Consider the following 56,309-nt stretch of genomic DNA (forward strand, 5'->3'; position numbering starts at 1 on the left):
TGGATGCAGCCAGCGTCCGCAGGGGGTGGTGAACCGGTCGGTCTTGGGGTGAAACGTCGTGTCTGCGCCTTGAGGTTCTACCCACACTCTGTGGATAAGTGTGTGGACGACGTGCGGACGTGCCACACTCGTCGTCTGCCCGACCACTGCGCCAAGGGGACCCTCGTTGCCTGAGACACAACCGATCACGGAGAGCTGGACCCAGGCCGTCGAGCTCCTCAGCTCCCGGGGCGAGATCGGGGGCGCCCAGCTGGCGTTCGTCCGGATGACCCGCCCCCTGGGCGTCATCGACGGGACGATCCTGCTCGCGGTCCCCTCCGACTTCGCCAAGGACTTCCTCGAGACGCGCGCCCGGGAGCCGATCACCGACGCCCTCGCCGAGGTCATCGGCGGGACGGTGCGGTTCGCCGTCACCGTCGACCCCACGCTCGAGGAGACCCCGCTGGAGCCGACGGGCCCGGTCCTGCCCACCGCGGAGGCTCCCCGGACGGCGCCCTCGGCACGCACCCCCGCCCGGGTGCCGTTCGACGACCGGCCCCTGCCGCCGCCGGTGCGTTCGGTGGCCGATCGGGGCAGCTCGACGGAGGACCACTCCGTCGACTCCTCCCGGCTCAACCCCAAGTACACCTTCGAGACCTTCGTGACCGGGTCGTCCAACCGTTTCGCGCACGCCGCGGCGACCGCCGTGGCCGAGGCGCCGGCCAAGGCCTACAACCCGCTGTTCATCTACGGCGGGTCGGGCCTGGGCAAGACGCACCTCCTCCACGCGATCGGGCACTACGCCCGCAACCTCTACCCGGGCATCCGGGTGCGGTACGTGAACTCCGAGGAGTTCACCAACGACTTCATCAACTCCATCCGGGACGACAAGGCGGAGAACTTCCAGCGCCGGTACCGCAACGTCGACGTCCTCCTCATCGACGACATCCAGTTCCTCGGCGGCAAGGAGCAGACGGTCGAGGAGTTCTTCCACACGTTCAACACCCTGCACAACGACAACCGCCAGGTGGTCATCACCTCCGACGTGCCGCCCAAGCAGCTCAACGGCTTCGAGGACCGTCTCCGGTCCCGGTTCGAGTGGGGGCTGCTCACCGACGTCCAGCCGCCGGACCTCGAGACCCGCATCGCCATCCTGCGCAAGAAGGCGGTCGCCGAGCACCTCCAGGCGAGCGACGAGGTCCTGGAGTACATCGCCTCACGGATCTCGACCAACATCCGCGAGCTCGAGGGGGCCCTCATCCGGGTCACCGCCTTCGCCAACCTCAACCGCCAGCCGGTCGACCTGTCCCTCGCCGAGATGGTCCTCAAGGACCTCATCACCGACCCCGAGGGCGAGGACATCACGCCGGCCCTCATCATGGGCCAGACGGCGAACTACTTCTCGGTCTCCATCGAGGCGCTGTGCTCGGCCGACCGCTCCCGGGTGCTCGTCAACGCCCGTCAGATCGCCATGTACCTGTGCCGCGAGCTCACCGACCTCTCGCTGCCGAAGATCGGCCAGCTCTTCGGCGGCCGCGACCACACCACGGTGATGCACGCCAACCGCAAGATCCGTGAGCAGATGGCGGAGAAGCGCTCCACCTTCAACCAGGTCACCGAGCTCACGAACCGGATCAAACAGAAGGCCCGCGGGAACTGACCCCCGCCTCTTGGCCCTTGCCCGGACTCCTCGTCACCTGTATAGGAGATTCACAGATGTGTACAACGCTGTGGACAACGGTGGAGAACCCCCCTCCGCGCGGTGGACGACGACACCCCGACCGGTGGACGCGTGCTGGGGACGTTCCGACGATCCACCGCCACCGGCCGTGACGCACAGACCGGCACACCACCCCGCTCACAGCCCGATCCACTCCCTGACCTGCGACAACGCCACCTTTCCACAGTCTCCACAGGTGCTACGACGATGATGACACCTAGATACCGGGATGGCTGTTGACAACCAACGAGGCACGGACGGGGACCCGCCCACCGAGTACTACACGCCGGTTGTTCGCCTCGCGTAGGGTTGCCCTGCGCCGCGTGCACCCTGCGGCTCGGTCATCGAGAGAAGGTCATCCATCGTGAAGTTCCGGGTCGAACGTGACGTCCTGACCGAGGCTGTGACCTGGACGGCGCGCTCACTGCCGACGCGCCCCCCGGTGCCGGTCCTCGCCGGCGTCCGCCTCGAGGCCACCGCCGACGGCACGCTGACCCTGTCGAGCTTCGACTACGAGGTCTCCGCCCGCTCCGAGGTGCCTGCGGAGGTCGACAGCGCGGGCGTGGTCCTCGTCTCCGGTCGGCTCCTCGCGGACATCTGCAAGTCGCTGCCCGCCAAGCCGGTCGACGTCGACCTCGACGGCACGAAGGTGATCCTCACCTGCGGCGCGTCCCGGTTCACGCTCCTGACGATGCCCGTCGACGACTACCCGGCGCTGCCGGCGATGCCCGAGACCACCGGCAGCATCGACGCCGGCGTCCTCACCGAGGCCGTCGCCCAGGTGACCACGGCCGCCAGCCGCGACGAGACCCTGCCGCTGCTCACCGGCGTCCGGGTGGAGATCGAGGGCGAGAAGCTGACGCTGCTCGCCACCGACCGCTACCGGCTCGCGATGCGTGAGCTCTCCTGGCACCCGAAGTCACCCGCGATCTCCTCGGTGGCGCTCGTGCGGGCCCGCACGCTCTCCGACGTCGCGAAGTCCATGACCAGCGCCGGCTCGGTCGACGTGGCGCTCGCCGACGACGGACCGGCCGCCCTCATCGGGTTCGAGGCAGGCGGCCGCCGCACCACGTCCCTGCTGGTGGAGGGTGACTACCCCCCGGTGCGCCGGCTCTTCCCCGACACGACGACGACGCATGCCGTGGTGAGCACCCACGCGCTCATCGAGGCCGCCCGCCGCGTCAGCCTCGTGGCCGAGCGCAACACCCCCATCCGGCTGAGCTTCTCCGAGGGCCAGGTCGTGCTCGAGGCGGGGCAGGGCGACGACGCGCAGGCGTCGGAGGCCCTCGAGGCCGCCCTCACCGGTGAGCCCATCACCACGGCCTTCAACCCCCACTACCTGCTCGACGGGCTCGGGGCGCTCACCACACCGTTCGTGCGGATGTCGTTCACCCACCCGAGCAAGCCGGCCGTGATGACCGGCCAGGGCTCGCTCGAGGGCGACGACGACCCCGCCTTCCGGTACCTGCTCATGCCGATCCGGTTCGCCGGCTGATGGGGGACGCGATGCACATCGGGATGGTGGGCCTGGGCCGGATGGGCGGCAACATGGCCGAGCGGCTGCGTTCGGCCGGCATCGACGTCACCGGCTACGACGTCAACCCGGCGACCTCCGAGGTCGCCTCGCTCGCCGAGCTGGTCGCGGCGCTCCCGGCGCCGCGCCGGGTGGTGTGGGTGATGGTCCCGGCCGGAGCTCCCACCGAGGACGCGCTGCACGAGCTCGCGGGGCTCCTGGACGAGGGCGACGTCGTCGTCGAGGGCGGCAACTCCCACTTCGAGGCCGACCGCACCAACGCTGCCGCCTTCGCCGAGCGCGGCGTCGGGTACGTCGACGTCGGTGTCTCCGGTGGCATCTGGGGCCGCGACAACGGCTACGGCCTCATGGCCGGCGGAGCGGCGGAGGACATCGCGCTGCTCATGCCCGTCTTCGACGCCCTGCGCCCGGACGGTCCCCGTGAGGAGGGCTTCGTCCACGCCGGGCCGGTCGGCGCCGGGCACTACGCCAAGATGGTCCACAACGGCATCGAGTACGGCCTCATGCAGGCCTACGCCGAGGGCTACCAGCTCCTCGAGGCCCGCGACGACCTCATCACCGACGTCGGAGCCGTGTTCGGGGCCTGGCAGCGCGGCACCGTGGTGCGCTCCTGGCTGCTCGACCTCATGGTCAACGCCGTCAAGGACGACCCGGGCCTGGACGACATCTCCGGCTGGGTGGACGACTCCGGTGAGGGCCGGTGGACCATCCTCGAGGCCATCGAGAACGCCGTGCCGGTCCCCGTGATCTCCGCGGCGCTGTTCGCCCGGTTCTCCTCCCGGCAGCCCAACTCGCCCGCGATGCGCGCCGTCGCGGCGCTGCGCCAGCAGTTCGGCGGGCACGCCACCCGTCCCGCCGCCGGGGACTCCGCGGCCGACGAGTAGCACCGGCCCGACCGCGAGGAGCGGGGCCCGGTTCCCGGGCCGGGCCCGGCACGCGTGATACTGGGACGCGCCGGCCGCTGGGGCCGGCGGCGGTGACGCGAGGAGGGCACGGGTGTACGTCTCCGACCTGGCCCTCAACGACTTCCGGTCCTACCGCGAGGTCGTCCTCGCCCTCGAGCCCGGCGTGAGCGCGTTCGTCGGCCGCAACGGCCAGGGCAAGACGAACCTCGTCGAGGCGGTGGCCTACCTCTCGACCTTCTCCAGCCACCGGGTCGCCGCGGACGCCGCCCTCGTGCGCCAGGGCGCCCCGGGGGCGGTCGTGCGGGCCAAGGTGGTCCACGGCGACCGGCCCACCCTCGTCGAGCTCGAGATCGTGGCCGGCAAGGCCAACCGCGCCCGGCTCAACCGCTCGCCCGCACGCACCCGGGACGTCCTGGGGGTGGTGCGCACCGTCCTCTTCGCGCCCGAGGACCTCGAGCTCGTCAAGGGCGACCCGGCCCAGCGCCGCCGGTTCCTCGACGAGCTCATGGTGCTCCTGACCCCCCGCCTGGCCGGGGTCCGCGCGGAGTACGAGAAGGTCCTGCGCCAGCGCGGCGCCCTGCTCAAGTCGGCCGGTGCCGCCCGGCGCCGGGGGGTGCGACCGGACCTGAGCACCCTCGACGTCTGGGACGGCCAGCTCGCCGCCGCCGGGGCCCGGATCGTCGCCGCGCGCGCGGCTCTCGTGGCCACGCTGCGCGGGCCCGTGGCGGCCGCCTACGACGAGGTGAGCGCCGGTCAGGGCACCGCCCGGATCGACTACCGCGCCAGCATCGACGTCGCGGACGACCTGCCCGGGCCGGACGCGTCCGCGCTGGCCGGGGAGACGACCGAGGCAGCGGCCGCGCGCGCCGCCGCGGAGGAGCAGGAGCTGCGGCTCACCGACGTCCCCGCGGTGACCGAACGGCTCCTCGAGGCGATGGGCCGGCTGCGCGAGCGCGAGCTCGAGCGGGGCGTGTGCCTGGTCGGGCCCCACCGCGACGACCTCGTCCTGTCCCTGGGCACCCTGCCGGCCAAGGGTTTCGCCAGCCACGGCGAGTCGTGGTCCTACGCCCTCGCCCTGCGCCTGGCCTCCTACGCGGTGCTGCGCGACGACGACGGCGCGCCCTGGGACGGCGACGGCGAGCCCGTGCTCATCCTCGACGACGTCTTCGCCGAGCTGGACTCGCGCCGTCGTGAGCGCCTGGCCGGGATGGTGGCCGGCGCCCGTCAGGTCCTCATCACCGCCGCCGTGCCCGAGGACGTCCCCGCGGTCCTCGAGGGCGCGCGCTACGAGGTCGCCGAGGGGAGGGTCGAGCGTGGTTGAGCGGCCGGCGGGCACCGCCGCGGACGGTGCCGGGGACGACGCGGGACTCGGCGAGGACCCCGACGCCGCCGCTCGTGTCGCCCTCAACCGGGCCCGCGACGTCGCCCGTGGGAAGGGTCTGTACCGCGCCCCGCGACGCCGGCGCGACGGCCGCGCCGAGGAGCCGGCGCCCGCCGAGGCCGACGGCGGGAGCGCCGGGGCAGGCACCGGGTGGCGCCGGGGGCCGGGGCTCGGCGACGGCATCTCCGGCCCGGGACCGTCCCGGCGCGACCCGCAGCCGCTCGGCGGCCTGACGGAGCTGGTGGTGACCCAGCACGGGTGGCGCCGGTCGATGAGCGTGGGCGGCGTCGTGGGGCGGTGGCGCGAGGTGGTCGGCGACCAGCTCGCCGACCACTGCCAGGTGGAGACCTTCGACGGCGGCGAGCTGGTCGTCCGGGCGAGCTCGACCGCCTGGGCCACCCAGATCCGGCTCCTCCTGCCCCAGCTCGAGCGCCGGCTCGCCGAGGAGGTCGGCGAGGGCACGGTCACCGCGATCGTCGTCCTCGGTCCCGGCGGGCCGAGCTGGAAGCACGGGCGTCGGGCGGTGCGTGGCCGCGGCCCGCGAGACACCTACGGCTGAGCACGCCGAGCCCCTCCCGGGGGACCCGCCGCCCCGCCCCCACCTGTGGACAAAACCTGTGGATATTCGTGGTTTTCGGCTCAGGCACGGTAGAATTCGTTGACCCGTCCGACCGGCGCGCACGCGCGCCCGAGGGGTCGGACCCGGCCCTTCCCACAGGCCGGTGACGGCCGCGGCGGGCCGCCCTGCCCGCTACCCGAGGAGAGCCCGCGACCGTGGCTGACCACAGTGCTGACGCCGAGACGACCACCGACGTGAAGGCGTCAGGCCAGGGCATCGCGAACGCCGGGACCGTCCCGACGAGCCAGGAGTACGGCGCGGGGAACATCACCGTCCTCGAGGGTCTCGAGGCGGTGCGCAAGCGCCCCGGCATGTACATCGGCTCCACCGGTGAGCGGGGTCTGCACCACCTCGTCTACGAGGTCGTCGACAACTCCGTCGACGAGGCCCTCGCCGGCTACTGCGACCACATCCAGGTCACCCTCCTGGCCGACGGGGGTGTGCGCGTCGTCGACAACGGCCGCGGCATCCCGGTCGACATGCACCCCACCGAGGGCCGCCCCGCCGTCGAGGTCGTCCTCACCGTCCTGCACGCCGGCGGCAAGTTCGGCGGCGGCGGGTACGCCGTCTCCGGCGGCCTGCACGGCGTGGGCGTCTCCGTGGTCAACGCCCTCTCCCACCGCCTCCAGGTCGAGGTCCGCCGGCAGGGATTCACGTGGCGGATGGGCTTCGTCGACGGCGTGCCGACCGGCGACCTCGTCAAGGGCGAGCCCACCGACGAGACGGGCACCACGGTCACGTTCTGGGCCAGCGAGGACATCTTCGAGACCACCGACTACAGCTTCGAGACCCTGCGCGCGCGGTTCCAGCAGATGACCTTCCTCAACAAGGGCCTGCGGATCACCCTCACGGACGAGCGCTCCGGCGTCACCGACGCCGGCGACGAGATCACCGGCGACGCCGGCGGCACCGACGACGACGCCCGCACCGGGCACCGGGAGGTCTCCTACCTCTACGAGAACGGGCTGCGCGACTACGTCCACCACCTCAACGCGACCAAGAAGGTCGAGCTCGTCCACCCCGAGATCATCTCCCTCGAGGCCGAGGACACGGTGCGCCGGATCTCGGTGGAGATCGCCATGCAGTGGACCTCGGGCTACTCCGAGGCGGTGCACACCTACGCCAACACGATCAACACCACCGAGGGCGGCACCCACGAGGAGGGCTTCCGGGCGGCCCTGACGACGCTGATGAACAAGTACGCCCGCGACAAGGGCCTGCTCAAGGAGAAGGACGACAACCTCACCGGCGAGGACATCCGCGAGGGCCTGACGGCCGTCATCTCCGTCAAGCTGGGCGAGCCGCAGTTCGAGGGGCAGACCAAGACCAAGCTCGGCAACACCGAGGCCCGCACGTTCGTGCAGAGCCAGATGTACGCCCACCTCGGCGACTGGCTGGACGCCCACCCGGCCGAGGCCAAGGACATCTTCCGCAAGTCCCAGCAGGCCGCCGCCGCCCGCATGGCCGCCCGCAAGGCCCGGGAGGCCACGCGGCGCAAGGGGCTGCTGGAGTCGGCGTCCATGCCGGGCAAGCTCAAGGACTGCTCGAGCCGCGACGCGCGGCTCTCGGAGATCTTCCTCGTCGAGGGCGACTCGGCCGGCGGGTCGGCGGTCCAGGGCCGCGACCCCGAGCACCAGGCGATCCTGCCGCTGCGCGGGAAGATCCTCAACGTCGAGAAGGCGCGGCTGGAGCGGGCCCTGGGCAACCAGGAGATCCAGGCGCTCATCACCGCCTTCGGCACCGGCATCGGCGAGGAGTTCGACGTCACCAAGCTGCGGTACTACAAGATCGTGCTCATGGCCGACGCCGACGTCGACGGCCAGCACATCTCCACGCTGCTGCTCACCTTGCTGTTCCGCTACATGCGGCCCCTCGTCGAGGGCGGGCACGTCTACCTCGCCCAGCCGCCGCTGTACCGGCTGAAGTGGACCAACGCCGCCCACCAGTACGTCTACACCGACCGGGAGAAGGACGCCCTCCTCGCCGAGGGAGCCCGCGCCGGGCGCCGGCTGCCCAAGGACGGCGGCATCCAGCGGTACAAGGGTCTGGGCGAGATGAACGACCAGGAGCTGTGGGACACCACGATGAACCCGGACACGCGCACGCTGCGCCAGGTGACCATCGAGGACGCCGCGGCTGCGGACGAGATGTTCTCGATCCTCATGGGCGAGGACGTCGAGTCCCGCCGCAGCTTCATCCAGCGCAACGCGCACGACGTGCGCTTCCTGGACATCTGAGCCAGCACGCCCGTCCGGGACGGCCGGCCCGTGCCGTCGCCCCGGTGAACCACCGACGAGAAGGACAGACGTGACCCAGCCTCCCGAGGACACCACCCCGGCCGACGACGGCGTCGTCATCCGCGACCGGATCGAGCAGGTCGACCTCCAGCTGGAGATGCAGCGCTCCTACCTCGACTACGCGATGAGCGTCATCGTGGGCCGGGCCCTGCCGGACGTGCGCGACGGCCTCAAGCCCGTGCACCGGCGGGTGCTGTACGCGATGTACGACGGCGGCTACCGGCCGGACTCCTCGTTCTCGAAGTGCTCCCGCGTCGTCGGGGAGGTCATGGGGCAGTACCACCCGCACGGCGACACCTCGATCTACGACGCGCTGGTCCGTCTCGTCCAGCCGTGGTCGATGCGCTACCCGCTGGTGGCGGGCCAGGGCAACTTCGGCTCCGCCGGTGACCTGGGCGCCGCCGCCCCGCGGTACACCGAGTGCAAGATGGCGCCCCTGGCGCTGGAGATGGTCCGGGACATCGACGCCGAGACGGTCGACTTCCAGGACAACTACGACGGCCGGAACCAGGAGCCGGTCGTCCTGCCCGCCCGGTTCCCGAACCTGCTCGTCAACGGGTCCGAGGGCATCGCGGTGGGCATGGCCACCCGGATCCCGCCGCACAACCTGCGCGAGGTGGCCGACGGCGTCCGGTGGTTCCTCGAGCACCCGGAGGCCTCGAAGGAGGAGCTCCTCGGCGAGCTCATGCTGCGCATCAAGGGACCGGACTTCCCCACCGGGGCGCTGGTCCTGGGCCGACGCGGCATCGAGGACATGTACCGCACCGGCCGCGGGTCCATCACCCAGCGGGCCGTCGTGGAGGTCGAGGAGCTCCAGGGCCGGCAGTGCCTCGTCGTGACCGAGCTGCCCTACCAGGTCAACCCCGACCGGCTCTCGCAGAAGATCGTCGACGGCGTCAAGGACGGCCGGATCACCGGCGTCGCGGACATCCGCGACGAGTCCTCGGGCCGCGCCGGCCAGCGTCTGGTCATCGTGCTCAAGCGCGACGCCGTCGCCAAGGTCGTGCTCAACAACCTCTACAAGCACACCCAGCTGCAGGACAACTTCCCGGCCAACATGCTGGCCCTGGTCGACGGCGTCCCGCGCACCCTGAGCCTGGACGGCTTCGTCCGGCACTGGGTCCACCACCAGATCGACGTCATCGTCCGGCGCACCCGGTTCCTGCTGCGCAAGGCCGAGGAGCGTATCCACATCCTGCGCGGCCTGCTCAAGGCCCTTGACGCGCTCGACGAGGTCATCGCCCTCATCCGCCGCTCGCCCACCGTGGACGAGGCCCGGGCCGGGCTCGTCGAGCTGCTCGACATCGACGAGGTCCAGGCCGAGGCCATCCTCACCATGCAGCTGCGCCGCCTCGCGGCCCTCGAGCGGCAGAAGATCCTCGACCAGCACGCCGAGGAGGAGGCCAAGATCATCAGCTTCAAGACGATCCTCGCCTCCCCGGAGCGACAGCGCGAGATCGTCGGCGAGGAGCTGGCCACGGTCGTGGACCGCTACGGCGACGACCGGCGCACCACGATCCTGCCGTTCGACGGCGAGATGAGCATCGAGGACCTCATCCCCGAGGAGGACGTGGTCGTCACCATCACCCGCGGCGGCTACGCCAAGCGCACCCGGGTGGACAACTACCGCTCGCAGCGCCGCGGCGGGAAGGGCGTGCGGGGGGCGCAGCTGCGCGAGGACGACATCGTCGACCACTTCGGCGTCACGACGACGCACCACTGGCTGCTCTTCTTCACCAACCTCGGCCGGGTGTACCGGGCCAAGGGCTACGAGCTGCCCGAGGGCGGCCGCGACGCCAAGGGCCAGCACGTCGCGAACCTCCTGGCGTTCCAGCCGGGTGAGACGATCGCCCAGGTGATCTCGCTGCGCGACTACGACCAGGCGGAGTACCTCGTCCTGGCCACGCAGCGCGGCCTGGTGAAGAAGACCCGCCTGTCGGAGTACAACACCAACCGCACCGGCGGCGTCATCGGCATCAACCTGCGCGAGGACGCCGAGGGCAACCCCGACCGCGTGGTCGCCGCCCGCCTGGTCGACCACGACGACGACCTCGTCCTGGTCTCCCGCAAGGGCCAGTCGATCCGGTTCACCGCCACGGACGAGGCGCTGCGGCCCATGGGCCGGGCCACCTCGGGCGTGACGGGGATGAAGTTCCGCGGCGACGACGAGCTCCTCGCCATGGACGTCGTCCGTGACGACTCCGAGGTCTTCGTCGTCACCGAGGGAGGGTTCGCCAAGCGCACCGCGGTGGGGCAGTACCGCCTCCAGGGTCGCGGCGGGCTGGGCATCAAGGTCGCCAACCTCGTCGAGGAGCGCGGAGACCTCGTCGGGGCGCTCATCACCGACCCCGACGACGAGGTGCTCGTCATCATGGCCAGCGGGAAGGTGGTGCGCTCCGCCGTCGCCGAGGTCAACCTCACCGGCCGCAACACCCAGGGCGTGACGTTCGCCCGGCCCGACAAGGGTGACCGCATCATCGCCGTGGCCCGCAACGTCGAGCAGAAGGTGGCCCAGGACGCCCACCTGCTCTCCGGCGCGACCGCGGAGAGCCCCGCCGAGGTGGGCGAGGGTGACGGGGTAGTCTCTGACGAGCCCACCGCCGGCACAGGAGGAGACGCATGAGCAGCAGCACGTCCGGCCGCGGCCCGGGCACGCCCCCGCCGCCGCCCCCCTCGGACGTGAGGGGCGAGGGTCGCACCTCGACGATGCGGCGCAGCCTGGCCGAACGCCTGGGCGGCAGCTCGGACGGCGACGCCACCGAGCGGGTCACGACGCGATCGGCGCCCTCCGCGCCGTCGGCCGCCGCGCCGTCGGCCGGCCCGACGACGGCGTCCCGGCCGCGACCCGCGCCCTCGGCGGCCTCCCCGGCCGCCGCCCGGGCACCCCGCCCGCCCGCCCCCGGCCCCCGGCGCGTGCGCCTGTCGGTCTCCCGGGTGGACCCGTGGTCGGCGATGAAGCTGTCGTTCCTGCTCTCGGTCGCGCTCGGCGTGATGATCGTCGTCGCCGCCGCCGTGGTCTGGTTCGTGCTGGACTCCATGCAGGTCTTCTCCGACGTCGAGGAGCTGCTGGTCTCCATCGGCTCGGAGAACTTCCTCCAGCTCATGGACTACCTCGAGTTCGACCGGGTGATGTCGTTCGCGACCATCGTCGGTGTCGTCGACATCCTCCTGCTGACGGCGCTGGGCACGATCGGGGCCTTCCTGTACAACATCGTCGCGGCGCTGGTCGGGGGCCTGCACATGACCCTCACCGACGACTGAGTGAGACTGCTCACGAGGACCTTCCCAGGTTTTGGCCGGTCACCGGCTCTGGGATAGAGTTGCCCGGCGCCCACAGCGCAGCTCCCCGCAGGCCCTAGGCTCGATGGGGCGCGGGCCTATAGCTCAGTCGGTTAGAGCGCTTCCCTGATAAGGAAGAGGTCGCTGGTTCGAGTCCAGCTAGGCCCACCACCCCGGTCACGGGGACGCACCGCCCGGAGGTCATCGTGAAGAGGAAGCTCCTGATCGCGCTCGGCGCCGTCGCCGGCTACCTGACCTGGCTGAAGATCCAGCAGGACCGCGAGGAGCGGGACCTGTGGGCCGAGGTCACGGACAGCTTCGGCGAGGAGCCGCCCGCTCGCTAGCACCACCCGCGCCGGTCACGGCGCACCAGGGGCCATGGCGCAATTGGTAGCGCACCTGCTTTGCAAGCAGGGGGTTAGGGGTTCGAGTCCCCTTGGCTCCACTCTGAGTCTCCTTGGCTCCACTCCGAGTCTCCTTGGCTCCACTCCTGCGGCGTAGTGTCGCTGCTCGGTGTGGGAGGGGGTCCGATGAGTGCCGGTCTCCGCCGGATGTCGGGGTGGATGTTCTCCCGCCACGCCCACCCGCTCAGCGCATGGTCGCGCTGGGCCTCGACCCCGCTGATCCTGGTGCCGGTCTGGACCCGCCGCTGGTCGACCCTGGTGCCGATCGGCGCATGGATGGCCCTCAACCCCGTCCTCACCCCGCCGCGGGCCGACGACTCCGCCTGGGCCACCCGCGCGGTGCTCGGTGAGGAACGCTGGGTCACCGACCACCCGCACGACCGCCTCGCGGTGCTCAACGCCGTGAACGCCGCGGTGCTCGTTGCCGCGATGGTCCCTGCCCGGAGGCACGACAGGCTGCTGACGATCCTGGGCGCGGCCACATCGATGGTCCTCACCCTGGTGTCCTGGCACCTCTACGCGGGGTACTACGACCAGCACCGGGAACCGATGGGCCGCGCGGACACTCTCACGGGCTGGTGAACCGCGGTCGGCGTGCGGGCCGGGGTCCGCGCCGGCCGTGCTCATGCGTCCCCGGCCCCGGGTTCAGCGGGTCGGTCGCGTCCCGACGGTGAACAGGTCGCCGGGCTGGCACTGCAGCTCGTCGCAGATCGCCGCGAGCGTGGAGAACCGCACTGCCTTGGCCCGGTCGTTCTTGAGGATCGAGAGGTTGGCGACGGTGATGTCGACCCTTCGAGCGAGCTCGGTCAGCGTCATGCCGCGCGCCTCCAGCAGCGCGTCGAGGTGACAGCGGACGGCGCCGTGCGGGTTGGCGTCGCCGGTCACACGACCCCGTCCAGGTCCTCGGCCATCTTCACCCCGGCTCGCCACACCTCGGCGACGACGCCGATCACGACCCCCGCGAGCAGCGGCACGAACGTGATCTCCCAGTCGCGCTGGACGATGTCCGCCGCGGCAGAGGTGTCCAGCAGGTGCCGCCGTAGCCACTCCCCCGCCACGGACAGTGCTGTACCGCCGACGCCGACAAGCACGGCGAGAGTGCGGAGCCGCCCGGCGTTGACGTCGGTGAAGGGGCTGCCCGTCCGGACGGACCGCACCACCCGGAGCACCAGGAGCAGGGAGCCCGCGGCCAGGAGCGGGCCAGCAGCGCGCCACGCCACCCACGACCAGCGCTGCGCGAGCGTCGGACCGAAGAACCCGACCTGGCCCGTGTACGGCCCGGTCACCTCCACGGGGGGCCCACCGGTGACGGCGTCCCTCGTGCCGTCCGGGGTGTCGGTCCACAGGGGCGCACCCCGGACGACGATCCCGGCATCGGGGCCGAACGTGGTCTCGACGGCCATCACGTACTGGCTCTGGCCGACGACCGGCCAGCGGGGGTCGAGGTCCACCAGGCCCAGGCCGTTGGGTCCGACGAGCACCGACAGGCCCAGGGCCGCGCTCAGGACGACGCCGACGAGAACCACGAGCTCCGCTGAGACCAGGCGGAGACCCCGGCGAGTCGACTGCTGCATATCGGCCATGACGCCCCCATATCGAAGATCGATGTTATCGACAAACGATACGGGTAGCGGGGTGTTCTGGGAAGGGTCTCCCGTCGGGCCGACCGCTCTCCTCAGGTCACCGGTGCGTCGGCCGTGTGGCGCGGGCGAAGACCCCAGCGTCCCAGCTCGAGATCCGCCAGCGCCCCGGTCACCCTGGCGTCACCCTCGCGCCAGGACCGCAACGGGTCCGGTCCCAGGGCACGCAGGCGTTCCGGCCGCTGGTGGGCGAGCGCGCGCAGGGCCAGCAGGTCGGCGCCGCCCGGGGCCTGCGCGAGGAGCCGCAGGCTCCCGGCGCGACGGGCGTAGTGCAGGCGCAGGCCCGCCCACGGCACGACCACGGCGAGGACCGGGACGAGGGCGACGAGGAGGGCGAGCACCACGGCGAGAGTCCCGACGAGGTCCACGACGCCGTCGCCGGCCTGCCGCAGCTGCTCCCCGGTCGCCGCGACCCGGTCGAACGGGTCCTGCAGGCGCGAGCCCACCAGGGGCACCCCGGCCGCGGTGGCGCCGGCCTCGGTCATGCCCGACTCGATCGTCGTCCCGACGTCGGCCAGGTGCCGGCCCGGTGCCGTGGCGGCCATGACGGCGCCGTGCACGACCCGCGCGAGCAGCACCCACACGACCGTCCACGCCACGACGCCGAGGTCGCCGGCCACCTGCAGGGCGCGGCGGACGGGCTGCTCGGCGTAGAACGTCATGACCCGTCGCGCCAGGAGTGCACCGGGTCGTAGCCGAGCACCCGCCTCGCCTTGGCGATGGAGAGCAGGGTGTCGTGCTCGCCGATCTCCCCGCGCACGGGCACGCCGGGGAACTCCGCCGCGAGGAGCTCGGCGTTGGGCCGGGACATCACGGTGTCGGGCGAGGCGATGACGAAGACGTCGTGCCCGACGGCGTCGTGCTCGAGGGCCCGCAGGACCGCCCGGGCGCCGTCGCGGGCGTCGATGTACCCCCACAGGTTCCACCGGCGGGCGGTGGGATCGGCGTCGAAGCCGGGGAAGGCCGCGTAGTCCTCCGGGTCCATGACGTTGGAGAAGCGCAGCGAGACGATCTTCAGGGTCGGGTCCCAGCGCGTCAGCTCGCGCGCCATCGTCTCCTCGAGGTGCTTGACGAGGGAGTAGGTGCTCTCCGGACGGGCCGGGTACTCCTCGTCGACCGGCACGTACGGCGGCGGGACGTCGAACGGCAGCCCGAGGACGGTCTCGGACGAGGCGTGGACGACGTTGGTGATCCCCAGCCGGCGCACCGCCTGGAAGACGTTGTAGGTGGCGAGCATGTTGTTGTGGAAGGTCGCGACGTCGCTGCGCAGACCCGGCGCCGGGATGGCGCCGAGGTGGACGACGGCGTCCACGCCGTCGTGCTGGTCGTCCACGCCCGAGAGCGCGTCGAGCACCTGCCCGTAGTCGGTGAGGTCGACCCGCACGTAGCCCGCACCCCGCTCCCCGGCGACGTCAAGGTTGATGACCGTGTGGCCTGCCTCGGCCAGCGTGGTGACGACGGTCCTGCCCAGCTTCCCGGAACCCCCGGTGACGGCGATACGCATACCGTCATCCTGCCGCGCCGGCCCGGGACGCGCGAGGGCCCCGGCGGCGCGCTGCCGGCCGGGGCCCTCGGGACGTGCGTCAGAGCTCGCCGAGCTTGCGGCCCTCCGTGTCGTCGGTCCCGTCGGTGCTCGTCTCGTCGGCCTTCTTCTCGGCGGCGTCGGCCGCGTCCCGCGCGGCGTCCGAGCCCTTGTCGGCGGCGTTCTTCGCCTTGCCACCGGCGGCCTCGGCAGCCTTCTTGGCGGCGTCGCCCGCCTTCTTGGCCGCAGCGCTCGCCTTCTCGGCCACGCTCGCGGCGGCCGCTGCGGCGCCCGAGGTCGAGGCGGTGCTCGTACCGGCGGTGGCGCTCGTGCCGGCGGTGGCGCTCGTGCCGGGGGTGGCGACCGTGGTGTCGTCCCAGTACTCCTCCGCCCACGGGTCGTCGATGGGCTGGCTGCGACGCCAGAGCAGATAGCCGGTTCCGGCGGCAGCGGTGCCCACGAGCACCCAGCCGAGGGTCTTGACCACGCCGTGGCTCTTCTTCGGCGGCTGCGTCAGCGCCTTGCGGGCGGCCTCGCCGGCGACGGCGGCCTTCGCGCTGAGGCCGTCGGTCTTCCCGGCGGCCTCGGCGGCGTCGTGCATCGCCTTGGAGACCCGGGGCAGGTAGTCGTCGACGATCCGCTCGTAGGCGTTGTCGACGGCGGGGCGCACCTTCTCGGTGGCGGCCTCGACCTTGGGGGCCGCGACCTTGACCGTGTCACGCCACGCCTTCTCGGCCTTGGGCCCGGCCCAGGCGCCGGCGGCCTCGACGCGCGGGCCCGCCCAGTCCTTGCCGTGCTCGGCGAGAAGCTTCGCCTGCTTGCTCGCCAGGTGGGCCTGCTCGCTGACGACGGCAGCGAGCTCGGCCGCCTGCTTGCGGATCCGCTCGGCTTCGATCTCAGCGGTCTTGACCTTGCGCGACATGTGCTCTCCCCTACTTGTCGTCCGTGCGACGGCGCGCGGCGTACGCCCGCGCCTTCTGCAGATCCATCTTGCCCCCAATCGGTCCAACGCGCCCGCGCTTGGCAGGTTCCGGGTCGACCTCGGCCGCCGGAGCACTGCACGCGCGCGACCTGTGGGTGGTGCGTGCGAGGATCGACCCATGGAAGCGACTCTGCACACCACCGCCGGCGACATCGTCGTCGAGCTCTACCCCAACCACGCGCCCAAGACGGTCGCCAACTTCACCGAGCTGGCCACCGGGAAGCGCACGTGGACCGACCCGTCGACCGGTGAGGAGACCGACCGTCCGCTCTACGACGGGGTGGTCTTCCACCGCGTCATCCCCAACTTCATGATCCAGGGCGGCGACCCGCTGGGGAACGGCACGGGCGGTCCCGGCTACACCTTCGACGACGAGATCCACCCCGAGCTGAGCTTCACCGAGCCCTACATCCTGGCGATGGCCAACGCCGGCAAGCGTGGCGGCCGGGGCACCAACGGTTCGCAGTTCTTCATCACCACAGCGGCCACCACCTGGTTGCAGGGCAAGCACACCATCTTCGGCAAGGTCGTCGACCAGGCGTCGCGCGCCGTCGTCGACAAGATCGGCGCCACGCCCACCGGCGCGATGGACCGCCCCGTCGAGGAGATCGTCATCAACTCCGTCACCGTATCCGAGTAAGTCCCTCGACGAGCGTGATGCACGCATGAGCCACGACCCCGGGCAGACCGGCACCGAGGTGCCGGTCTGCCCTCGTCACCCCGACGTCGTCGCCTACGTGCGGTGCCAGCGCTGCGGGCGGCCCACCTGCCCGCAGTGCCAGCGGCCCGCCCCCGTGGGGATCCAGTGCGTCGACTGCGTCGCCGAGGCGCGCCGCAACGCCCCGGTCGTCCGCACGGTCCTCGGCGGCCGTGCGCGCGGCGACAAGCCGGTCATCACCATGACGGTGATCGGTCTGAGCGTGCTGGCGTACCTCCTGCAGATGGTGCTCGGCGGAGCGCTGACCTCCCGGTTGGTGTTCGCGCCGTCGATCGGCTGGGTGGAGCCCCACCGGTTCCTCACCTCGGCCTTCCTCCACGGTGGCGCCCTGCACCTCGCGGTGAACATGTACGCCCTGTGGATCGTCGGGTCCGTGCTCGAACCGGCGCTGGGCCGATGGCGCTACATCGCCCTCTACCTGCTCTCGGCGATCGGCGGCTCGGTCGCCGTGCTCGTCCTGGCCGACCCTGAGGGCATCTCGTGGATCACCCAGGTCGTCGGCGCGTCCGGGGCGGTCTTCGGGCTGTTCTCGGCCATCTTCTTCGTGATGCGGCGGCTGGGGCGCGACGCCACCCAGATCCTCGTCCTCATCGGGGTGAACTTCGCCCTCGGGTTCTTCATCAGCTCGATCTCCTGGCAGGCCCACCTGGGCGGTGCGGTCATCGGAGCCATCCTCGCCGCGGCCTACGTCTACGCACCCAAGGACCGGCGGACCCTCGTGAGTGTGCTCGCCACGGTGGCAGTCGCGGTCGCCCTGCTCGTCGCGGCGTACCTGAAGTACACGGTGGCCTGACAGGCGGGACGCCGGAGACGGCCACGAGTGGGCCGGCACCGTCAGCGTGGCGGTCGTCAATGGTGCCGCGGAGCGTGGTCGCCGGAGCGTGGGCGCCGGCGGACGGGGTGCGCGTCGCCACTGGTCGGGTGCGCAGTCGGCCGTCACGAGGCTGCGCGACACCAGAGAGCGCTCCGACGAGGGCTGAGAGACCGCCCTCGCTGCGTACCGCCGTCCACAGGATCACAGGAATGACAGCGCTGTAGTTCTCCACAGGTGTGCGCACAGATGTGGATGACAGTGGTGTAACTATCCACACCTGAGTGCACATCGGTGGATAGTTACACGCCTGTCAGTTTCCCCCAGGTGGGGACAAGGCTGTGGACAGAGTCGGCACGGGGTTGGGGAACCACCGGGCCGGGCTGGGGATAACTGCACGCCGAATGTGGAGATCCCCGCCCGGAGCACACGAGGGGCACCGCGCGGGCCGTGCCGGCCGGTCCGGCCGCGGGAACGGCGACGGGCCCCGACCGTCGTGGTCGGGGCCCGTTCCGCTGCTCCGTGCGCCAGGTGCCGGCGCAGGCTCGGTGCTGCGACTCAGCGCCAGCGCATCGTCATGAAGAAGCCGGTGATCATCACGCCGAACCCGATGGCCAGGTTCCAGTTCCCCAGGCCCGGGACGGGCAGGTTGCCCTGGGTGAGGTACGTCAGGACGACCGAGACGAGGCCGAGGACCATCAGCGCCACCATCGTCGGGGCCCACCAGTGCGGGCTCGGGCGGGGGCCGGCGGGAGGCGTGGGGGTGCTGCCCACGGTGTGGCCGGACTTCTTGCGCTTTCTCGACTCGGGCACTGCTGGTCTCCTCACGGCCCCGCACGGGGCACCACTGTCATGCCGGGTGCCCCGGCCGCTTCCGACGGACACGTTCCCGCGGGGGCCGGTCCGTCGCCTACCGTAGTCTCGCACGCGTGTCGTCCGGGGCGGCCCCGGCCACGCGGCACCGGGAGGAGGCGCCGTGGAGCACCACAGCGATCCACCCGAGCCCGGCGCCCTCGCGCAGCCGCCGCGCCCGCACACCGCGCGACGGCCCCTCCCCACCGTCGTGCGCGCCGGGTCGGTCGGGACCGCCGCCGTCGCCGCCCTCGCAGGCCTGCTGTTCGCCACGGGCGCCCAGATCTTCGCCGGCGACAGCTCGCGCGACGCCGCGGACATCACCGACCTCGCGCGCGACGAGGCCGAACGCCTCCTGGAGCTCGAGGAGGAGAACGCCGGCCTCCGTGCGGACATCCAGCCCTACCTCGACGCCGAGCCGGCCCCGGCGGGCGAGGGCGCGGGCGCCTTCTTCGCGGCTCTGGCAGCCGGGAGCGAGGCGGCCGAAGGGCCCGGCCTGCGCGTCGAGCTCTGGGACGCCCCCGTCGACGGCCAGGACTCCGACATCCCACCGGACGCGCTCGTGGTCCACCAGCAGGACCTCGAGGCCGTCATGAACGCGCTGTGGGCGGGCGGCGCCGAGGCCATGGCGGTCCAGGGCCACCGGGTCGTCTCCACCACCGGAGTGCGTTGCGTGGGCAACGTCCTGCACATCCAGGGCCGGATCTACTCACCGCCCTTCCGGGTCGAGGCGATCGGCGACCCGGAGCAGCTGCGCACGTCGCTCATCGCGTCCGAGGGCGTGCAGATCTACCTCCAGTACGTCGACGCCGTCGGCCTGGGCTGGTCGGTCGAGGAGACCGGTCTCGAGCTCCCCGCCTACAGCGGGTCCCTGAGCCTGCGCCACGCCGAGGTCATCGAGGAGGGCACCGCATGACCGCAACCCACCGTGCGGCGGTCCCCGCCGCCGCCGACACCCCACCCGAGAGGACGTCGCAGCAGTGAGCAGGATCCTCGTCATCGACAACTACGACAGCTTCGTCTACACGATCGTCGGGTACCTCCAGCAGCTGGGCGCCGCGACTACGGTCGTGCGCAACGACGAGGTGCCCGCCGACCTGGACGGCTTCGACGGGGTGCTGGTCTCGCCCGGACCGGGGGCCCCCAAGGAGGCCGGCGCCTCGATGGAGGTCATCGAGGCGTGCGCCGACCGCGAGCTGCCGATGCTCGGGGTGTGCCTGGGCCACCAGGCGCTCGGCGAGGTCTTCGGTGGCGTCGTCACCCACGCCCCCGAGCTCATGCACGGACGCACCTCCGTCGTGGAGCACACCGGCGAGGGGGTCTTCGACGGACTGCCGAGCCCGTTCACCGCCACGCGGTACCACTCCCTGGCGGTGGTCCGGGAGACCGTCCCCGACGAGCTGGTCATCACGGCCGCGACCGGTTCGGGCATCGTCATGGGCCTGCAGCACCGCACGCTGCCCCTGCACGGGGTCCAGTTCCACCCCGAGTCGGTGCTCACCGAGGGTGGGCACCGGCTGCTCGCGAACTGGCTCACCACGACGGGCGACGACGACGCGGTGGACCGTTCGCAGGGCCTCGCCCCGCTCGTGCGGAGGTAGCCTCAGCCCCCGTCCGCCGGTGCCTCCGTGGGCGGCGCCGTGGTGGGCGGGGCGGTGGTCGGCGGCTCGGTCGTGGGGGGCGCGGTGGTCGGCGGCGCCGTCGTCGGCTCGGGCTCCGGCGGCGCGATCGCCACCGTGAGCGTCACGGTCGTGCCGCGCTCGACGACGCCCTCGGGGTGGGACTGCTCCAGGACGGTCCCGGGCGCGAAGTCGCCGGACTCCTGCTCGACGATCCGGACTCCCAGGTCGAGGTCGGCGAGGATCTGCGACGCCTCGGCCTCGGTCCGTCCGGTGAGGCCGGGCAGGTCGACGTTGGCGCTGGCGATGACCAGGTCCACGGTCGTCCCCGGCGGTACGGCCTCGCCGGCGGCGGGTGAGGAGCTGATGACGTCGCCGACGGAGACGGACGCGTCGGCGTTCTCCTCCGTCACCCGGCCGCGTTCGAGCTCGGCACGCTGGAGCTCGGCGGTCGCCTGGTCCTGGTCGAGACCGCGCACGTCCGGTACCTCGACCGCGCTCGGGCCGGCGGAGAACGAGACGGTGACCGTCTCGCCGGTCTCCACCTCGGTCCCCACCGCCGGGGTGGCCTCGACGAAGAGCCCCTCCTCGACGGAGTCGGACTGGACCGCCTCACCCAGGGCGAAGACGAGGCCGTCGCCCTCGAGCTCCTGGCGGGCCTCGACCTGGTCCATCCCCGTGAGGTCCGGGACCGCGACCACGGTGACCGGCGGCGGCTCCTCCTCGCGGGTCACGATGAGGGCGACGATGCCGGCGGCGGCCGCGACGCCCAGCAGGGCGAGCAGCCAGACCCACCACCGGGACCCGCGGCGCTCCTCGTCCTCCGGCGGCAATCCGTTGCCGGCGGTCGTGGTGGGCGTGGCGGCAGTCATCGTGCGGGTGGCCGCGGCGGCGCCGAGCGGCGCCGTGGCCGCAGCCGCGCCGGCCGCCGCACCGGCTGCCCAGAAGGCGGCGGTCGGGGCCTGCACCTGCCCCCCGCGAACGGCGGCGAGGAGGTCGGTACGCATGTGGGCGGCGTCGGCGTAGCGGTCCTCGCGGTCCTTCGCCAGCGACTTCAGCACCACCCGGTCGAGCACCTCGGGGATGTCGGGGGTGATGGTCGACGGCGCCTTCGGCATCTCCCGGACGTGCTGGTAGGCCACGGCGACGGCGGAGTCCCCGGTGAAGGGCGGCTGGCCGGTGAGGAGCTCGAAGAGGAGGCAGCCGGTGGAGTAGAGGTCCGAGCGCGCGTCGACGACCTCGCCGCGGGCCTGCTCGGGGGAGAGGTACTGGGCGGTGCCCACGACGGCGTGGGTCTGGGTCATCGTCGCGGCCGAGTCCGCGATCGCGCGGGCGATGCCGAAGTCCATCACCTTCACCGCGCCGGTGGGGGTGAGCATGATGTTCCCGGGCTTGATGTCCCGGTGGACGATGCCCTCGCGGTGCGAGTACTCCAGCGCGGACAGCACGCCGGCGACGATCTCCACCGCCTCGTCGATCGGGACGGGGTCCCCACCCGAGAGCAGGCTCCGGACCGTGTGCCCCTCCACATACTCCATGACGATGAACGGCACGGTGGTGGTCCGACCGGAGGACGACGTGACCTGCTCCTCACCCGTGTCGTACACCGCCACGATCGAGGGGTGGTTCAGCGCCGCCGAGGACTGCGCCTCGCGGCGGAACCGCGCCTGGAAGGTGGCGTCCCGGGCGAGGTCGCTGCGGAGCACCTTGATGGCCACGGTGCGCGAGAGCCGGCTGTCGTAGCCGATGTGCACCTCGGCCATGCCGCCGCGCCCGATGAGCTCGCCGACCTCGTAGCGGCCGGCAAGAACGCGCGGGATCTCGTCCACCACTAGTCGTCCTTCTCTGTCGTGCGGATCTGCATCGTGCTCTCGGTCGCCGGCGGGCCGGCGGCGGAGCTCCCGCCCCGGCCCAGCGTACCGAGGGCCAGGAGGGCGAGGGCCACGAGGATCGCCAGGACCACCGCCATGGCGCGCAGCCAGATGCGGTCGGCGGCCACCTCCGTCCAGGTCGGGACGGTCCAGGAGCGCTGCGCCGCCCGGCGCAGCGCCCGCCGGGTGGCCCCGTGGTCGCCGCCCTCCCGGGCGCCGGTGCGCGTGGGGTCGTGCGTCACCGCGTGGGGGGCCGGGGACCCCAGCGTCCCGACCATGACGAGGTCGTCCGGGTGCGGAGCGGGGGCGTCGAGCCACGTCGCGCGTCGGGCCGCCGACGGCGGGGTGAGGGTCGCGGTGCGCGAGGCGCCGGGCGGGGCGACGGTGCGGACCGCCGTCGGGGGCGCGGGCGGGCCGGAAGACGGCGCCGACGGCGCGGGTGGGCCGGAAGACGGCGCCGACGGCGCGGGTGGGCCTGCGAAGGGCGGCGGCGGGGGCGGGGGTGGCAGGGCGCGCCGGGGGTCCCCGCCGCGCAGCGCGTCCGACGGCTCCGGCGGAGCCCCACTGGTGTGGCCGCTCGGGGTGAGCGGCGACCGGTCAGGGGCTCGGTGGAGCTCGCGCCGCCGGGGCAGGGGGTCGCCCGGTGCCCGGGCTCCGGGTTCGGCCAGGGGCATGGCGCCGGTCGGCGGGGCGAGTAGGGACCGCCGGACCCGGTCGACGACCGGCTCGCGCCGGGTGCGCCGGGTGGGTGCGGCGCCCAGGTCGGCGGCCACGGTCTCCAGGGCGCGGGCGCACGCCAGCGCCGACGCGGGTCGGGCGGCGGGGTCCTTGGCGAGCATCTGCTCCACGACCGCCCGCAGCGGGGCGGGCACCGTGCCGGGCAGCGGTGGGAGGGGGGTGTTGACGTGGGCGAAGGCGATGTCGACCTGCGTCTCGCCGGTGAAGGGCCGGTGCCCGGCGAGGCACTCGTAGGCGAGGACGCCGAGCGCGTAGACGTCCCCGGCCGCCGTCGCCGGCTTGCCCATGGCCTGCTCGGGCGGGAGGTACTGGGCGGTGCCCATGACCATGCCGGCGGAGGTCATCGGCGCCTGGTTGGCGGCGAGGGAGATGCCGAAGTCGGTGAGCTTGACCTGTCCGCTGGCCCCGATGAGGACGTTGGCGGGCTTGACGTCGCGGTGGACGACGCCGGCGGTGTGCGCCGCGTGCAGCCCCCGGCAGGCCTGGACGAGGATCGGCACGAGGTCGGCCGGGGCGATCCTCCGCTCGCGCTCGAGCAGGTCGGCGAGGGTCTCGCCCCGGACGAGCTCCATGACGAGGTAGCCCGAGCCCTCCTGCTCGCCGTGGTCGAGCAGCATCGCGAGGTTCTCGTGGCGCAGCCCCGCCGTGTTGCGCGCCTCGGCCCGCAGCCGGGAGAGGAAGAGCTCGTCGCCGGCCAGCTCGGCGCGCATGACCTTGGCCGCGACCGTGCGGCCGAGGCGCCGGTCGGTGGCCTCCCACACCTCGCCCATGCCCCCGACGGCGATCCGGGTTGTCAGCTCGTACCGGGCGCCCAGGACCAGCCCGGCCTCGGGCCTCACCGGAGCACCGCCTGCATGACCTCGCGCGCGATCGGACCGGCGTTCGTGCCGCCGTCGCCGCCGTTCTCCACGACGACGGCGACCGCCACCTGCGGGTCCTGCGCGGGGGCGAAGCCGATGAACCACGCGTGGGGGTCGACGCCCTCGGCGTTCTCGGCGGTGCCGGTCTTGCCGGCCACCTCGACCCCCGGGATCTGTGCGGGTCCGCCGGTGCCGTCGGCGACGACCTCGACCATCATCTGGGTCAGCGCCTCGGCGGTCCCGGCCGAGACCGACTCGCGCAGGTCGGTGGGCTCGGTCGTCGAGGCCACCTCGAGGTCGGCCGTGAGCTCGCGCGCGACGAGGTAGGGCTGCATCTGGATGCCGTCGTTGGCGACGGCCGCCGCGACCATCGCCATCTGCAGCGGGGTCACCCGGACGCTCGCCTCGCCGATACCGGACATCGCGAGCTCGGCCTGGCTCTCCGTCTCGGGGTAGCGCGAGGGCGTCACCTCGAGCGGCACGGCGAGCTCGGCGCCGAAGCCGAAGGCCTCCGCCTGCGCGCGCAGGTCCTCCTCGCCCAGGTCCATCGCGGCGAGGGCGAAGGGGGTGTTGCAGGACTGCCGGAAGGCGGCCACCAGCGTCACCTCGCCCGAGCCGTCGCCGCACGCCCGCTGCCCGGGGTTGCGCAGCACCGCCGTCGACTGGGGCAGCTCGAGCTCGGTGGGTGCCTCGACCATGGTCTCGGGGGTGGCGCCCGCCTCGAGCATCGCCGCGGCGGTGATCACCTTGAAGCTCGACCCGGGGGCGTACTGGTCGCCCGCGATGGCGCGGTTGACGAGCGGCTGGGCGGGGTCGGCGCTGAGCTCGGCGAACGCCGCCTCGGCCTCGGTGCGGGAGCGGGTCGCCAGGGCGTTGGGGTCGAAGCTCGGCGTGGAGACCATCGCCAGGATCGCGCCGGTGGCCGGGTCCAGGGCGACGACCGCGCCCTCCCGGTTGCCGAGGGCGGCGATGGCGGCCTGCTGCGCGGCGGGGTCGAGTGTGAGCTCGACGGCGCCGCCCTGCGGCTGGTCTCCGGTGAAGAGGGACTGGATGCGCTCGAGGAGCAGCGAGCTGGAGGTGCCGTTGAGGACGTCGTTCGCGGCGAGCTCGAGACCGGTGATGGCGTTGAAGACCGTGGAGAAGTACCCGGTGACGTGGGCGTACGGCGCACCCGGGTCGTACGAGCGCTGGAAGCCGTAGACGTCGTCGACCGGCGTCGAGGTGGCCACCGGCGTGCCGGCGACGACGATCGGTCCACGGTCCCGGCCGAACTCGCGGTACACGGTGCGCACGTTGCGCCCGTCGGCGTTGAGGTCGGGCGCCTGGAAGAACTGCACCGAGGTCACCGAGACGAACAGCGCGAGGAACATCACGGCGACGACCCCGGCGAGGCGGCGGATCTGGTCGTTCACCGGCGCACCACCTCGGTCGCCTGACCGTCGTCGGGCGGGGCCTGACGAGCACCGGGTACCTGGCCCGCGCCCGGCGCCCGGGCCGACCCGCCGGTCCTCTTCGGTCCCCCGACGGGGATGACCTCGCCCTCGCCCGCGGGCACGGCCGGCAGGGGCGGGGCGGGGCGGCGGGCGCCGTCGGAGATGCGCAGCAGCAGCGCGAGGATGATCCAGTTCGACACCAGCGAGGAGCCGCCGAGCGCCAGGAAGGGCATCGTGAGGCCGGTGAGGGGGATGAGGCGGGTGATCCCGCCGACGACGACGAACGCCTGGAACGCGAGGACGAAGGCGAGTCCGGAGCCCAGGAGCTTGCCGAAGCCGTCGCGCACCCCGATGGCGGCGCGCATGCCCCGCTGCGCCAGGAGGAGGTACATGAGGAGGATCGCGAGCAGGCCCGTCAGGCCCAGCTCCTCCCCGAGGGAGGCGACGATGAAGTCGGAGTTCGCGAACGGCACGAGCTGCGGCTCGCCCTCGCCCCAGCCCGTGCCCATGAGCCCGCCCGAGGCCATGCCGAACAGGCCCTGGACCAGCTGGCCCGAGCCGCCGGGGTCGCGGTTGTAGAACTCGGGCTCGAGCGCGTGGAGCCAGACGTCGACGCGGGCCCCGACGTGGGGGAACAGGGCCGCGGCCGCCGCGGCGCCGCCGGCGAAGAGGAGCAGGCCGATGAGGACCCAGCTCAGCCGCTCCGTGGCCACGTACAGCATGGCCACGAACAGGCCGAAGAACAGCAGCGAGGTGCCCAGGTCGCGCTCGAGCACGAGCACGACGAGCGAGACGCCCCAGGCCAGGAGGATGGGTCCGAGGTCGCGGGGCCGGGGCAGCTGCAGACCCAGGAGCTTCGGGCCCGCCAGGGCGAGGTTGTCCCGGTTGGAGACGAGGTACCCGGCGAAGAAGACCGCCAGGACGATCTTGGCGAGCTCGGCGGGCTGGAAGGACATGCCGAGGAGCCGGATCCAGATGCGTGCGCCGTTGATGTTGACCCCGAGCCCCGGCAGCATCGGCAGCAGCAGGAGCACCAGACCGACGACCATCGCCGTGTACGTGTAGCGGCGAAGCTGCCGGTGGTCGCGCAGGAACCACAGGACCGCCATCGCGGCGGTGGCCCCCACGAGCGTCCACAGCATCTGCCGGCTCGCGTTGCCGCCGTCGCCGAGGGCCAGGTCGATCCGGTAGATCATCGACAGCCCGATGCCGTTGAGGGCGACGACGATCGGCAGGAGGACCGGGTCGGCGTAGGGGGCGCGCCAGCGCACCACGAGGTGCGCGACGATGGCCAGCCCCGCCAGTCCACCGCCGCGGGTGAGCAGGTCCGGGGGCAGCGTCCCCGTGACGGCGAGGGCGACCTGGGCGTAGGCGCCGAGCCCGACGAGCAGCGCGAGGACGAGCAGCCCGAGCTCCGCACCTCGTCCGGTGCGGGCCCGCTGCTCGGTGACGATCGCCATCAGCCCGCCCCGGTGGTCGCGGACTCGCTCGGGCCCGGTTCCTCGGTCGCGTCAGGCTCCGCCGTCGCGCTGGGTTCCGGTCGTCGGGTCGGTTCCTCGACGACGCTCGAGCGCAGGTTCTCCACGACGGTCTCGGCGCCGGCGAGGGAGTCACGGGTGATGGGGCTGTCGAGGCGGTCCTGCGCCACCTGGGTGAGGTCGTCGACCCGCAGGTCGGTGCGCTCGTGGAGGGTCGCCAGGCGCAGGGACCCCAGCTCCTGCGGGATTCCGCGGTAGATCGCCACGTACTGACCCGACGGGGCGACGAAGTACTGGGTCTGGGTCCAGGACCACGCGGCCCAGAGGCCGCCGGCCACGGCGGCGAGGACGAGCAGGGTCGCCACGAGGACGCCGACCCAGCGCCGGCGGGCCGGCTGGTCGTCGTCGTCAGCCTCGGCGGCGTCGGGCGACGCGGCGCGCACGAGCGCGGCGGCGCGGGCGGCGGGACCGTCCCCGCCCCGCGTGGCGCGGCGCCGGTCGGCCGCGGCGGAGCCGACCACCTGCGGCGTGGTGTCCACGCTCTGGCCGGTGGGCAGCACGTCGGCGATGACGACCGTGACGTTGTCCGGGCCGCCCGCGCGCAGCGCGAGGGCGACGAGCTCGTCGGCGCAGGTGCCCGGGTCCTCGACCGCGGCGAGGGTGTCGGCGATGGTCTCGTTGGAGACGACGCCGAAGAGGCCGTCGGAGGCGAGCAGCCAGCGGTCCCCGGCGCGGGTCTCGCGCAGCGACTCGTCGAGCTCGACCTCGCCGTCGTTGTCCCCGAGCGCCCGCAGGATGACGTTGCGCTGCGGGTGGCGCTCCGCCTGCTCGGGGGTGAGGCGACCGGTCGAGACCAGGTACTGGACGAAGGTGTGGTCGGTGGTGACCTGCGTGAGGGTCCCGTCGCGCAGCAGGTAGGCGCGCGAGTCGCCGATGTGGACCATCGCGAGCTTGTTGCCCGAGCGCAGGATCGCCGTGCAGGTCGTGCCGAGGCCGGCGAGGTCCTCGTCGGCGTCCGAGCGCTCGACGAGCTCGGCATGGGCCGAGGCCACCGCCCCGCGCAGCAGGTCAAGGAGGTCGTCGGCGCCGTGGGCGTCGTCGAGCACGGCGAGGTGCGCCACCGCGACCGAGGAGGCGACGTCCCCGCCGGCCGGTCCGCCCATGCCGTCGGCGAGGACGAGGAGGTGGGGTCCGGCGTAGCCGGAGTCCTGGTTGGACGCGCGGACGAGGCCGACGTCGGACCGGGCGGCGAAGCGCATCTGCAGGCTCATGGCGGGGCTCACCGGCGCAGCTCGACGAGGGTCTGCCCGATGCGGACCGGGGTGCCGACGGGCAACGGGACGGGCTGGTCGAGGCGCTCGCCGTTGACGTACGTCCCGTTGGTCGAGCGCAGGTCCTCCACCCACCAGCCGTCGTCCTTGGGGAAGAAGCGGGCGTGGCGGTTGGAGGAGTAGTCGTCGTCGAGCACGAGCGTGCAGGCCGCGGCCCGGCCGACGAGGATCGACGAGGCGCCCAGCGGGATGGTCGTGCCGGCGAGGGGGCCCTGGGTGACCACGAGCCGGCTCGGGCCGTTGCGGGCCGCGGGTCGGGCGGGCCGGGGCGACTGGCGGCGCGGGCCGCGGCCGGGACCGCGCGGCGTGACCTTGGTGCCGAAGATGTCGTTGCGCAGCACGACCAGGGCCGCCACGACGAAGAGCCACAGGACCAGCAGGTAGCCCACGCGCAGCAGGGTGACGACGAGCTCGCTCATGCGGCGGGGCTCACCGGGCGTCGTCGGCGTCGTCGGCGCCGGTCCAGAACATGATCCGGGTGCGGCCGATCGTGATCGTGTTGCCGTCCACGAGGGTGGCCGCGTCGATGCGGTGGCCCTCGACGAAGGTGCCGTTGGTCGAGCCCAGGTCGGTGGCGATGACGCCACCGGGGGTCACCCGGATCTCGAGGTGGCGCCGGGAGACGCCGGAGTCGTCGACGATGATGTCCGCCTCGCTGCCCCGGCCGACGACCGTGACCGGCCCGGTGAGGAGGTAGCGCTGGCCGTCGATGTCGACGATGGGGTGGCGCGCGCTCGGCGCGGTCGTCGTCGCGGGGGCGACCGCGCCGCGCCGGGTGGCCGACCGCACCGTGAAGCGGCCGGTCGTCAGAGCCTCGTCCTGCTCGAACGCGACCTCCACCGGTCCGACGAAGGAGTACCGCTGGGACTGGGCGTGCTCGGTGGCCGCGCCGGCCATCTCGTCCGCCAGGGCGTCGGCGCCCCACTGGTCGATCTGCTCGAGGTCGGAGGGGGCGAGCTGGACGACGAAGTCGTTGGGCACGACCGTGCGCTCGCGCGAGACCGCGGCCGCGCGCTCGTCCATCTCGCGGCGGATCGCCGAGGCGAGCTCCACAGGCTTGACCTCGCTGCGGAACGCCTTGGCGAAGGCGGTGGAGACGACGTGCTCGACGCCCTTCTCGAAGCGGTCCAGCAGACCCATGGCACCGCTCCTTCCCGCTGTCGGTCGTCCCGCCGGCCGGGCGTCCCGGACGGACGTCTCGGCACCGGCACAGGTCCGGCTCGTCGATCGTAACGAGAAGCCCCCGGATTTCGCGCACCGTGGGGTCCCGGCGCGGCACCGCGGGTGCCCGGTCGCGTCGACGACCGGCCGGCGACGGGCGGCCGCGCCACGCCGGCGGCGCCACGGTCTCGCTGCGGCGGGTCGACGGCGTGTCCGGGATCACGTCACTGCCCGCCGTCCGCGCGTCGGGCGGCAGCGGGCCCCGTGCTAGTGTTTCCACCGCTGTTCACAGCGCGCGCGAGTGGCGGAATAGGCAGACGCGCACGGTTCAGGTCCGTGTGCCCGAAAGGGCGTGGGGGTTCAACTCCCCCCTCGCGCACAGCAGCAGGCGGCGGGATCCCCAGGGAAACCGGGGGCCCGCCGCCTTCTTTGTGCCCGGTTGTGCAATCTGTTGTGCAAACTCTGTACGGGCCATCTCCGACGGCGGGGGCTCGCGAACGGCCAGACCGCACAAAGGCCGTCATGGACAACGCGGTCATGCGGAACGCACGCGCCTTCACCGGAGCATGCCGCGGGCGTCAGGCTCGAGCAGGGGAGCGGGTGCTAGGTAGCCAGCCAGCCCTATCCCTGTAAGAGCAGGCCGAAGGCCGCGGACGTGACGGGCCAGCGCGGGCCTCCCGTGCTGCATGTCGAGAATCGGCAACCCAGAATCGCGCCCCGTGTTCATCGAAGCAGCTGCCCTCCCCCATTTCGGCTATCCCCGTTTCGGCTCGGAAAGCTGCGGAAACTGAAAGAATGCGTTCCAGTAAAGACGCCAGCCGCAAATCGGACATTCCGACGAGGGAGTTCTTCGTGACGCAGTACCCGCAGCAGCCCGGTCAGCCGTGGGGTCAGCACCCCGCCGAACAGCAGCCCTCGGGCCAGTACCCGGCGCAGCCGCAGCCTCCCATGCCGCCCCCCGCAAAGCTGGCTCGGCCGTGGTTCAAGAAGAAGCGGTTCGTCATCCCCGCGGGTGTGACGGCCCTGTTCATCGCCATCGGGATCGGCACCGCCGGCGCTGAGGACGGCCCGGCTACGCCGAGCGCCAGTGAGACGACGGCGGTCGCTGAGGCGACGCTGGACGCCGCTGCCGAAGCGAGCGCTGCTGCTGCCGAGGAGGCCGAGCAGGCTGCCGCGGAAGAGGCAGCGTCGCAGGAGGCCGCTGAGGAAGCTGAGCGTCAGGCCGCCGAGGATGAGGCGGAGCGTGTCGCCGCCGAGGAGGCTGCTGCGGAGGAGGCCGAGCGTCAGGCCGCCGAGGATGAGGCGGCGAAGAAGGCCGAGGAGGAGGCCGCGGCCGCCGCCGGGACCGTCTCGCAGCAGAACGCGCAGCGGTCCGCCGAGAGCTACCTGGAGTACTCCGGCTTCTCCCGCTCCGGCCTGATCGGTCAGCTCGAGTACGAGGGCTTCTCGACTGCGGACGCGACGTGGGCCGTCGACAACATGACGGTCGACTGGCGGGCTGAGGCGGTGGAGTCCGCCGAGGGCTACCTGGAGTACTCCGGCTTCTCGCGCACCGGCCTGATCGGCCAGCTCGAGTACGAGGGCTTCTCGACCGAGGACGCCAGCTGGGCCGTCGACAACATCACCGTCGACTGGAACGCGGAGGCAGCCGAGTCCGCGCAGGGCTACCTGGATTACTCCGCCTTCTCGCGCAGCGGGCTGGTCGAGCAGCTGCTCTACGAGGGCTTCACCCCGGAGCAGGCCGAGTACGGCGTCAGCCAGACCGGCCTGTAGGCGCACCCGGAACGACAACCGGCTTGACCTTGGCCGGCAGGTCGACCGGGAACTCCACGGACGACGGTGCCCTCGGCGGCGAACTGGGACGGTCGATGGCTGACTGCGGCGGAGCGCCGCGCCCTGGTCGACCGTGAGCTCGTCCACGTCGCCGAGGCCGCAGTCACCGCCTGACCGTCCGCGCAGGCCGAGCCGCCAAGTCTGCGTCGCGTGCGTGGACAGGGCCGCGCCGAGCAGACGGAGGTCGGAGTCGTCGAGCACGACCTGCCGATCGTCGGCTGGCACCCGCTCGCCACGGACCCGGCCGAGGACGATCCCCCGCCCCGACGGGCGAATCCCCGGTGCCGCGCGGTGCGCCGGTGCGATCCTGGGCGTGCTCGCACCGCCCCGGCAGCCGACCGCACCACGAGGAGGAAGCCATGAGGGAAGAGTCGCACCTGCGCACGCTCGCCGAGACGCTGCGCGACGCGCCGACGGTCCGGCGGGCGTTCGGCGAGGCGTACGAGTCCGACGGCGCGACGGTCATCCCGGTCGCCACGGTGCTCGGCGCAGGTGGCCTCGGGTACGGCTCCGAGGGTCCTGACTCGGCTCCGGCGGCCGCCGGCGAGGGTGGGGGTGGCGGCCACGCCCTGCGTGTCCGACCGCTCGGGGTCTACGTGATCCGCGGCGGTGAGGTCACGTGGCAGCCCGTCACGGACCCGAGCGTGGTCATCCTCGGCGGCCAGGTCGTCGGTGCGCTGGCGCTCCTGGTGCTGGCCCGCGCGCTCCGCCGTCGCTGACGGCGAGCCCCATCGTTCGACCGCGCAGTTCCGACGGCGCGGCTCCATCGCTCGACGTCGGTGCTGCCGACGAGGACGTACCGGTGCGCTCGCTCGGAACACCTCTCCGTGCTGTGCATCGGTGCAGGTCAGGACCGCTGCCTCCGATAGCGTGAGCGCTACCCGATCCCTGAAACCGAAGGAAGCTTCGTGGACGTCCTCCTCGGCTCCATCCCCCTGCTCGCCGTGCTCGTCCTGGTGGCGATCGTCGTCTTCGTCGTGGTCAGGAAGTCGATCCGCACCGTCGACCTCAACGAGGCCCTCGTCATCGTCGGCCGCAACGCCAAGGAGGGGCCGACCGGCAGCCTCGACGCCGTCCCGCCGGCCGGGACACCCACGGACGGGAAGGGCCCGCGCGTCGTGATCGGCGGCCGCGCGTACGTCAAGCCGTTCGTCGAGTCCGCCACGAAGATCTCGCTCGAGCAGCGCCAGCTCTCCCTCACGGTCGAGGGCGTGGACAAGAACTTCATCGCCGTCTCGGTCAAGGCCTCGGTGCTCTTCAAGGTCCGCGGCGACGTCGACGGCGTCCGACGCGCGGCCCAGCGGTTCACCAGCCAGCAGGCCAAGCTCGAGGGCCCGCTCCAGCAGTCGCTCGAGGGCGCCCTACGGCCGGTCCTCGGCTCGATGACGGTCGAGCAGATCATCTCCGACCGCCAGGCGCTGCAGGACCGGGTGTTCGAGTCGATCAAGCCGGACCTGTACCAGCAGGGCTTCCACATCGACCTGGTGAACCTCTCCGACATCTCCACCCCGGCGTCGGACTACCTCGCCAACCTCGGCCGGGCGCAGGCCGCGACGGCGCGTCAGGAGGCCGAGGTCAAGGAGGCCGAGGCGCGCCTGGTCTCGGAGACGGCCCAGATCGCCGCGCAGGAGCAGATCGCCGAGCGCCAGCGCGACCTCGCCCTCAAGCAGGCCACCATCAAGGCCCAGACCGACCGGGCCGCCGCCGAGGCGGACGCGGCCGGCCAGCTCGCCCGCGCCGAGCAGGAACGGGTCGTGGCGGCGCAGGAGCGTGAGGCCCTGCAGGAGAAGGCCCGGGTGGCCGAGCAGCAGCTCGACATCGACGTGCGTAAGCCCGCCGACGCCGCCGCGTACGCCGCGGCCAAGCAGGCCGAGGGTGAGCGGGATGCCCGAAAGGCCGAGACCGACGCGGCCGCCTACGAGCGCCAGGCGCTCGCCCAGGCCGAGCTCTCCGCCCAGCGGAACGAGGCCGAGGCGATCAAGGCCCGCGGTGAGGCCGACGCCGAGTCGATCAGGGCGCGCGGCCTCGCCGAGGCGGCCGCGACCGAGGCGCAGGCGAAGGCCCTGGCCGAGCAGGGCTCGGCGGTCATCGCGCAGCAGGTCGTCGCGCGGCTGCCCGAGATCATCCGCGCCGCCGCGGAGCCGGTCGGTCAGATCGACAACCTCACCGTCGTCGGGACCGACGGCGCGGGCGCTGTGACGAAGATCGCCGGCCAGGTCCTGGGGGAGGGACAGCAGGTGGTCAAGGCACTCTCCGGCATCGACCTCGCCCAGGTCGTCGCCTCGCTCGGCGCCTCGCCGGCCCCGGCGGTCAACGGTGCCGCCGCGGCGGCGACCAGCTCGGCCTCTTCGGATCACTGACGCCCGCGGGCCGGCACCCATCAGGTGCCGGCCCGCGGTGGTCGCTGAACAGAGGGCGCCTAGGGGCGCTGGACCACCAGTGCCCCGGCGCCGGTGGCGTGCTTGCCGTGCCACTTCACGTCGGCGTAGTCGGTGAGCACGTCGTAGTCGTACTCCTCGGCCGGGTCCCAGCGGACGTCGGTCGAGAACCCTGTCAGCGCCCAGTCCGGCGCCGCGGTGCCCTCCGCCTGCGCCTCGGCGACCGCAGCGAGCCGGTTGGTCTCGTAGTCGGCCGCGGCGAGCGCCTCGACGTCGACGGGCCGGGCGTTGAACCACGAGCCGGAGTCCGCGAACTCGGTGGCGTTCCAGTGCTCGACGACGATGGTCTCGTCGGCACCGGGGCCGGTGTACTCGAAGGCGTTCGCCTCGGAGACCACGCTGGAGTCGTACCCCAGACCCAGGAAGTACCCGTGCCCGCCGTTGGCGCCGGAGAGGACGGGCCAGACCGGGTCCTCGGCGCGCGCGACGTAGTAGTTGTTGAGGACGTGAACATCGCCGAAGCGCACCCGCGGCGAGCGCTGCGAGGTGCCCTCGAAGTAGTTCCCAGCGATGGTGACACGCAGTCGTCCGGCGTCGGTGTCCGCGTTCCCGTCACCGGAGCCGAGCAGCATGGTCTTGTCATGCCCGACGAACCGGCTGTTGGTGATCGTGACGAAGTCGGTGCCGTCCTTCATGTCGAACAGACCGTCGTGGCGGTTGGCGGGCTTGCCGTTGGGACCCAGCGGTGCGGCGCTGTCGGGGTACGCCCCGTCGGTGAAGGTGACGTGGTCGACCCAGATGTTGTTCGCGGTCACCGACGACATCGCGTCGAACCGCGCGTTCCACGATCCGTCCGCGCCGTCCCACGGGTCCCACGAGGAGAACCAGTCCACCGGTGCCTCGACGGTGAGGTTGCGGATCACGATGTCGCTGTCCACGTGCAGCATGATGTTCGTCGCGCGGAACCCGGCGTCGTCACCGAGGCCGAGCAGGGTCGTGTTGCTGGGGATCTTGATCTCCTGCTGCCGCTTGAGGTTGTTGCTGCCCGTCTGGCGCAGTCGGCGCATCTGCCCGCAGTAGTCGTGCGTCTGGTCGCTCCAGCCGTCGGCGGTGAAGCAGGAGAGGTACTTCTCGATGTTGTACCCCGGGGCGTAGTCCTGCTCGCCGAGCAGGCGGCCGTCGGGCGCCTCGTTGCCGTGGATCGTGCCCTGGACATAGATGATCTTGGGCTCGTCCGGAGCGCCGGCGTTGTCGAGGGCGGCCACCAGCTCGGCGCGGTCGGAAACGACGTAGACGTTCTCCGCAGGGGCCCCGGCGCCACCGTCCGTCCCTCCGTTCGCGGTCGCCCACCCCACAGTGGCCCCCTCGTGCGGGTCGGCGGTGGGCGTGTGGCTGCCGACGCCGACCGCGGGCGGGGCGGTCGTCAGCGCCACGGCGGCGGCAAGTGCGCCGGCGGCAAGCCGGCTCTTCGTGTGCTGTCGGTGCATGAGGTGACTCCGTTGTCAGGCGGTTGGGTCGCACGTGGAGAGCCTCGCGGTGTAAGCGCTTTCATGCCCCCATAAGTGGCCATAATTCTGGAGCGGCATCCAGGTGTCAAGGATTCGTCGGAGCAGAACCGGGACCTATGGGTGCGGTACGGGCGGCTGTAGGTCCCGGCACCGCCGGGACCTCGGTCCTGACTCTGCCCGGTTTGTCGCTTCTACGTTTATCCCGACAAGAAGCCCGAGCCCCCCACACCGGCCCGGAGCACATGGAGCGGGACGCCGGATCGGTGGCCCGCACGAAGACGGGAAATCGAATCATGAGCAAGTCCGCTACCAAGATCGCTGGGATCGTCTCGATCATCGCGGGGATCCTGTTCATCGTCGCTGGTGGGGTCACCTGGGGCATTGTGAGCAGCCAGCTCGCCGCGGAGAACATCACCGTGCCGGAGGACTCCTCGATGCTGCCGGGTGACAAGGTCGATGGTCCGTTCTCGGCGTACGCGCAGGCGCAGATCATCAACGAGCACGCGCTGGCCGGGACCGAGGGTCGGACGTACGCGGAGCTGGGTGCGGCGATGCGTGAGGTCGAGGAGGGCTCGGAGGAGCACCAGGCGCTGCAGCAGCAGCGGACCTCGGTGATGAACGCCTCGTTCCTGCGGGCGTCGCTGTTCACCTCGGTGGTCTCCTACGGTGTCGCGGCCCTGGTGATGGGTCTGGGTGTGCTGTGGATCCTGGTCGGGTGGGCGCTGACCACGCTGCGGAGCGTCCCGGCCGCGCCGGTGGTGGCGCAGGACCGCACCCCGGTGACCGTCTGACAACCACCACCCGCTCCACCCGCACGACCGCACGACCGCACGACCGCCGGAGCCCCCGGCCCCCGCCACACGGCGAGGGGTCGGGGGCTCCGCCGCGTGCTGTGGTCCTTCGGTCACGAGGCTTCGCCTGCCGAGGCATCGTCGAGCTGGGCGGGCCGCCGTGCTCGTGGCTCCCGCCGGCCATGTCGGCCCGTGACTCAGTACCGGGCGGGGTGAGCCAGCAGCGCCGAACCTCGACCTCACCCCGGAACCCTCGACCTCGACGCGGAGGTGCTGACCGGACCGGGCGCCCTGGCGTGACAAGCGGTGCCCGGCCGTCAAGCGGCGCCCGGGTCGGCAGCTGCCGGGCCGAGTCGGGCGGAACAACGTCGACGACATCAGCCGAACACCCCGTCCTCGACCCCGGCCGGTCGGAGCGTCCTGTCCCACAGACGTTCCCCGCCGCGGACGTCGGCCGGTGCTCGTCTCGCCATGCGGGCACCTGACGCGCCGCCGCTCACGATGCGGGCGCCGGTCGGGCCCTCCCTCGCCGGTTTCGTACGTTCCCTCCACCCATCCAGAGCGGCCGAGAGACCTGGCTCGACGAAGCCGCAGCAACCTCCCCGCCTCGCGGGGGCGGGTGCTCACGCCGGGACCGATGGAGGAGAAGCACCATGCCCGTGACCACCGACCGGCATCTCGACGAACGCGCCGGGCGCCCGACCGACGACCGGCCCCGCATCAAGCACGTCCGGGCCCGCGGCGAGTGGGCGGGGAGCTACACCACCCGCCTGAGCGTGCGTGGGTTCGACTTCGTGGCCGCCGAGCCGCGCTCCTTCGGAGGCGACGACAGCGGTCCGACCCCGATGGAGTACGTGGCCGCGGCCCTCGCCTCGTGCCTGACCGTCGTCGTCGAGGCGGTGGCCAGGGAGCGTGGCCACACCGTGCACGCCCTCCACGTGGAGGCCGACGCCACCCAGGACGTCCGCGGCTTCGCCGGTACCGCGGACGTGCCGCCGTACTTCTCTCACGTCGCGCTCGCGGTGGCCCTACGCACCGACGCCACCGCGTCCGAGGCCGAGGTCCTGCGCCAGGAGGTGCTTCGGCGGTGCCCGGCGTACGGACTCGTCGCCGCGGCGGGCGTGCCGGTCGACGACAAGTGGGACGTCACCACGGAGGCGGCGCGATGACCACCGTCGGCCTCTGGACGGTCGGGCTCGCCCTGGCCTACACCGCCTTCCTCGTCCTCGCCGGTCGGGCCGTCCGCGCGCGGGCGGGCGGCGCGGCCAACTACTTCGTGGGCGGACGGAACTTCCGGCCGATCACCGTGGCGTTCTGCATCACGGGTCTGTTCTCCGGCTCCTCGTTCATCGCCATCCTCGAGCTGTCGTACCGCACCGGCGTCTCCGCCGTCTGGTACGGCGTGGCCGAGATCGTCCAGATCACGCTCATCGCCGCCCTGCTCGTGGTGCCGCTGCGCAAGCGGCTCGTGGTGACCATCACCGGTCTCATCGGCGACCGGTTCGGCCGCGCGGCCCGCGCCGTCGGCGGGGCGATCACCGCCTTCACCTTCCCGATGTGGTCGGTTGCGACCGCGATCGCCTTCGCCACCGCTCTGCACGCGGTGACGGGTCTGAGCATCCACGGCTCGGTCATCGCCACCGCCCTGCTGCTGCTCGCCTTCCTGTGGGGCGGCGGCATGCGATCCGTCGCACTGACCCAGACGGCCAACGTCGCGGTCTTCGTCGCCATGCTCGCCGTCGGTGCGGCCGCCGTCCTGGCCGGACCCGGTCCGGGCACCCTCGCCGGTCTGCCCACGACCCACCCACAGCTGGTGGATCCCGCGGCGGCGGGCGTCACCCTCATCGTGGCGTGGTTCGGCACTTTCGTGGTCAACGTGCTGCTCGCGCAGGCCGCCTTCCAGATGGCGCTGTCCTGCCGGACGCCGGAGGAGGGCCGCAAGGGCCTGGGCTGGGCGGCCGTGATGGCCTTGCCGTTCATCGTCCTGGGCGTCGCGATCGGGGTGGCGGCCGCCGTCGCGGTCCCCGGCGAGAGTCTCGGTCTGCTCGGCGTCACCCGGTTCGTCACCGAGACCCTGCCTGCGCCGCTCGCGGCCGTGTTCTTCCTCGGCCTCTGGGCCTGCGCCATCGGCTGGGGCGGCCCCTGCCAGTTCTCCGGGGCGACGTCGCTGGGCCGCGACGTCGGCGCCGCGCTCAACCCGCGGGCGAGCGAGGCCGACCTCGTGCGCTACACGCGCTGGTCCCTCGTCCTGCTCACCGCGCTCATGGTGGTCTTCGCACTGCTCCGCACCGAGCAGTCGGCCTGGTGGAACGTGCTGGCCTGGACCCTGCGCAACGGGGCCACCCTCGCGCCGGTCGCCGCGGTGCTCTTCTGGCCGGTCGCCACCCGCCGGGCGGCGCTGGCGGCGCTGGTTGCCGGGTTCACGGCCGGCCTGACCTGGTACCACCTCGGCGGCTGGGACCCGGCCGCCTTCCACCTGGGCATCCACCCGGTGTGGGTCGGGATGGGCCTCAACCTCGTCGTGCTCCTCGCCGTGACCCTCGCCCAGGGTGGCTGGGCGCTCCCGGCCGAGGCCGCGCGCCGACGTCGGGGTGCGGCCACGCTCATTGCCGCAGCCGCCCTCCTCGCGGTCACCACGCTGGCCTGGGTGAGTCTGCACCCGCTCGGCCTGACGGGTCTGGCACTGTTCACCACCGTGGTGCTCCTCGCGGCCGGCGTCTTCCAGCTCACCGTGCCCTCGGTCACGGCCCCCTCGCTGCCCGGCACGGCGCGCTCGCTCGACGCCCGGGAGGCCGCCGACGACGCGCTCGACCACGCGGGGCTCGCGCCCCGATGACCGCACCGGCGGCGGCGCGGACGGGGCGGCGCGTGAGCGCAGGCCGGGCGGTGCCCGGCCTGCTCGCCGCCGTCGGGGCGGTGCTCGTGGCGGTGGCGGTCCACCGGGTGGTGCCGCAGCTCCCGGCGCTGACGGTCGCCGTGGTGCTGGGGATCCTCGCGGCCAACCTCCCGCGGAGCGCCCGTCTCGTGGCCGGTCCGCTCGGCCCCGGCCTGACCTTCGCCGGCAAGCGCCTCATGCGCCTCGGCATCGTGCTGCTGGGCCTGCGCCTGAGCCTGGGAGAGGTGGCCGACCTGGGTTGGCGCACCCTCGTCGTCGTGGTCGGCATCGTCCTGATCACCTTCGCCGGAACCCTCCTGGCCGGGCGGTTGCTCGGCCTGCCGAGGCAGGAGAGCCTGCTCGTCGCCACCGGCTTCTCCATCTGCGGGGCCTCCGCCATCGCCGCGATGGGCGCCGTCACGGGGGCGACCCGACGCGCGATGGTCGTTCCCACCGCTCTCGTCACGCTGTGCGGCACCCTGGCCATCGCCGTGCTGCCGCTGCTCCAGGGTCCGCTCGGCCTCGGCCCGGAGGCGTTCGGCCGGTGGGTGGGCGCCAGCGTCCACGACGTCGGTCAGGTCGTGGCCACCGCGGGGACGGCAGGAACGACGGCGCTCGCGGCGGCGGTGGTCGTCAAGCTCACACGCGTGCTCATGCTCGCGCCCATGGTGGCCGGGGTCGCCCTGACGATCCGGGCGCGCCGCGGCCGCGGCGACCGGTCAGGGCCGCCGGTGGTCCCGCTCTTCGTCGCAGGGTTCCTGGGCATGATCGCCCTGCGCAGCACCGGCGCCGTGCCCACGGGCGTGCTCGAGGCCGCCGGGGTCGCGCAGGACCTGCTGCTCACCGCGGCGCTGTTCGGTCTGGGCTGCGCGGTCCGCCTCGGGGAGCTGCGTCGCACCGGTGGGCGCCCGCTGGTCCTCGCGCTGGTGTCGTGGGCGCTGGTGGCGACCGTGTCGCTGGTCGCGCTCGGCCTCAGCTGAGGGCGCGGACCCCGCCGGTGGTGAGGAGCTCGCCGCGGGCGACCGCGAGCTCCAGGGCCGCCGGCGGCAGGCTCGTGCTGGCCTGGAGCAGTGCCGCCGGAACCCCCGCCTCGCGGGCGTACGTCACGGCGAGGTTGCGCCGGACCATCGCCTCCTCGGCCGCCTGCTGGGCGACGTCGAGCTCGCGCTGCGCCTCACGGACCCGCTCGAGCGCCCGGACGGCGCCGGGGTCGTCCGCGGAGCGGCGGTGTCGGAGGTCCTTGGGGCGGGGAGCTGACGGGGTGGGCAGGCTCAAGCGGCACGTCGATTCGTTCGGGGGGTGCGGACGAGAGCCCGCACCACGACGGTAGCCGTGGGTGTCCTGTCGTGGCGAGCTACGCTTCACCGCCGCCGCACGGGTTGTGCACAGCCGTCGTCTGAAACGAATGGGTTGCCGTCTGGGCCCGCCGCGCCCGACAGGTCCCGGCCGGTGCCCTACTGCGAGACGAGCGTCTCGATCCGGTCGAGCACCGCCTCCAGGGCGGCCTCGAACTCCTCCTCGCCCCGGTCCTCGGAGAGCTTGGACTTGAGTCGGAGGATGTGGGGGTAGCCCGCCAGGGAGGCGTCGCTCGAGCCGACCTCCGTGCCGAGCTCCGCGCCGACGACGGCGAGGGTCTCCTCGGGCACCGTCTCGCCGCCCCGCTGGGAGACGTCGAGGAGGAGCTGGCCGATGAGGAAGCTCGTGAACGTCCGGTACGCCGTGACGGCTCGGTCGTCGCTGAAGCCGTTCCGCTGGAGCACGGCGAGGAAGTCCTCCACCACCTCCAGGCTGCGCAGGGGCGGGCGGAGCCAGGCGGCGGCGGGGTGGCGCGTCGCGATGAGCGGGAAGACGTGGGGGTGCTCCATGGCGATCTCCCGCACCGTGTGGGCGAGCCACTGCAGGTAGGTCTGCCAGCCGCCGTGCGGACCCAGGTCCATGTCCTCGGAGAGCTCCAGCCGAGCAGTGACGTCCTCGATCATCGCCTCGAGAAGGTCCTCACGGCCGTTGACGTGGCGGTACAGCGCCATCGCCTCAACCCCGAGGTCGGCGCCCAGACGGCGCATGCTCAGGGCGGAGAGGCCGTCGGCGTCGACCAGGCGCAGCGCCGCGTCCACGATCTGGTCGCGCGTCAACGGGGTTCGTACGGACTGCTCGGTCGAGTCCACGGCGGCGCTCCTCCCGGTCGGGGTGATGAGCTGCGCCTCCCAGGGTAGTCCCCGGTCCGGGGGAGCACCGCCACGGGACGTGGCGACCGGACCGGTCGCGTGTCAGGATCACCGGCGCGGTTTACGACGTACACTTACGGCGTAAACCGTGCCGGCACGACCTGGCGCGGTCTGCACCGCCGGCCCGGCGGGACGAGAGGGGAACCCCATGGCGAGCACCGCACCGCGCATGTCACCCGAGGGTGAGGGCAGCGCCTCCGTGCTGCTCCTGCCCGGACGCACCCGGCTGGTCCTCGCCGGCGAGGTCGACACCAGTCTCGGCGAGGAGCTCACGCGCGCCGTCGCCGAGGTGGAGGACGCCGGCCTCCCCGTCGAGGTGGACGTGCGGAACGTGACCTTCATGGACTCGTCGGTGGTCTCCGCGCTCGCGAGCCTGGCGTTCCGCTACCGGCACCGGCTGGTGTTCATCAAGCCGCCCGACGTCGTGCGCTTCCTCCTCGAGGTGACCAACCTCGGCGAGATGGTCGACATCGTCGACGACGTCCCGGTGGACGCGGAGCGGGAGACCCTCAGCCCCTGAGTCCTGGCGCGCCGAGCCGCAGGACGGCACCCGACCGGGCGACCGGCAGCGGGTCGCTGACGGCGCCGACGAAGGCGCTGTCCTGGGTCTCCAGGAACCCCAGGAGCGACCAACCGGCCCCGTCGTCACCGACGAGCCCGGTCGTGGCCGGGTGGCTCACAGTCGGTGGAGGGTCACCTCGACGCCACCCGGCTCGACCACCGCGGTCATGTAGGTGCAGGTGGGCTCGCGCCGCCGGTCGGTGGGGGAGCCCGGGTTGAGCAGACGCATGCCGCTCGGGCTGCGGCTGTCCCATGGGATGTGGCTGTGGCCGAACACGAGGACGTCGGTGCCGGGGAAGGTCGCGTCCGCCCGGGTCTCGCGCCCGGTGCGCGGGCCGGTCTCGTGGACGACGGCGAACCGGTGACCCTCGACGGTGGCGCGGGCGACCTCGGGCAGGCGGGCCCGCAGGGTCGGACCGTCGTTGTTCCCCCAGCAGCCCAGCAGCCGGCGGGACCGGGCGAGGAGGTCGTCGAGGAGATCCTCGCCGACCCAGTCGCCGGCGTGGACGACGAGGTCGGCCGCCGCCACGGCGTCCCACACGGGGCCGGGCAGGTCCTTCGCGCGCCGCGGCAGGTGCGTGTCGGCCAGGAGCAGCAGCCGGGTTGTCATCGACCCAGGGTGGCACGGTGCGGCGACCCCGTGTGGGCGCCGGCTCCTAGCGTGCGGGCGTGGCCATCGACCAGATCCCCCTGCGTGACGCTGCCGTCTCGCTCGGCCCCGAGCAGCACGGGTACCCCGTGACGACCCCGGACCGTCCCATCGAGGTCGCCGCCTGGGTGCACACCCGCCTCGGGCACCGGCAGGTCACCGCCGAGGCGGTCGCGTGGACGCCACGGGCCGCACGCATCCGCTACCTCGACGAGCACGGCCGCCAGGGCTTCGCATGGGTGTGGGCGAGCGCGGTGCAACGACGCTGAGACGACCGGCGGCGCCGAACCACCAGGTCCGGCGCCGCCCGTGGTGCTCCCGTGCCCCTACCGGGTCGGGTGGTCGTGCGGGTGGTCCACCGGGCGCCCGTCCGCCCGGTGCTCGCCGTCGGTGCGCTCGTCCGGGGTGCGCGGGTCGCCGTCGGTCCGGTCGTCGAGGCGACGGGTCTCGTCGGTGCCGCCGTCGTCCACGCGCCGGTCGTGGTCCACGTGACGGGCGTCGTCGACGCGGTGGCCCTCGTCGGCCGGGCGGCCGTCGTCCGCGTGCCTCACGTCGCCCTCCCGGCGACGCTCGTCGGCGTGCCGGGCGTCGCGCGCCTCGTCCGCCACCCGGGCGCGGTGGCCGGGATCGAGCTTGTCGGCGCCCTGGAGGTGCTCGTCGGCGCGGTTGCGGACCTCCTGGGCGGCCTCGGCCCGCAGGCGGGCCTCGTGCTCGAGCCGGTCCGCCTCGATGCGGGCCCGCTCGGCCTCCACCTCGGCGGCCTTGGCCTCGGTCGCACGTCGACGCGCCTCGATGTCCTCGGCCTCACCCCTGCGGCGCAGCTCGGCGGCCTCGCGGCGGTGCTCCTCGTCCCGCTGCGCGCGCCGCTTGCGGCCCGCCACGACCGCGATGGCGATGATGATCGCCAGGGCGATGACGCCCAGCGCGATCCAGATCCAGACGTTGTCGTTCATGGGGTTCCCTCCGTAACGGGCAATGGCCCCATGGAACCGCGACCTGGGGGTCTCGGCCACCGGAGAGCCCCGTCACGGCACCGCGGCGCCCGCTCCTCGACGCGCCGATCGTCCTCTTGCCGCGGTTCCGGGGGGTCAGGCCGGTCGGCGGGCCGCGCCGAGGATCGCCGTCACGGTGCGGGCCGAGCGCGCGGCGGCCTCGTCCACCGCCAGGTGGAAGTCCTGGTCGGCGGCCGGTCCGCACAGGTCCGAGATGCCCCGGACCGAGAGGAAGGGGACGGCGTAGGAGTGGGCCACCTGGGCCAGCGCCGTCGTCTCCATGTCGGTGCTCAGGGCACGTGGGAAGTCCGCCCGGACGCTGCCGACGTTGGCGGCGGTGACGAAGGAGTCCCCGGCCACCATCTCGCCCAGCCGCAGCCGGCCCGGTCGTCCCTGGGCGACGGGGGCGACGACGGGCTCGAGCGTGCGTGCCGCGTCGAGCAGGACCGGGTCGGCCGCGTAGTCGACCGGCATGCCCGGCACCTGCCCGCGGTCGTAGCCGAACGCGGTGGCATCCGCCCCGGCGTAGGTGACGCGCTCGCCGACGACGACGTCCCCCACCTCGACGTCGGCGGCCAGGCCGCCCGCGGAGCCGCCCGAGACGAGTGCTGAGGGTGCGACCCGGCCGAGGGCGTCGACGGCGGCGGAGGCCGCGTTGACCAGGCCGATGCCGCTGCGCACGACGAGCACCCGGAGGTCCCCGACGGTGAGGACCCGGCCGGCTGCGCGGCCGGCCTCGTACTCCGGGCCGCTCTCGGTGGCCGCCTCGAGGAAGGGACGCGCCTCCTCCTCCATCGCCACGACGACGACGGCGTCGACCCTCACGCCTCGACCTGGGCCCACTCGTCCCGACGCGCCAGCATCCGGCGGGCCGCCTCCTGCGCCCCCGTGAGGGTGTGGCTGGCGGCCCAGCCGCACTGCGTCTCGTTGGCGGCGGGCACCTCGGTCGCGGCGACGACGTCGCGCAGGGTGGTCTCGACGAGGTCGAGGACCTCCTCGTAGGGGTGGTCGCCGACGAGCAGGAGGTAGAAGCCGGTCTGGCAGCCCATGGGGGAGAAGTCGACGACGTCGCCGGAGTGGTTGCGCACGTGCTCGGCGAAGGTGTGCTCGAGGGAGTGGACGACCGGCATCTCGAGGTGATCGGCGTTCGGCTGGCAGAACCGCACGTCGTACTTGGTCAGGACGTCACCGCCGGGAAGGTGCTTGGTGTCGGCCACCCGGACGTAGGGCGCGGCGACCGTGCGGTGGTCGAGGTTGAAGCTCTCGACGTTCATCGGCATGACAGACTCCTCGGGCTTGCGGCGGCGGTGGACCCCATCATGATCGCGCAGAACGGCCGGTGCGGCGGGCGGCAGAGTCAGGGCATCGGTGCGCCGGGCCCGGTGAGACCACTGCCGCGGGCGTCGTCCCCGCCGGGGTGCGGGTCGACGTCGTGGCCGATCTCGCGCTCGACGTCCTGGTCGACGGCGGCGTCGTCGTCCGCGCGCGTCGCACCGATCTCGTCGGCCGCCTGCTCGGCCAGCTCGCGGGCCTCCTTGGCCAGCCGGCCTGCCTCGGTCGTCGGCTCCTCGTTCACGGGTTCTCCTCTCGACGGCGGCGCCGGGGCGCCGGCACGGCCACGACCGGCAGGTCGGGCCCTCCACGCCACCTTCGCGCCCCCGCCAGGGAGCCGCAACCGGCACCGGCGAGAGCGAGTTTCGTCGTGCGGGGCCCCTGGACCCACACCCTGTGGACGCCGGGGCCGCCTTCTCGTCCACAGGCCTGGCTCGCCGGAGGTCGACGACTCGGATGTCAGTGGTCGGTGGCAGCGTCGGACCTGAGTCGCCACCAGGCGCGACGGGACGAGGACGGGCTGTCCACAGGCCGTCCCCACACCCGTTACCGGAGTCCACAAGAAGGGGGTCAGGCTGTGGAGGACACGCCCACCGCACGACACGCCAACACTGCATCTTGGGGTACTGCCCACGCCCCACCCCTAGGTGTAGTGTCGAGGAACCACGCAGAACCCGGCGCCGTCCCGAAGCACATGATTGTGATTACGGGCCTGTCATCCGGTGCGTGGCCGTGACGATGCACCAGGAGAAGGAGAACGGCTCGATGAGCATCACCGTCTACAGCAAGCCGGCCTGTGTCCAGTGCGACGCCACGTACCGTGCGCTGGACAAGCAGGGTCTGCCGTACGAGGTCGTCGACATCATGACCGACGCCGAGGCGCTGGAGAGCATCAAGGCGCTCGGGTACCAGCAGGCCCCGGTCGTCTTCGCCGGCGGTGACCACTGGTCCGGCTTCCGGCCCGACAAGATCAAGGCGCTCGCGGCCCAGATGGCCGACGCCGTCGTGGCCTGAGCCATCCACGAGCTTCAGCCGGACCACCGCGACCCGGTGGTCCGGCTGAACACCAGGGCGACCGGCTGCCGGCCGGCGCCCGACGAACCGGCGCCCGTGGCGCCGTCCTCAGGGGGCGTGATGGGCATCCTCGTCTACTTCTCCTCAGCGACGAACAACACGCACCGCTTCGTGGAGAAGGTCGGCCTCCCGGCCGCCCGGATCCCCCTGCGGGCCGGGGACCCGCCGCTGCGGGTCGAGCAGGAGTACGTGCTCGTCGTCCCCACCTACGGTGGCGGCAACGGGCGCGGCGCCGTGCCCAAGCAGGTCATCAGGTTTCTCAACGACCCGCGCAACCGCTCGCTCATCCGTGGCGTCATCGCCGCGGGCAACACGAACTTCGGTGAGGCGTACTGCATCGCCGGCGACATCGTCGCCGCGAAGTGCCAGGTGCCCTACCTCTTCCGCTTCGAACTACTGGGAACGACTGAGGACGTCACGCGCGTCCGAGAGGGATTGGGGCAGTTTTGGCAGCAACGCTCACAGGTACCGGCGTAGAGGTCGCCAGCGCGCCCGAGCTCGACTACCACGCGCTCAACGCGATGCTCAACCTCTACGACGCCGACGGGAGGATTCAGCTCGACAAGGACCGCGAGGCCGCTCGCCAGTACTTCCTCCAGCACGTCAACCAGAACACCGTCTTCTTCCACAACCTGCGGGAGAAGCTCGACTACCTGGTCGAGCACGGCTACTACGAGGCCGTCGTCCTCGAGCAGTACTCCTTCGAGTTCCTCACCGCGCTGTGGGACTTCGCTTACGCCAAGAAGTTCCGCTTCGAGACCTTCCTCGGGGCGTTCAAGTACTACACGTCGTACACGCTGAAGACCTTCGACGGGAAGCGCTACCTCGAGCGGTTCGAGGACCGGGTCGTCATGGTGGCCCTCACCCTCGCCGCCGGCGACGAGACGCTCGCGCGCAACCTCGTCGAGGAGATCATCTCCGGCCGCTTCCAGCCGGCCACCCCGACGTTCCTCAACGCCGGGAAGCAGCAGCGCGGCGAGTTCGTCAGCTGCTTCCTCCTGCGCATCGAGGACAACATGGAGTCCATCGCGCGCGGCATCAACTCGGCGCTCCAGCTGTCCAAGCGCGGCGGCGGCGTGGCGCTGTCGCTGACGAACGTGCGCGAGTCCGGGGCGCCGATCAAGAAGATCGAGAACCAGTCCTCCGGCGTCATCCCCGTGATGAAGCTCCTCGAGGACTCCTTCTCCTACGCCAACCAGCTCGGTGCCCGCCAGGGCGCCGGCGCGGTGTACCTGCACGCCCACCACCCCGACATCATGCGGTTCCTCGACACCAAGCGGGAGAACGCGGACGAGAAGATCCGCATCAAGACCCTCTCCCTCGGTGTGGTCATCCCCGACGTCACGTTCGAGCTCGCGAGGAACAACGAGGACATGTACTTGTTCTCGCCCTACGACGTCGAGCGCGTCTACGGGGTGCCGTTCTCCGAGGTGAACGTCTCGGAGAAGTACCGGGAGATGGTCGACGACGGGCGGATCAAGAAGAAGAAGCTCAGCGCCCGGAAGTTCTTCCAGACGATCGCCGAGCTGCAGTTCGAGTCGGGCTACCCGTACATCATGTTCGAGGACACGGTGAACCGGGCGAACCCGGTCGCGGGCAAGGTCACGATGTCCAACCTGTGCTCGGAGATCCTCCAGGTCTCCACGCCCTCGACCTACAACGACGACCTGTCGTACAAGGAGGTCGGGCACGACATCTCCTGCAACCTGGGCTCGCTCAACATCGCCAAGGCGATGGACTCCCCGGACCTCGGCCGGACCGTGGGCACGGCGATCCGCTCCCTGACGGCGGTGTCGGACCAGACCCACATCTGGTCGGTGCCGTCGATCGAGCACGGCAACAACGCCGCGCACGCGATCGGACTGGGTCAGATGAACCTGCACGGCTACCTCGCCCGGGAGCGCATCCACTACGGGTCCGAGGAGGGCCTGGACTTCACGAACATGTACTTCTACGCGGTGACGTTCCACGCCGTGACGGAGTCGAACAAGCTCGCCATCGAGCGTGGCCGGGCCTTCGCCGGCTTCGAGGAGTCGAAGTACGCCACGGGCGAGTACTTCGCGAAGTACATCGACCGGGTGTGGGAGCCGCGCACCGAGCGGGTGCGTCAGCTCTTCGCCGACGCCGGCGTGCACCTCCCCACGCAGGACGACTGGCGCGCGCTGGCCGCCTCCGTCAAGGAGCACGGCATCTACAACCAGTACCTCCAGGCCGTGCCGCCCACCGGGTCGATCTCCTACATCAACAACTCCACCTCCTCGATCCACCCGATCGTCTCCAAGGTCGAGATCCGCAAGGAGGGCAAGATCGGGCGGGTGTACTACCCGGCGCCGTACCTGACGAACGACAACCTCGAGTACTACGAGGACGCGTACGAGATCGGCCCCGAGAAGATCATCGACACCTACGCCGAGGCCACCCAGCACGTCGACCAGGGCCTCTCGCTCACGCTGTTCTTCAAGGACACCGTCACCACCCGCGACGTCAACAAGGCCCAGATCTACGCCTGGCGCAAGGGCATCAAGACGCTGTACTACATCCGGCTGCGCCAGATGGCCCTCGAGGGCACCGAGGTCGAGGGCTGCGTCTCCTGCATGCTCTGACCCACGCCACCCGCGGGACCGACGTCCCGCGGGTGGCCGGCCGCCTACCGGCCACCCTGCGCGGCCGCGCCGCACCGACAAGACGATCTGCGATGGAGTGAATGACGTGTCCGAGAAGCTGAAGCTGGTCAGCCGGGTCCAGGCGATCAACTGGAACCGGGTCCAGGACGAGAAGGACGTCGAGGTCTGGGACCGGCTGACGGGGAACTTCTGGCTGCCGGAGAAGGTGCCGCTGTCCAACGACATCCAGTCCTGGCACACGCTCGCCCCTCACGAGCAGCTGACGACGACGCGCGTGTTCACCGGCCTGACGCTGCTCGACACCGTCCAGGGCACGGTCGGGGCGGTGAGCCTCATCCCGGACGCGGTCACCCCGCACGAGGAGGCCGTCTACACGAACATCGCGTTCATGGAGTCCGTGCACGCCAAGAGCTACTCCTCGATCTTCTCCACCCTCATCTCCACGCAGGAGATCGACGAGGCGTTCCGCTGGTCGGAGGAGAACGAGAACCTTCAGCGCAAGGCCCAGATCGTCATGGACTACTACCGCGGCGACGACCCCGAGAAGCGCAAGGTCGCCTCCACGATGCTGGAGTCGTTCCTCTTCTACTCCGGCTTCTACGCGCCGATGTACTGGTCCAGCCGGGCCAAGCTGACGAACACGGCCGACCTCATCCGGCTCATCATCCGCGACGAGGCCGTGCACGGGTACTACATCGGCTACAAGTACCAGCAGGCCGTGGCCAAGGCTTCCCCCGCGCGGCAGCAGGAGCTCAAGGACTACACGTTCGAGCTCCTCTTCGAGCTCTACGAGAACGAGGAGCAGTACACCGAGGACCTCTACGACCCCCTCGGCCTGACCGAGGACGTCAAGGCGTTCCTGCGCTACAACGCCAACAAGGCGCTCATGAACCTCGGTTACGAGGCGCTGTTCCCCGCCGACGCGACCGCGGTCAACCCCGCGATCCTCTCGGCGCTGAGCCCCAACGCCGACGAGAACCACGACTTCTTCTCGGGCTCGGGCTCGAGCTACGTCATGGGCAAGGCCGTCGACACCCAGGACGAGGACTGGGAGTTCTGACCCGACCCCGCACCGATGCCGCCCTGCCGCCCATGAGGCCGCGGGGCGGCGTCGTCCTCGGGTCGGCCGGACGAGATCCGTGTCGCCGTGCCACCACCGGTCTCCGCTGATCGCACGGCAGGATGTCCTCCGTGGCGGCGGTGTTGCTGGACGAGCTGATCGATACGGACTACGGGCAGCTCGACATCGGCTGGGGTGACGACTTCGGGTTCGACGGCGACGTCGACCGGTTCTTCGACGGACACGCCAACGGTCTTGTCGGCGCTGCCGACCCGTCGGGGGTGTACCTCAACCTTGCGAGGCGGTCGGGCGGCTCACCGCTGCGCATCGAGCTGCACGACCACGCCCCCGGTCCGGCCGGCGGGGACTGGCAGGACGTGGTCGAGGTGTCCGTCCGGGTACCCGACGGCGCCGTGCCGCGGTGGTCGTCGTGGGCCGGGGAGAGCGGTGGGTGCTTACCGATTCCCGCCGGCACCTACCGGCTTCGGGTGTGTGCCCGCGGGCGCGACGCCGGGCACGACGGCGAGTTCGCCCCAGGCCCCGTCGACCGCTACCTGCTGGAGCTCTGGCCGGCACCGCTGCAGGCCGACCGCGTCGTCAGGGTCGGCAGCGCCGACGCCGCACGCCGGCACCACGAGGTCGGCGGCCGTCGCTGAGCCGACGGGTGCGCGGCGGGTGACGACGAGTGCTCCGGAGCCGTCGAGCGCTGCGCCGTGCCGCGGCGGTGACGCGAGCGCCGCCCCGTCTGACAGGTGGGCACCGTTTCGCCCCGGCCGCCGATCTTCAATAGCGTGAGCGCGCACGCCTGACCAGGACCGTCTCGACGAGGAGCGCGCCACCCATGGCCCCCACCACCCGTGCGGTGATCGACCTGGACGTCCCCGGGCCCACGATCAGCCGGCACCTGTACGGCCACTTCGCCGAGCACCTCGGCCGGTGCGTCTACGGCGGGTTCTGGGTGGGGGAGGACTCCGACATCCCGCACGAGCGCGGCATCCGCGTTGACGCCGTCGCCCCGCGCGAGCACGACGGCGTCCGACCGCACGAGCGCGGCCTCGTCGTCGACGTCCCGGCCCGCTCCTACGTCACCGTCCGGCTGGAGCCGGCATGACCGCCGAGCCCCCCGCCGCAGCCCCCACCGCCCCCCGCACGAGCCCCGCCGCGAGCACGAGCCCCTCCGCAGAACCTACGACCCCGACCGGAGCCCCCATGACGCACGAGTCCGTCCACGTCCCCGAGGGCGTCCGCCCGGCGCGGTTCCGCCCGTCCGCCGGCGCCTTCTCCGCGCCGTCCGTCAGCCTCGACGGCGAGTGGCGCTTCCGCCTCTTCCCGGAGGCGGAGACCGGCGCCGACCCCGCCGACGACGGCGCCGGCTGGGACTCCCTGACCGTCCCGGGTCACTGGCAGCTCGCCGGCGCGCCGGACACCTGGCCCTACGGCCGGCCCGCGTACACCAACGTCCTCTTCCCGATCCCCGTCGACCCGCCCCGCGTGCCGCGGGAGAACCCGACCGGGGAGTACCGCCGCACGGTCGACGTCCCGGCGGCCTGGACGTCCGGCGGACGCGTCGTGCTGCGGTTCGAGGGCGTCGACTCCTGGTTCGAGGTGGCGCTCAACGGCCAGGTCCTCGCCCGATCGCACGGCTCACGCCTGCCCACCGAGGTCGACGTCACCGACGCCGTCCACGCCGGGGAGAACCTTCTCGCGGTGCGGGTGACCCAGTGGTCGGCCCAGACCTACGTCGAGGACCAGGACCAGTGGTGGCTCTCCGGCATCTTCCGCCCCGTCACCCTCGAGCACCGCCCCGACGGCGGGATCGAGCACGTCCGCGTGCACGCCGACTATGACCACACCACCGTCACGGGCACCCTGCGGGTGGACGTCGAGGGCGGTCCCGCCCGGGTCACGGTCCCCGAGCTGGGGATCGACGCCGCCGCGGGCGAGGAGGTCACGGTCGCCGTCGAGCCGTGGTCGGCCGAGGTGCCGCGGCTGTACCGGGCCACGGTCACGACCGGCGCCGAGACCGTCGGCGTCGACGTCGGCTTCCGCCGGGTCGCGATCGTCGACGGCGTGTTCACCGTCAACGGGGCCCCGGTCAAGCTCCGCGGGGTCAACCGGCACGAGTTCGAGCCCACCCGCGGGCGCGCCGTCACCGCCGAGACGATGCTCGAGGACGTGCTGCTCATGAAGCGGCACCACGTCAACGCCGTCCGCACGAGCCACTACCCGCCGCACCCGCACTTCCTCGACCTCTGCGACGTCCACGGCCTCTACGTCGTCGACGAGAACGACTTCGAGACCCACGGCTTCGAGCCGCTCGGCTGGCGCGGCAACCCCACGGACGCGCCCGAGTGGGAGCCGGTGCTCGTGGACCGGGTCACCCGGATGGTCCGGCGGGACGCCCACCACCCGAGCATCGTCATGTGGTCCCTCGGCAACGAGGCGGGCACGGGCCGCAACCTCGCCGCCATGGCCCGCGCGATCCGCGACCTCGACCCCACCCGCCCCCTGCACTACGAGGGCGACTGGTCGTGCGAGCACGTCGACGTCTACTCCCGGATGTACGCCACCTCGGAGGAGGTCGCCCTCATCGGTCGCGGCGAGGAGACCCCGCTGCCCGACGGCGTCCTCGACGCGCGGCGCCGTGCGATGCCGTTCGTCCAGTGCGAGTACGCCCACGCCATGGGCAACGGACCGGGCGGCCTGTCCGACTACGACGCGCTCTTCGACGCCCACCCCCGGCTCATGGGCGGGTTCGTCTGGGAGTGGATCGACCACGGCATCGCCACCCGCGACGACGACGGCACCCCGTTCTCCGGCTACGGCGGCGACTTCGGCGAGGAGCTCCACGACGGCACATTCATCGCCGACGGCATGCTCCTGCCCGATCGCACCCCCTCCCCGGGCATGGTCGAGATGGCGGCGGTCTACGCCCCCCTCCGCATCGACGCCGACCCGGCGCGGCCGGGCGAGCTGACCGTGCGCAACCGGTACGCCTTCCGCGACACCGCGCACGTCCGGCTCGTCTGGTCCCTCACCGCCGACGGCGAGGAGCTCGCCGCCGGTGAGCTCGACGAGACCCCCCTTGCGCCGGGTGCCTCCCGGACGGTCGCTCCCGCGGCGGACCTTCTCGACGGTGTCGACGCGGACCCGCGGGCTGCCCTGTGGTGGACGGTCCGGGCCCTCCAGCGCGACGGCGTGGACGGCGACGCCGCCTGGGCGTCCCCCGGCACCGAGCTGGGCGCCGGCCAGCTGCTCCTGCGTCCCGCCGGACCGCTCCCTGCGGCGGCCGGGAACGCGGCGCGCACGGAGGGCGGCGGGGACTCCGCCGGCACCCGTCCGGCGCGCACGGACGACGGCGGGTTCGCCGTCGGGCCGGTACGCCTGGACCGGTCGGGCCGGCTCGTCGCCATCGGCGACCGGGCCGTCGCCGTCGCCCGGGTCGACGCGTGGCGCGCCCCGACCGACAACGACGCCCGCACGTCGTGGAACGACCCCATCGGCGACGCCGAGGCCTGGGAGCGTGCCGGCCTGACCCGGCTCCACGAGCGGCTGGACACGGCCGACGTCGACGGCGAGGCGCTCGTCGTCACCGGGCGCACCGCCGGCGCCGCCACCGACTGCGGCCTCGCCGTGCGCTACACGTGGCGCCCGGTGGACGAGCGCGCCGTCGACCTCACGCTCGAGATCACTCCGGAGGGCCGCTGGCCCGGGTCCGTCGCCCGCCTCGGCCTGCTCCTCGCGGTCGAGCAGCCCGACGCCGCCGACGTGATGGTCGACTGGGTGGGCCTGGGCCCGCTCGAGTCCTACGCCGACTCGGCGAGGGCGGCGCTCGCGGGCCGGTGGCGGCACACCGTGGCCGAGCTGCAGACCCCGTACACCCACCCGCAGGAGAACGGCGCCCGGCGTGGCGTCACCCGCGCCGCGCTCGACCTCGGCGGGGCGACGCTCGGTCTCGAGGCCGGCGGGGTCACGGTGGGCGGCCGGACGGTGCACGGGTTCGAGCTGACCGCCCGCCCGTGGTCCGACCAGGCACTGGCGGCGGCAGCGCACCCGCACGAGCTCGCCGCCGACGGGATGCTCTGGCTGCACGTCGACGCCGCCCAGCACGGGCTGGGCTCGGCCGCGTGCGGGCCCGGCGTGCTGCCGAACGCGCGCCTCGTGCCCGCGCCCGTGAGCCTGGACGTGCGCCTGACGATCGGCTGAGCGGTGGCCTCGGCCGGTGGGCGCAGGTCGGCCACCGGCTGAGCCCCGGCCTGGGCCGAGCCCGACCCTGCCGAGCCGGCCCCAGCAAGCCCCTACGTGCCGGAGACCGGCCACACCACCCGGGTGCGCCAGGTGGCGGGGTCGGGGTCGGACTCCGGCCCCGACTCGTAGATCTCCCACATGTCGGCGGAGGCGGTGAGGCCCTTCTCCCCGAGCCAGGTCTCGATGGCCTCGTACGTCTCGTGGAGGGCGTCGTAGCTGCCGGTGTGCACCGCCTCGACGGCACGGCCGGCGGGGAGGGCGCCGCCGACGATCTCGCCGCCGGAGAACGCCTCCAGCACGGGGAAGCCCGCCTCGACGTCCACGGTCTCGCCGACGGGGCCGCGGTAGCGGGCGTACGGAGCGCCGGCCGGCGCGACACCCGCCTCACGCAAGGCGTCGAACACCTCGTGGAAGGCGTCGTCGAAGAACGCCGGCAGCTCGGTGGTGCGCACCTGCCGGCGGATGCCTGCCGTGAGCTGCTCCGGCTCCTCGATGATCCTGAACTCCGTCACGACCGACCTCCCTCACCAGGCGGGGCCCGGCGCGGACGCCGCCAGCACGATCGAACACCCACCGCGAGGCCCACGTCCAGGGACCCGCGTCCAGGGACCGTCAGCGCGGCGCCATGCGCAGCGCGCCGTCCATGCGGACGGTCTCGCCGTTGACGTAGTCGTGCTCGATGAGCGCCAGGGCGAGCTGGGCGAACTCCTCGGGCCGAGCCAGGCGCGGAGGGAACGGCACCCCGGCCGCCAGGCGTGCGCGGTACTCCTCGTCGATCGTGGCCATCATCGGTGTCTCGACGATCCCGGGCGCGATGGTGTTGACCCGGATCCCGTACTGGGCGAGGTCGCGCGCGGCCGGCAGCGTCAGGCCGACGACCCCACCCTTGGAGGACGCGTACGCGGCCTGCCCCACCTGACCCTCGTACGCGGCGACCGAGGCGGTGTTGATCACCACGCCGCGCTGACCACCGTCGTCGGGCTCGGTCGCGGCGATGTGCTCGGCGGCCAGCGCGAGGACCGTGAAGGTGCCCACGAGGTTGATGGCCACGACCTTTGCGTACAGACCTATGTCGTGCACTCCGCGGCGGCCCAGGATCCGCGCGGAGGGGGCGATGCCCGCGCAGCTCACCACGACCCGTAGCGGGACGTCGCCGCTCGCTGCCTCGGCGACCGCGGCTCGCACCTGTGCCTCGTCGGTGACGTCGGCGGCGAGGTAGGTGATGCCGGGGTGCGTGGCGCCCTCCAGGGCGGCCGGCAGGTCCAGCGCATACACCGACGCACCGTGCTCGCTCAGCATCCGTGCCGTCGCGGCGCCCATCCCTGACGCCCCGCCCGTGACGACGGCTGCGACACCCTCCACCCGCATCGGCGGTCCTCTCCCGAACATCCGGCCCCGTCGCCGGCACCATCAGCCTACGGGCGGCGCGGTCAGGCTGGAGTTCACTCAGCCTCGATCCACCGATGGTCCGCGGCTCGCTCGTTGATGCGGTCGGGACGGCGGTGGTGGTTCTCGGGCGTGGGATGGTCGCCGGTTTGCCCGGCTTTTCCACTGGTGGTCCTCGGTCGTGGGGGCGCTGGGTCGGGGTTCAGGTGACCCGGGCGCTGCGCGGGAGGACGGCGTCGTGGAGCGTTGTCCAGGCGCTCTGCCAGGGCCAGGCGGTGGGCAGGTGCAGCCGTAGCCGCCGGGCGGAGGTCGCGATCCGGGCGGGGACGTTGATCAGCTTGCGGCGGATCGTCTCGGTCGTTGCCCGGACCAGCGACGGTGCCCTGGTCACCGTGGCGGCGGCGCGGGTGAGGTTGAAGGCCATGACGGCACAGACGAGCCAGGCGGCGTTGGCGGCGAAGACACCGGAGGGCAGGTGTGCCAGGGCGGAGGCCTTGAGGTCGGCGTGGACGTTCTCGATGATCGCGTGGGCCCGGTGGGTCTGGTCAGCGGCGACCGCGCCGAGCGCCTCGGGTGCCGTGGTGGTGAAGAAGGCGTGGAAGCGCCAGGTCTCGAACAGCGTCTCCTGGCCCTGACCCTGCTTGGGGTTCAGGTCGGGGATGCGCCGGACCACGAGCCGGCCGGGGACCTGCTCGGCCTTCTTCTTCGAGGAGAACGCGGTGAACGGGACCTCAGCGACCTCGGCGCGTGAGTTCCATACCCCGGTGGTCTCGTCGTAGATGGCATCGGTGTACCGGATCGCGGTCCACGCATCGGCGTCGATCGTGGCGATGGCGCGTTTGACGGCCGGGTCCATCCGCGCGGTGATCGAGACCTGCGCGCCGGCCTTGAGCGCCGCGGTGACCAGAGTGTGGGAGTAGAACGCCGAGTCGGCCCGCACCAGCACACCACGGCCGGCCAGCCGGCTGCGGCGGATCAGCGCGAGCGTGTCGGCGGCGAGCCGGGCTGCCCCGCGCGGGGAACCCACCGACCCTTTGCGGAGCCGCTGGGCGGCGATCACCGGTGCGACCTGATCGGTGGAGATGGTGGCGAGCAGGGCGTTGAGCCCTCGCACGCCGGAGTATCCGAACGCGGCCCCCTGCTTGGCGTAGCCGTGGACCTCGACGATGGTGTCGTCGATGTCGACCATCACCGTCCCCGCGTCTGCCGCGCCGCCGAGCAGGGTGGTGTGCTCGGCCAGGGCGAGGAGGAACCGTGAGGCGACCGCGTCGGCCTGGCGGACGTGGCCGAAGGTGAACGAGCGCAGGAACGAGCCCAGCGTCGAGGGGGCGTAGGCGCCGGTGAAGACCTTGCCCATGCCGCCGTGGCGCAGCAGGGCCATGTCCTCGATGCTGTCCGCCCCGGCGGCCATGCCCGCGACCAGCGAGGACAGCTTCAGGCCGGCGTTGGCGCCCTTGTCCGTCGGCACGCTCAACCGCTCATCTGCCAGCTCCCGCAGTCCCGCCCGACGGGCCAGGGCCATCAGCGGGACCAGGCCGGCGGCCGACACGAGGTTGGGCTCATCGAACGTCGCGGACACGACCGGACGGGTGTGAGAAAGTTGCATCTACGAGATGCCCTTCTTGAACTGGCGATACGG

At 72.5% G+C, this 56,309-nt stretch carries 54 protein-coding genes, 3 tRNA genes, 1 pseudogene and 1 riboswitch; of the genes and pseudogenes, 33 read left to right on the forward strand and 25 right to left on the reverse strand.

Annotated elements, in window-relative coordinates; translation table 11 throughout:
* The first annotated feature begins 166 nt into the window (after positions 1-166).
* The 12 genes from dnaA (at position 167) to AAEM63_RS00060 (ending at position 12,700) form a co-directional block, all read left to right on the forward strand.
* Positions 167-1,639 (forward strand): chromosomal replication initiator protein DnaA, encoded by a 1,473-nt coding sequence (gene dnaA, locus AAEM63_RS00005; RefSeq protein ID WP_341359705.1) that lies wholly within the window; start codon positions 167-169, stop codon positions 1,637-1,639.
* A gap of 424 nt (positions 1,640-2,063) precedes the next feature.
* On the forward strand, positions 2,064-3,194 hold the full coding sequence (gene dnaN, locus AAEM63_RS00010; RefSeq protein ID WP_341359706.1) for a DNA polymerase III subunit beta: 1,131 nt from the start codon (positions 2,064-2,066) through the stop codon (positions 3,192-3,194).
* An 11-nt stretch (positions 3,195-3,205) separates the two neighbouring features.
* Positions 3,206-4,117, forward strand: a complete 912-nt coding sequence (gnd, locus tag AAEM63_RS00015) for a phosphogluconate dehydrogenase (NAD(+)-dependent, decarboxylating) (RefSeq protein WP_341361411.1) — start codon at positions 3,206-3,208, stop codon at positions 4,115-4,117.
* Between the two features lie 112 nt (positions 4,118-4,229).
* Positions 4,230-5,459, forward strand: a complete 1,230-nt coding sequence (recF, locus tag AAEM63_RS00020; RefSeq protein ID WP_341359707.1) for a DNA replication/repair protein RecF — start codon at positions 4,230-4,232, stop codon at positions 5,457-5,459.
* Positions 5,452-6,078, forward strand: coding sequence for a DciA family protein (locus tag AAEM63_RS00025; RefSeq protein WP_341359708.1), 627 nt, complete (start codon positions 5,452-5,454; stop codon positions 6,076-6,078). The genes recF and AAEM63_RS00025 overlap by 8 nt, the downstream gene beginning before the upstream one ends.
* 275 nt (positions 6,079-6,353) lie before the next feature.
* Positions 6,354-8,375 carry a DNA topoisomerase (ATP-hydrolyzing) subunit B gene (gyrB, locus tag AAEM63_RS00030; protein WP_341361412.1) on the forward strand — a complete coding sequence of 674 codons (2,022 nt, stop codon included), beginning with the start codon at positions 6,354-6,356 and terminating at the stop codon, positions 8,373-8,375.
* Positions 8,376-8,445: 70 nt separating this feature from the next.
* A complete protein-coding gene (gene gyrA / locus AAEM63_RS00035; protein WP_341359709.1) occupies positions 8,446-11,058 on the forward strand; it encodes a DNA gyrase subunit A in 2,613 nt (870 codons plus the stop codon).
* A complete protein-coding gene (locus AAEM63_RS00040; RefSeq protein WP_341359710.1) occupies positions 11,055-11,696 on the forward strand; it encodes a DUF3566 domain-containing protein in 642 nt (213 codons plus the stop codon). Before gyrA ends, AAEM63_RS00040 begins: the two co-directional genes overlap by 4 nt.
* 112 nt (positions 11,697-11,808) lie before the next feature.
* Positions 11,809-11,885: transfer RNA gene (locus AAEM63_RS00045), tRNA-Ile, on the forward strand.
* A 35-nt stretch (positions 11,886-11,920) separates the two neighbouring features.
* Positions 11,921-12,058: a DLW-39 family protein gene (locus tag AAEM63_RS00050; protein ID WP_341359711.1), complete on the forward strand. Its 138-nt coding sequence runs from the start codon at positions 11,921-11,923 to the stop codon at positions 12,056-12,058.
* Positions 12,059-12,086: 28 nt separating this feature from the next.
* A tRNA-Ala gene (locus AAEM63_RS00055) sits at positions 12,087-12,159 on the forward strand.
* Positions 12,160-12,244: 85 nt separating this feature from the next.
* Positions 12,245-12,700 carry a DUF6653 family protein gene (locus AAEM63_RS00060; protein WP_341359712.1) on the forward strand — a complete coding sequence of 152 codons (456 nt, stop codon included), beginning with the start codon at positions 12,245-12,247 and terminating at the stop codon, positions 12,698-12,700.
* Positions 12,701-12,763: 63 nt separating this feature from the next.
* On the opposite strand, the gene AAEM63_RS00065 is transcribed toward AAEM63_RS00060, so the two are convergent.
* From AAEM63_RS00065 to AAEM63_RS00085, 5 genes are all read right to left on the reverse strand, one after another.
* The gene (locus tag AAEM63_RS00065) at positions 12,764-13,003 is read right to left on the reverse strand and encodes a helix-turn-helix transcriptional regulator (protein WP_341359713.1); all 240 of its coding nucleotides are present in this window, start codon (positions 13,001-13,003) and stop codon (positions 12,764-12,766) included.
* Positions 13,000-13,701, reverse strand: a complete 702-nt coding sequence (locus tag AAEM63_RS00070; RefSeq protein WP_341359714.1) for a DUF2975 domain-containing protein — start codon at positions 13,699-13,701, stop codon at positions 13,000-13,002. Before AAEM63_RS00070 ends, AAEM63_RS00065 begins: the two co-directional genes overlap by 4 nt.
* Positions 13,702-13,793: 92 nt before the next feature.
* Positions 13,794-14,420: a hypothetical protein gene (locus AAEM63_RS00075; RefSeq protein WP_341359715.1), complete on the reverse strand. Its 627-nt coding sequence runs from the start codon at positions 14,418-14,420 to the stop codon at positions 13,794-13,796.
* On the reverse strand, positions 14,417-15,262 hold the full coding sequence (locus AAEM63_RS00080; RefSeq protein ID WP_341359716.1) for an NAD(P)-dependent oxidoreductase: 846 nt from the start codon (positions 15,260-15,262) through the stop codon (positions 14,417-14,419). Before AAEM63_RS00080 ends, AAEM63_RS00075 begins: the two co-directional genes overlap by 4 nt.
* A 79-nt stretch (positions 15,263-15,341) precedes the next feature.
* On the reverse strand, positions 15,342-16,202 hold the full coding sequence (locus AAEM63_RS00085) for a hypothetical protein (protein WP_341359717.1): 861 nt from the start codon (positions 16,200-16,202) through the stop codon (positions 15,342-15,344).
* A 178-nt stretch (positions 16,203-16,380) separates the two neighbouring features.
* Here AAEM63_RS00085 and AAEM63_RS00090 point away from each other — a divergent pair, with 178 nt between their 5' ends.
* Complete coding sequence (locus AAEM63_RS00090; RefSeq protein ID WP_341359718.1) at positions 16,381-16,902, forward strand: peptidylprolyl isomerase; 522 nt, start codon at positions 16,381-16,383, stop codon at positions 16,900-16,902.
* A 25-nt stretch (positions 16,903-16,927) separates the two neighbouring features.
* The gene (locus AAEM63_RS00095; RefSeq protein WP_341359719.1) at positions 16,928-17,773 is read left to right on the forward strand and encodes a rhomboid family intramembrane serine protease; all 846 of its coding nucleotides are present in this window, start codon (positions 16,928-16,930) and stop codon (positions 17,771-17,773) included.
* A 576-nt stretch (positions 17,774-18,349) separates the two neighbouring features.
* Here the strand turns inward: AAEM63_RS00095 and AAEM63_RS00100 are convergent.
* Positions 18,350-18,604 (reverse strand): cell division protein CrgA, encoded by a 255-nt coding sequence (locus AAEM63_RS00100; protein ID WP_123915874.1) that lies wholly within the window; start codon positions 18,602-18,604, stop codon positions 18,350-18,352.
* A 163-nt stretch (positions 18,605-18,767) separates the two neighbouring features.
* On the opposite strand from AAEM63_RS00100, the gene AAEM63_RS00105 reads away from it, so the two are divergent.
* Positions 18,768-19,559 carry a DUF881 domain-containing protein gene (locus tag AAEM63_RS00105; protein ID WP_341359720.1) on the forward strand — a complete coding sequence of 264 codons (792 nt, stop codon included), beginning with the start codon at positions 18,768-18,770 and terminating at the stop codon, positions 19,557-19,559.
* A gap of 64 nt (positions 19,560-19,623) precedes the next feature.
* Positions 19,624-20,244: an aminodeoxychorismate/anthranilate synthase component II gene (locus AAEM63_RS00110; protein WP_341359721.1), complete on the forward strand. Its 621-nt coding sequence runs from the start codon at positions 19,624-19,626 to the stop codon at positions 20,242-20,244.
* Positions 20,245-20,246: 2 nt separating this feature from the next.
* On the opposite strand, the gene pknB is transcribed toward AAEM63_RS00110, so the two are convergent.
* The 7 genes from pknB to AAEM63_RS00145 are packed head-to-tail and all read right to left on the reverse strand — an operon-like array spanning position 20,247 to position 29,113.
* Positions 20,247-22,091: a Stk1 family PASTA domain-containing Ser/Thr kinase gene (pknB, locus tag AAEM63_RS00115; RefSeq protein WP_341359722.1), complete on the reverse strand. Its 1,845-nt coding sequence runs from the start codon at positions 22,089-22,091 to the stop codon at positions 20,247-20,249.
* A gap of 2 nt (positions 22,092-22,093) precedes the next feature.
* Entirely contained in the window at positions 22,094-23,710 is a 1,617-nt protein-coding gene (locus AAEM63_RS00120; RefSeq protein ID WP_341359723.1) for a serine/threonine-protein kinase, read from the reverse strand.
* Positions 23,707-25,143, reverse strand: coding sequence for a penicillin-binding protein 2 (locus AAEM63_RS00125; protein WP_341359724.1), 1,437 nt, complete (start codon positions 25,141-25,143; stop codon positions 23,707-23,709). Before AAEM63_RS00125 ends, AAEM63_RS00120 begins: the two co-directional genes overlap by 4 nt.
* A complete protein-coding gene (locus AAEM63_RS00130; RefSeq protein ID WP_341359725.1) occupies positions 25,140-26,624 on the reverse strand; it encodes an FtsW/RodA/SpoVE family cell cycle protein in 1,485 nt (494 codons plus the stop codon). Before AAEM63_RS00130 ends, AAEM63_RS00125 begins: the two co-directional genes overlap by 4 nt.
* Positions 26,624-27,913 (reverse strand): PP2C family serine/threonine-protein phosphatase, encoded by a 1,290-nt coding sequence (locus AAEM63_RS00135; RefSeq protein ID WP_341359726.1) that lies wholly within the window; start codon positions 27,911-27,913, stop codon positions 26,624-26,626. Before AAEM63_RS00135 ends, AAEM63_RS00130 begins: the two co-directional genes overlap by 1 nt.
* Positions 27,914-27,921: 8 nt before the next feature.
* Positions 27,922-28,392 (reverse strand): FHA domain-containing protein, encoded by a 471-nt coding sequence (locus AAEM63_RS00140; RefSeq protein ID WP_341359727.1) that lies wholly within the window; start codon positions 28,390-28,392, stop codon positions 27,922-27,924.
* Positions 28,393-28,402: 10 nt separating this feature from the next.
* A complete protein-coding gene (locus AAEM63_RS00145; RefSeq protein ID WP_123915895.1) occupies positions 28,403-29,113 on the reverse strand; it encodes a DUF3662 and FHA domain-containing protein in 711 nt (236 codons plus the stop codon).
* A 316-nt stretch (positions 29,114-29,429) separates the two neighbouring features.
* On the opposite strand from AAEM63_RS00145, the gene AAEM63_RS00150 reads away from it, so the two are divergent.
* The 4 genes from AAEM63_RS00150 to AAEM63_RS00165 all read left to right on the forward strand — a co-directional run bounded on the left by AAEM63_RS00150 (position 29,430) and on the right by AAEM63_RS00165 (position 33,327).
* Positions 29,430-29,513 (forward strand) — tRNA-Leu (locus AAEM63_RS00150).
* A gap of 473 nt (positions 29,514-29,986) precedes the next feature.
* Positions 29,987-30,907, forward strand: a complete 921-nt coding sequence (locus tag AAEM63_RS00155; RefSeq protein WP_341359728.1) for an Ltp family lipoprotein — start codon at positions 29,987-29,989, stop codon at positions 30,905-30,907.
* Between the two features lie 419 nt (positions 30,908-31,326).
* The gene (locus tag AAEM63_RS00160) at positions 31,327-31,686 is read left to right on the forward strand and encodes a spore germination protein GerW family protein (RefSeq protein WP_341359729.1); all 360 of its coding nucleotides are present in this window, start codon (positions 31,327-31,329) and stop codon (positions 31,684-31,686) included.
* Between the two features lie 189 nt (positions 31,687-31,875).
* Positions 31,876-33,327, forward strand: coding sequence for an SPFH domain-containing protein (locus tag AAEM63_RS00165; protein WP_341359730.1), 1,452 nt, complete (start codon positions 31,876-31,878; stop codon positions 33,325-33,327).
* 59 nt (positions 33,328-33,386) lie between these two features.
* Here AAEM63_RS00165 and AAEM63_RS00170 read toward each other — a convergent pair whose 3' ends face one another.
* Complete coding sequence (locus AAEM63_RS00170) at positions 33,387-34,832, reverse strand: pectate lyase (protein ID WP_341359731.1); 1,446 nt, start codon at positions 34,830-34,832, stop codon at positions 33,387-33,389.
* A 314-nt stretch (positions 34,833-35,146) separates the two neighbouring features.
* On the opposite strand from AAEM63_RS00170, the gene AAEM63_RS00175 reads away from it, so the two are divergent.
* The 4 genes from AAEM63_RS00175 (at position 35,147) to AAEM63_RS00190 (ending at position 39,499) form a co-directional block, all read left to right on the forward strand.
* Positions 35,147-35,644 (forward strand): aromatic ring-opening dioxygenase LigA, encoded by a 498-nt coding sequence (locus AAEM63_RS00175; RefSeq protein WP_341359732.1) that lies wholly within the window; start codon positions 35,147-35,149, stop codon positions 35,642-35,644.
* Between the two features lie 549 nt (positions 35,645-36,193).
* Positions 36,194-36,288, forward strand: a riboswitch (SAM riboswitch).
* A 9-nt stretch (positions 36,289-36,297) separates the two neighbouring features.
* Positions 36,298-36,813, forward strand: coding sequence for an OsmC family protein (locus AAEM63_RS00180; protein WP_341359733.1), 516 nt, complete (start codon positions 36,298-36,300; stop codon positions 36,811-36,813).
* A complete protein-coding gene (locus AAEM63_RS00185) occupies positions 36,810-38,480 on the forward strand; it encodes a sodium:solute symporter family protein (protein ID WP_341359734.1) in 1,671 nt (556 codons plus the stop codon). The genes AAEM63_RS00180 and AAEM63_RS00185 overlap by 4 nt, the downstream gene beginning before the upstream one ends.
* Positions 38,477-39,499, forward strand: a complete 1,023-nt coding sequence (locus tag AAEM63_RS00190) for a putative sulfate exporter family transporter (RefSeq protein WP_341359735.1) — start codon at positions 38,477-38,479, stop codon at positions 39,497-39,499. Before AAEM63_RS00185 ends, AAEM63_RS00190 begins: the two co-directional genes overlap by 4 nt.
* On the opposite strand, the gene AAEM63_RS00195 is transcribed toward AAEM63_RS00190, so the two are convergent.
* Positions 39,492-39,794 (reverse strand): hypothetical protein, encoded by a 303-nt coding sequence (locus AAEM63_RS00195; protein WP_341359736.1) that lies wholly within the window; start codon positions 39,792-39,794, stop codon positions 39,492-39,494. The two genes, AAEM63_RS00190 and AAEM63_RS00195, sit on opposite strands and share 8 nt — an antisense overlap.
* Before the next feature lie 179 nt (positions 39,795-39,973).
* The gene (locus AAEM63_RS00200) at positions 39,974-40,684 is read right to left on the reverse strand and encodes a TetR/AcrR family transcriptional regulator C-terminal domain-containing protein (RefSeq protein WP_341359737.1); all 711 of its coding nucleotides are present in this window, start codon (positions 40,682-40,684) and stop codon (positions 39,974-39,976) included.
* Between the two features lie 208 nt (positions 40,685-40,892).
* Between AAEM63_RS00200 and AAEM63_RS00205 the strand changes: the two genes are divergently transcribed.
* On the forward strand, positions 40,893-41,264 hold the full coding sequence (locus AAEM63_RS00205; RefSeq protein WP_341359738.1) for an STAS domain-containing protein: 372 nt from the start codon (positions 40,893-40,895) through the stop codon (positions 41,262-41,264).
* Here the strand turns inward: AAEM63_RS00205 and AAEM63_RS00210 are convergent.
* Positions 41,254-41,424 (reverse strand): hypothetical protein, encoded by a 171-nt coding sequence (locus AAEM63_RS00210; protein WP_341359739.1) that lies wholly within the window; start codon positions 41,422-41,424, stop codon positions 41,254-41,256. The two genes, AAEM63_RS00205 and AAEM63_RS00210, sit on opposite strands and share 11 nt — an antisense overlap.
* Positions 41,421-41,915 (reverse strand): metallophosphoesterase, encoded by a 495-nt coding sequence (locus tag AAEM63_RS00215; protein WP_341359740.1) that lies wholly within the window; start codon positions 41,913-41,915, stop codon positions 41,421-41,423. Before AAEM63_RS00215 ends, AAEM63_RS00210 begins: the two co-directional genes overlap by 4 nt.
* A gap of 59 nt (positions 41,916-41,974) precedes the next feature.
* Here AAEM63_RS00215 and AAEM63_RS00220 point away from each other — a divergent pair, with 59 nt between their 5' ends.
* Complete coding sequence (locus AAEM63_RS00220; RefSeq protein ID WP_341359741.1) at positions 41,975-42,223, forward strand: hypothetical protein; 249 nt, start codon at positions 41,975-41,977, stop codon at positions 42,221-42,223.
* Between the two features lie 57 nt (positions 42,224-42,280).
* Here the strand turns inward: AAEM63_RS00220 and AAEM63_RS00225 are convergent, their stop codons facing one another.
* The 4 genes from AAEM63_RS00225 to AAEM63_RS00240 form a co-directional block, all read right to left on the reverse strand.
* Entirely contained in the window at positions 42,281-42,907 is a 627-nt protein-coding gene (locus tag AAEM63_RS00225; protein ID WP_341359742.1) for a hypothetical protein, read from the reverse strand.
* Between the two features lie 135 nt (positions 42,908-43,042).
* Positions 43,043-43,771 (reverse strand): 5'-methylthioadenosine/S-adenosylhomocysteine nucleosidase, encoded by a 729-nt coding sequence (gene mtnN / locus AAEM63_RS00230; protein ID WP_341359743.1) that lies wholly within the window; start codon positions 43,769-43,771, stop codon positions 43,043-43,045.
* Positions 43,768-44,226 carry an S-ribosylhomocysteine lyase gene (locus AAEM63_RS00235; protein WP_341359744.1) on the reverse strand — a complete coding sequence of 153 codons (459 nt, stop codon included), beginning with the start codon at positions 44,224-44,226 and terminating at the stop codon, positions 43,768-43,770. Before AAEM63_RS00235 ends, mtnN begins: the two co-directional genes overlap by 4 nt.
* 77 nt (positions 44,227-44,303) lie before the next feature.
* The gene (locus AAEM63_RS00240) at positions 44,304-44,522 is read right to left on the reverse strand and encodes a hypothetical protein (RefSeq protein ID WP_123915921.1); all 219 of its coding nucleotides are present in this window, start codon (positions 44,520-44,522) and stop codon (positions 44,304-44,306) included.
* Between the two features lie 521 nt (positions 44,523-45,043).
* Here AAEM63_RS00240 and nrdH point away from each other — a divergent pair.
* The 7 genes and pseudogenes from nrdH to AAEM63_RS00275 all read left to right on the forward strand — a co-directional run bounded on the left by nrdH (position 45,044) and on the right by AAEM63_RS00275 (position 53,242).
* On the forward strand, positions 45,044-45,292 hold the full coding sequence (gene nrdH / locus AAEM63_RS00245) for a glutaredoxin-like protein NrdH (RefSeq protein WP_341361276.1): 249 nt from the start codon (positions 45,044-45,046) through the stop codon (positions 45,290-45,292).
* A 120-nt stretch (positions 45,293-45,412) separates the two neighbouring features.
* On the forward strand, positions 45,413-45,829 hold the full coding sequence (gene nrdI, locus AAEM63_RS00250) for a class Ib ribonucleoside-diphosphate reductase assembly flavoprotein NrdI (protein ID WP_341359745.1): 417 nt from the start codon (positions 45,413-45,415) through the stop codon (positions 45,827-45,829).
* Positions 45,799-47,955, forward strand: a complete 2,157-nt coding sequence (gene nrdE, locus AAEM63_RS00255; RefSeq protein ID WP_341359746.1) for a class 1b ribonucleoside-diphosphate reductase subunit alpha — start codon at positions 45,799-45,801, stop codon at positions 47,953-47,955. The genes nrdI and nrdE overlap by 31 nt, the downstream gene beginning before the upstream one ends.
* 106 nt (positions 47,956-48,061) lie before the next feature.
* On the forward strand, positions 48,062-49,036 hold the full coding sequence (gene nrdF, locus AAEM63_RS00260) for a class 1b ribonucleoside-diphosphate reductase subunit beta (RefSeq protein WP_341359747.1): 975 nt from the start codon (positions 48,062-48,064) through the stop codon (positions 49,034-49,036).
* Positions 49,037-49,167: 131 nt separating this feature from the next.
* A complete protein-coding gene (locus AAEM63_RS00265; protein WP_341359748.1) occupies positions 49,168-49,692 on the forward strand; it encodes a hypothetical protein in 525 nt (174 codons plus the stop codon).
* Between the two features lie 185 nt (positions 49,693-49,877).
* Positions 49,878-50,042 (forward strand): annotated as a pseudogene (locus AAEM63_RS00270) (alpha-N-arabinofuranosidase); the annotation flags it as partial.
* A gap of 203 nt (positions 50,043-50,245) precedes the next feature.
* Entirely contained in the window at positions 50,246-53,242 is a 2,997-nt protein-coding gene (locus AAEM63_RS00275) for a glycoside hydrolase family 2 TIM barrel-domain containing protein (RefSeq protein ID WP_341359749.1), read from the forward strand.
* Between the two features lie 92 nt (positions 53,243-53,334).
* Here AAEM63_RS00275 and AAEM63_RS00280 read toward each other — a convergent pair whose 3' ends face one another.
* The 3 genes from AAEM63_RS00280 to AAEM63_RS00290 all read right to left on the reverse strand — a co-directional run bounded on the left by AAEM63_RS00280 (position 53,335) and on the right by AAEM63_RS00290 (position 56,276).
* Complete coding sequence (locus tag AAEM63_RS00280) at positions 53,335-53,796, reverse strand: GyrI-like domain-containing protein (RefSeq protein ID WP_341359750.1); 462 nt, start codon at positions 53,794-53,796, stop codon at positions 53,335-53,337.
* A 100-nt stretch (positions 53,797-53,896) separates the two neighbouring features.
* Positions 53,897-54,652 (reverse strand): SDR family NAD(P)-dependent oxidoreductase, encoded by a 756-nt coding sequence (locus tag AAEM63_RS00285; RefSeq protein ID WP_341359751.1) that lies wholly within the window; start codon positions 54,650-54,652, stop codon positions 53,897-53,899.
* Between the two features lie 220 nt (positions 54,653-54,872).
* Positions 54,873-56,276 (reverse strand): IS1380 family transposase, encoded by a 1,404-nt coding sequence (locus AAEM63_RS00290; protein ID WP_341359752.1) that lies wholly within the window; start codon positions 56,274-56,276, stop codon positions 54,873-54,875.
* Between the last annotated feature and the right edge of the window lie 33 nt (positions 56,277-56,309).

The organism is Georgenia sp. M64, assembly GCF_038049925.1.
Lineage (GTDB): Bacteria > Actinomycetota > Actinomycetes > Actinomycetales > Actinomycetaceae > Georgenia.

Excerpts from the sequence above, each read along its gene's own strand:
- gnd (WP_341361411.1), top strand. The coding sequence starts at position 3,206 with ATGCACATCGGGATGGTGGGCCTGGGCCGGATGGGCGGCAACATGGCC.
- AAEM63_RS00180 (WP_341359733.1), top strand. The coding sequence starts at position 36,298 with ATGCCCGTGACCACCGACCGGCATCTCGACGAACGCGCCGGGCGCCCG.
- AAEM63_RS00040 (WP_341359710.1), top strand. The coding sequence starts at position 11,055 with ATGAGCAGCAGCACGTCCGGCCGCGGCCCGGGCACGCCCCCGCCGCCG.
- AAEM63_RS00085 (WP_341359717.1), bottom strand. The coding sequence starts at position 16,202 with ATGTCGCGCAAGGTCAAGACCGCTGAGATCGAAGCCGAGCGGATCCGC.
- AAEM63_RS00215 (WP_341359740.1), bottom strand. The coding sequence starts at position 41,915 with ATGACAACCCGGCTGCTGCTCCTGGCCGACACGCACCTGCCGCGGCGC.
- AAEM63_RS00175 (WP_341359732.1), top strand. The coding sequence starts at position 35,147 with ATGAGCAAGTCCGCTACCAAGATCGCTGGGATCGTCTCGATCATCGCG.
- AAEM63_RS00290 (WP_341359752.1), bottom strand. The coding sequence starts at position 56,276 with ATGCAACTTTCTCACACCCGTCCGGTCGTGTCCGCGACGTTCGATGAG.
- AAEM63_RS00060 (WP_341359712.1), top strand. The coding sequence starts at position 12,245 with ATGAGTGCCGGTCTCCGCCGGATGTCGGGGTGGATGTTCTCCCGCCAC.
- AAEM63_RS00140 (WP_341359727.1), bottom strand. The coding sequence starts at position 28,392 with ATGAGCGAGCTCGTCGTCACCCTGCTGCGCGTGGGCTACCTGCTGGTC.
- AAEM63_RS00070 (WP_341359714.1), bottom strand. The coding sequence starts at position 13,701 with ATGGCCGATATGCAGCAGTCGACTCGCCGGGGTCTCCGCCTGGTCTCA.
- AAEM63_RS00090 (WP_341359718.1), top strand. The coding sequence starts at position 16,381 with ATGGAAGCGACTCTGCACACCACCGCCGGCGACATCGTCGTCGAGCTC.
- nrdI (WP_341359745.1), top strand. The coding sequence starts at position 45,413 with ATGGGCATCCTCGTCTACTTCTCCTCAGCGACGAACAACACGCACCGC.
- AAEM63_RS00225 (WP_341359742.1), bottom strand. The coding sequence starts at position 42,907 with ATGAACGACAACGTCTGGATCTGGATCGCGCTGGGCGTCATCGCCCTG.
- AAEM63_RS00130 (WP_341359725.1), bottom strand. The coding sequence starts at position 26,624 with ATGGCGATCGTCACCGAGCAGCGGGCCCGCACCGGACGAGGTGCGGAG.
- AAEM63_RS00190 (WP_341359735.1), top strand. The coding sequence starts at position 38,477 with ATGACCGCACCGGCGGCGGCGCGGACGGGGCGGCGCGTGAGCGCAGGC.
- AAEM63_RS00205 (WP_341359738.1), top strand. The coding sequence starts at position 40,893 with ATGGCGAGCACCGCACCGCGCATGTCACCCGAGGGTGAGGGCAGCGCC.
- nrdH (WP_341361276.1), top strand. The coding sequence starts at position 45,044 with ATGAGCATCACCGTCTACAGCAAGCCGGCCTGTGTCCAGTGCGACGCC.
- AAEM63_RS00275 (WP_341359749.1), top strand. The coding sequence starts at position 50,246 with ATGACGCACGAGTCCGTCCACGTCCCCGAGGGCGTCCGCCCGGCGCGG.
- AAEM63_RS00145 (WP_123915895.1), bottom strand. The coding sequence starts at position 29,113 with ATGGGTCTGCTGGACCGCTTCGAGAAGGGCGTCGAGCACGTCGTCTCC.
- AAEM63_RS00160 (WP_341359729.1), top strand. The coding sequence starts at position 31,327 with ATGAGGGAAGAGTCGCACCTGCGCACGCTCGCCGAGACGCTGCGCGAC.
- AAEM63_RS00135 (WP_341359726.1), bottom strand. The coding sequence starts at position 27,913 with ATGAGCCTGCAGATGCGCTTCGCCGCCCGGTCCGACGTCGGCCTCGTC.
- AAEM63_RS00075 (WP_341359715.1), bottom strand. The coding sequence starts at position 14,420 with ATGACGTTCTACGCCGAGCAGCCCGTCCGCCGCGCCCTGCAGGTGGCC.
- AAEM63_RS00170 (WP_341359731.1), bottom strand. The coding sequence starts at position 34,832 with ATGCACCGACAGCACACGAAGAGCCGGCTTGCCGCCGGCGCACTTGCC.
- AAEM63_RS00185 (WP_341359734.1), top strand. The coding sequence starts at position 36,810 with ATGACCACCGTCGGCCTCTGGACGGTCGGGCTCGCCCTGGCCTACACC.
- AAEM63_RS00235 (WP_341359744.1), bottom strand. The coding sequence starts at position 44,226 with ATGCCGATGAACGTCGAGAGCTTCAACCTCGACCACCGCACGGTCGCC.
- AAEM63_RS00095 (WP_341359719.1), top strand. The coding sequence starts at position 16,928 with ATGAGCCACGACCCCGGGCAGACCGGCACCGAGGTGCCGGTCTGCCCT.
- AAEM63_RS00080 (WP_341359716.1), bottom strand. The coding sequence starts at position 15,262 with ATGCGTATCGCCGTCACCGGGGGTTCCGGGAAGCTGGGCAGGACCGTC.
- AAEM63_RS00285 (WP_341359751.1), bottom strand. The coding sequence starts at position 54,652 with ATGCGGGTGGAGGGTGTCGCAGCCGTCGTCACGGGCGGGGCGTCAGGG.